Source organism: Mesorhizobium dulcispinae (genome assembly GCF_033977345.1).
GTDB classification, from domain to species: domain Bacteria; phylum Pseudomonadota; class Alphaproteobacteria; order Rhizobiales; family Rhizobiaceae; genus Mesorhizobium; species Mesorhizobium dulcispinae.
The window spans coordinates 1-55,640 of record NZ_JAVIIY010000012.1 but is presented as its reverse complement, the minus strand read 5'-3'; the positions used below and the strand labels follow the sequence as shown (position 1 = coordinate 55,640).

At 64.5% G+C, this 55,640-nt stretch carries 53 protein-coding genes, 1 tRNA gene and 1 pseudogene (1 of these 55 running past the window's edge); 32 read left to right on the top strand and 23 right to left on the bottom strand.

Going from position 1 to position 55,640, the window contains the following annotated elements; genetic code table 11:
- The 4 genes from RFN30_RS23615 to RFN30_RS23600 all read right to left on the bottom strand — a co-directional run.
- Positions 1-419, bottom strand: the beginning of a protein-coding gene (locus RFN30_RS23615) for an acyltransferase family protein (protein WP_320264489.1). The gene continues 604 nt to the left of window position 1, outside the view; only the first 419 of its 1,023 coding nucleotides appear in the window; its start codon is at positions 417-419; its stop codon lies off the left edge, out of view.
- 208 nt (positions 420-627) lie between these two features.
- Positions 628-1,425: an FAD binding domain-containing protein gene (locus RFN30_RS23610; protein ID WP_320264488.1), complete on the bottom strand. Its 798-nt coding sequence runs from the start codon at positions 1,423-1,425 to the stop codon at positions 628-630.
- A gap of 12 nt (positions 1,426-1,437) precedes the next feature.
- Positions 1,438-3,786: a xanthine dehydrogenase family protein molybdopterin-binding subunit gene (locus RFN30_RS23605; protein WP_320264487.1), complete on the bottom strand. Its 2,349-nt coding sequence runs from the start codon at positions 3,784-3,786 to the stop codon at positions 1,438-1,440.
- A gap of 106 nt (positions 3,787-3,892) precedes the next feature.
- Positions 3,893-4,393 carry a (2Fe-2S)-binding protein gene (locus RFN30_RS23600; RefSeq protein WP_320264486.1) on the bottom strand — a complete coding sequence of 167 codons (501 nt, stop codon included), beginning with the start codon at positions 4,391-4,393 and terminating at the stop codon, positions 3,893-3,895.
- A 259-nt stretch (positions 4,394-4,652) separates the two neighbouring features.
- Between RFN30_RS23600 and RFN30_RS23595 the strand changes: the two genes are divergently transcribed.
- From RFN30_RS23595 to RFN30_RS23585, 3 genes are read left to right on the top strand one after another with little or no spacing between them, the layout of a single operon-like run.
- Positions 4,653-5,840 carry an FIST N-terminal domain-containing protein gene (locus tag RFN30_RS23595; protein ID WP_320264622.1) on the top strand — a complete coding sequence of 396 codons (1,188 nt, stop codon included), beginning with the start codon at positions 4,653-4,655 and terminating at the stop codon, positions 5,838-5,840.
- 7 nt (positions 5,841-5,847) lie between these two features.
- On the top strand, positions 5,848-7,188 hold the full coding sequence (locus RFN30_RS23590) for an ATP-binding response regulator (RefSeq protein WP_320264485.1): 1,341 nt from the start codon (positions 5,848-5,850) through the stop codon (positions 7,186-7,188).
- A gap of 50 nt (positions 7,189-7,238) precedes the next feature.
- On the top strand, positions 7,239-7,643 hold the full coding sequence (locus tag RFN30_RS23585) for a DUF6392 family protein (protein ID WP_320264484.1): 405 nt from the start codon (positions 7,239-7,241) through the stop codon (positions 7,641-7,643).
- Between the two features lie 16 nt (positions 7,644-7,659).
- Here RFN30_RS23585 and RFN30_RS23580 read toward each other — a convergent pair whose 3' ends face one another.
- Positions 7,660-8,343: a response regulator gene (locus tag RFN30_RS23580; protein ID WP_127859873.1), complete on the bottom strand. Its 684-nt coding sequence runs from the start codon at positions 8,341-8,343 to the stop codon at positions 7,660-7,662.
- 204 nt (positions 8,344-8,547) lie between these two features.
- Between RFN30_RS23580 and RFN30_RS23575 the strand changes: the two genes are divergently transcribed.
- Genes RFN30_RS23575 through RFN30_RS23560 form a run of 4 tightly spaced genes read left to right on the top strand, consistent with a single transcriptional unit; the run spans position 8,548 to position 11,455 of the window.
- Positions 8,548-9,246 (top strand): fumarylacetoacetate hydrolase family protein, encoded by a 699-nt coding sequence (locus RFN30_RS23575; protein ID WP_320264483.1) that lies wholly within the window; start codon positions 8,548-8,550, stop codon positions 9,244-9,246.
- Entirely contained in the window at positions 9,243-9,893 is a 651-nt protein-coding gene (gene maiA, locus RFN30_RS23570) for a maleylacetoacetate isomerase (protein WP_320264482.1), read from the top strand. The genes RFN30_RS23575 and maiA overlap by 4 nt, the downstream gene beginning before the upstream one ends.
- Positions 9,883-10,353 carry a DUF4262 domain-containing protein gene (locus tag RFN30_RS23565; protein ID WP_320264481.1) on the top strand — a complete coding sequence of 157 codons (471 nt, stop codon included), beginning with the start codon at positions 9,883-9,885 and terminating at the stop codon, positions 10,351-10,353. The genes maiA and RFN30_RS23565 overlap by 11 nt, the downstream gene beginning before the upstream one ends.
- Before the next feature lie 58 nt (positions 10,354-10,411).
- Positions 10,412-11,455 (top strand): zinc-dependent alcohol dehydrogenase family protein, encoded by a 1,044-nt coding sequence (locus RFN30_RS23560; RefSeq protein WP_320264480.1) that lies wholly within the window; start codon positions 10,412-10,414, stop codon positions 11,453-11,455.
- Positions 11,456-11,467: 12 nt separating this feature from the next.
- On the opposite strand, the gene RFN30_RS23555 is transcribed toward RFN30_RS23560, so the two are convergent.
- A complete protein-coding gene (locus tag RFN30_RS23555) occupies positions 11,468-12,361 on the bottom strand; it encodes a DMT family transporter (protein ID WP_320264479.1) in 894 nt (297 codons plus the stop codon).
- A 102-nt stretch (positions 12,362-12,463) separates the two neighbouring features.
- Here RFN30_RS23555 and RFN30_RS23550 point away from each other — a divergent pair, with 102 nt between their 5' ends.
- Positions 12,464-13,942 (top strand): aminotransferase-like domain-containing protein, encoded by a 1,479-nt coding sequence (locus RFN30_RS23550; protein ID WP_320264478.1) that lies wholly within the window; start codon positions 12,464-12,466, stop codon positions 13,940-13,942.
- A gap of 51 nt (positions 13,943-13,993) precedes the next feature.
- Here RFN30_RS23550 and RFN30_RS23545 read toward each other — a convergent pair whose 3' ends face one another.
- From RFN30_RS23545 to RFN30_RS23535, 3 genes are all read right to left on the bottom strand, one after another.
- Positions 13,994-14,491 (bottom strand): MaoC family dehydratase, encoded by a 498-nt coding sequence (locus RFN30_RS23545; RefSeq protein WP_320264477.1) that lies wholly within the window; start codon positions 14,489-14,491, stop codon positions 13,994-13,996.
- A 135-nt stretch (positions 14,492-14,626) separates the two neighbouring features.
- A complete protein-coding gene (locus tag RFN30_RS23540; RefSeq protein ID WP_320264476.1) occupies positions 14,627-15,055 on the bottom strand; it encodes a phasin family protein in 429 nt (142 codons plus the stop codon).
- A gap of 67 nt (positions 15,056-15,122) precedes the next feature.
- On the bottom strand, positions 15,123-16,418 hold the full coding sequence (locus RFN30_RS23535; protein ID WP_320264475.1) for a DUF445 domain-containing protein: 1,296 nt from the start codon (positions 16,416-16,418) through the stop codon (positions 15,123-15,125).
- A gap of 207 nt (positions 16,419-16,625) precedes the next feature.
- On the opposite strand from RFN30_RS23535, the gene rirA reads away from it, so the two are divergent.
- A complete protein-coding gene (gene rirA / locus RFN30_RS23530; RefSeq protein WP_278072988.1) occupies positions 16,626-17,087 on the top strand; it encodes an iron-responsive transcriptional regulator RirA in 462 nt (153 codons plus the stop codon).
- Position 17,088: 1 nt separating this feature from the next.
- Here the strand turns inward: rirA and RFN30_RS23525 are convergent, their stop codons facing one another.
- The 5 genes from RFN30_RS23525 to hemP are packed head-to-tail and all read right to left on the bottom strand — an operon-like array spanning position 17,089 to position 21,213.
- Positions 17,089-17,877, bottom strand: a complete 789-nt coding sequence (locus tag RFN30_RS23525) for a heme ABC transporter ATP-binding protein (RefSeq protein WP_320264474.1) — start codon at positions 17,875-17,877, stop codon at positions 17,089-17,091.
- A gap of 7 nt (positions 17,878-17,884) precedes the next feature.
- Positions 17,885-18,979 carry a FecCD family ABC transporter permease gene (locus RFN30_RS23520; RefSeq protein WP_320264473.1) on the bottom strand — a complete coding sequence of 365 codons (1,095 nt, stop codon included), beginning with the start codon at positions 18,977-18,979 and terminating at the stop codon, positions 17,885-17,887.
- Between the two features lie 6 nt (positions 18,980-18,985).
- Positions 18,986-19,879: a heme/hemin ABC transporter substrate-binding protein gene (locus tag RFN30_RS23515; protein ID WP_320264472.1), complete on the bottom strand. Its 894-nt coding sequence runs from the start codon at positions 19,877-19,879 to the stop codon at positions 18,986-18,988.
- An 11-nt stretch (positions 19,880-19,890) separates the two neighbouring features.
- Entirely contained in the window at positions 19,891-20,952 is a 1,062-nt protein-coding gene (locus RFN30_RS23510) for a hemin-degrading factor (RefSeq protein WP_320264471.1), read from the bottom strand.
- 54 nt (positions 20,953-21,006) lie between these two features.
- Entirely contained in the window at positions 21,007-21,213 is a 207-nt protein-coding gene (gene hemP / locus RFN30_RS23505; RefSeq protein ID WP_126088735.1) for a hemin uptake protein HemP, read from the bottom strand.
- 199 nt (positions 21,214-21,412) lie between these two features.
- On the opposite strand from hemP, the pseudogene RFN30_RS32440 reads away from it, so the two are divergent.
- The 4 genes and pseudogenes from RFN30_RS32440 (at position 21,413) to hmuQ (ending at position 25,522) form a co-directional block, all read left to right on the top strand.
- Positions 21,413-23,609, top strand: a pseudogene (locus RFN30_RS32440) (TonB-dependent hemoglobin/transferrin/lactoferrin family receptor).
- A gap of 6 nt (positions 23,610-23,615) precedes the next feature.
- On the top strand, positions 23,616-24,068 hold the full coding sequence (locus RFN30_RS23490) for a hypothetical protein (RefSeq protein WP_320264468.1): 453 nt from the start codon (positions 23,616-23,618) through the stop codon (positions 24,066-24,068).
- Positions 24,014-25,162, top strand: a complete 1,149-nt coding sequence (locus RFN30_RS23485) for an energy transducer TonB family protein (RefSeq protein WP_320264467.1) — start codon at positions 24,014-24,016, stop codon at positions 25,160-25,162. The genes RFN30_RS23490 and RFN30_RS23485 overlap by 55 nt, the downstream gene beginning before the upstream one ends.
- A 45-nt stretch (positions 25,163-25,207) precedes the next feature.
- Positions 25,208-25,522, top strand: coding sequence for a heme-degrading protein HmuQ (hmuQ, locus tag RFN30_RS23480; RefSeq protein ID WP_320264466.1), 315 nt, complete (start codon positions 25,208-25,210; stop codon positions 25,520-25,522).
- Between the two features lie 39 nt (positions 25,523-25,561).
- Here the strand turns inward: hmuQ and putA are convergent, their stop codons facing one another.
- On the bottom strand, positions 25,562-29,170 hold the full coding sequence (gene putA / locus RFN30_RS23475; RefSeq protein ID WP_320264465.1) for a bifunctional proline dehydrogenase/L-glutamate gamma-semialdehyde dehydrogenase PutA: 3,609 nt from the start codon (positions 29,168-29,170) through the stop codon (positions 25,562-25,564).
- A gap of 164 nt (positions 29,171-29,334) precedes the next feature.
- Between putA and RFN30_RS23470 the strand changes: the two genes are divergently transcribed.
- On the top strand, positions 29,335-29,787 hold the full coding sequence (locus tag RFN30_RS23470; RefSeq protein ID WP_320264464.1) for an Lrp/AsnC family transcriptional regulator: 453 nt from the start codon (positions 29,335-29,337) through the stop codon (positions 29,785-29,787).
- Here RFN30_RS23470 and RFN30_RS23465 read toward each other — a convergent pair whose 3' ends face one another.
- Positions 29,788-30,996: a cytochrome-c peroxidase gene (locus RFN30_RS23465; protein ID WP_320264463.1), complete on the bottom strand. Its 1,209-nt coding sequence runs from the start codon at positions 30,994-30,996 to the stop codon at positions 29,788-29,790.
- A gap of 7 nt (positions 30,997-31,003) precedes the next feature.
- Positions 31,004-31,447, bottom strand: coding sequence for a FixH family protein (locus RFN30_RS23460; RefSeq protein WP_320264462.1), 444 nt, complete (start codon positions 31,445-31,447; stop codon positions 31,004-31,006).
- A gap of 156 nt (positions 31,448-31,603) precedes the next feature.
- On the opposite strand from RFN30_RS23460, the gene RFN30_RS23455 reads away from it, so the two are divergent.
- Positions 31,604-32,524, top strand: coding sequence for a sugar kinase (locus tag RFN30_RS23455; protein ID WP_320264461.1), 921 nt, complete (start codon positions 31,604-31,606; stop codon positions 32,522-32,524).
- A gap of 45 nt (positions 32,525-32,569) precedes the next feature.
- On the opposite strand, the gene RFN30_RS23450 is transcribed toward RFN30_RS23455, so the two are convergent.
- The 3 genes from RFN30_RS23450 to RFN30_RS23440 all read right to left on the bottom strand — a co-directional run bounded on the left by RFN30_RS23450 (position 32,570) and on the right by RFN30_RS23440 (position 36,259).
- Positions 32,570-33,589 carry an aldose epimerase family protein gene (locus RFN30_RS23450; protein WP_320264460.1) on the bottom strand — a complete coding sequence of 340 codons (1,020 nt, stop codon included), beginning with the start codon at positions 33,587-33,589 and terminating at the stop codon, positions 32,570-32,572.
- 90 nt (positions 33,590-33,679) lie between these two features.
- A complete protein-coding gene (locus RFN30_RS23445) occupies positions 33,680-35,137 on the bottom strand; it encodes an NAD-dependent succinate-semialdehyde dehydrogenase (protein WP_320264459.1) in 1,458 nt (485 codons plus the stop codon).
- A 171-nt stretch (positions 35,138-35,308) separates the two neighbouring features.
- Positions 35,309-36,259 carry an AEC family transporter gene (locus tag RFN30_RS23440; protein WP_320264458.1) on the bottom strand — a complete coding sequence of 317 codons (951 nt, stop codon included), beginning with the start codon at positions 36,257-36,259 and terminating at the stop codon, positions 35,309-35,311.
- A gap of 154 nt (positions 36,260-36,413) precedes the next feature.
- On the opposite strand from RFN30_RS23440, the gene RFN30_RS23435 reads away from it, so the two are divergent.
- The 8 genes from RFN30_RS23435 (at position 36,414) to RFN30_RS23400 (ending at position 43,940) form a co-directional block, all read left to right on the top strand.
- Positions 36,414-36,962 (top strand): histidine phosphatase family protein, encoded by a 549-nt coding sequence (locus tag RFN30_RS23435; protein WP_320264457.1) that lies wholly within the window; start codon positions 36,414-36,416, stop codon positions 36,960-36,962.
- A gap of 293 nt (positions 36,963-37,255) precedes the next feature.
- Positions 37,256-37,322, top strand: a tRNA-OTHER gene (locus RFN30_RS23430).
- 363 nt (positions 37,323-37,685) lie between these two features.
- Positions 37,686-38,831: a slipin family protein gene (locus RFN30_RS23425; protein ID WP_320264456.1), complete on the top strand. Its 1,146-nt coding sequence runs from the start codon at positions 37,686-37,688 to the stop codon at positions 38,829-38,831.
- A 177-nt stretch (positions 38,832-39,008) separates the two neighbouring features.
- Positions 39,009-39,290 carry an acyl carrier protein gene (locus RFN30_RS23420; RefSeq protein WP_125003297.1) on the top strand — a complete coding sequence of 94 codons (282 nt, stop codon included), beginning with the start codon at positions 39,009-39,011 and terminating at the stop codon, positions 39,288-39,290.
- A 46-nt stretch (positions 39,291-39,336) separates the two neighbouring features.
- A complete protein-coding gene (locus RFN30_RS23415; RefSeq protein ID WP_320264455.1) occupies positions 39,337-40,527 on the top strand; it encodes a beta-ketoacyl-ACP synthase in 1,191 nt (396 codons plus the stop codon).
- 78 nt (positions 40,528-40,605) lie between these two features.
- Positions 40,606-41,877: a beta-ketoacyl-ACP synthase gene (locus RFN30_RS23410; protein ID WP_320264454.1), complete on the top strand. Its 1,272-nt coding sequence runs from the start codon at positions 40,606-40,608 to the stop codon at positions 41,875-41,877.
- Positions 41,878-41,915: 38 nt separating this feature from the next.
- Complete coding sequence (locus RFN30_RS23405) at positions 41,916-42,944, top strand: zinc-binding dehydrogenase (protein WP_320264453.1); 1,029 nt, start codon at positions 41,916-41,918, stop codon at positions 42,942-42,944.
- A gap of 6 nt (positions 42,945-42,950) precedes the next feature.
- Positions 42,951-43,940 (top strand): lipid A biosynthesis lauroyl acyltransferase, encoded by a 990-nt coding sequence (locus RFN30_RS23400; RefSeq protein WP_320264452.1) that lies wholly within the window; start codon positions 42,951-42,953, stop codon positions 43,938-43,940.
- A gap of 146 nt (positions 43,941-44,086) precedes the next feature.
- On the opposite strand, the gene RFN30_RS23395 is transcribed toward RFN30_RS23400, so the two are convergent.
- Together RFN30_RS23395 and RFN30_RS23390 are read right to left on the bottom strand one after the other, a co-directional pair.
- Positions 44,087-44,914: a hypothetical protein gene (locus RFN30_RS23395; protein ID WP_320264451.1), complete on the bottom strand. Its 828-nt coding sequence runs from the start codon at positions 44,912-44,914 to the stop codon at positions 44,087-44,089.
- Between the two features lie 215 nt (positions 44,915-45,129).
- The gene (locus RFN30_RS23390; RefSeq protein ID WP_320264450.1) at positions 45,130-45,561 is read right to left on the bottom strand and encodes a L,D-transpeptidase; all 432 of its coding nucleotides are present in this window, start codon (positions 45,559-45,561) and stop codon (positions 45,130-45,132) included.
- 253 nt (positions 45,562-45,814) lie between these two features.
- On the opposite strand from RFN30_RS23390, the gene RFN30_RS23385 reads away from it, so the two are divergent.
- The 5 genes from RFN30_RS23385 (at position 45,815) to RFN30_RS23365 (ending at position 52,148) form a co-directional block, all read left to right on the top strand.
- Positions 45,815-47,092, top strand: a complete 1,278-nt coding sequence (locus RFN30_RS23385; protein WP_320264449.1) for an acetylornithine deacetylase/succinyl-diaminopimelate desuccinylase family protein — start codon at positions 45,815-45,817, stop codon at positions 47,090-47,092.
- A 116-nt stretch (positions 47,093-47,208) separates the two neighbouring features.
- On the top strand, positions 47,209-48,687 hold the full coding sequence (locus RFN30_RS23380) for an ABC transporter substrate-binding protein (protein ID WP_320264448.1): 1,479 nt from the start codon (positions 47,209-47,211) through the stop codon (positions 48,685-48,687).
- A 28-nt stretch (positions 48,688-48,715) separates the two neighbouring features.
- Positions 48,716-49,663, top strand: a complete 948-nt coding sequence (locus RFN30_RS23375; RefSeq protein ID WP_320264447.1) for an ABC transporter permease — start codon at positions 48,716-48,718, stop codon at positions 49,661-49,663.
- Positions 49,660-50,529: an ABC transporter permease gene (locus tag RFN30_RS23370; RefSeq protein WP_320264446.1), complete on the top strand. Its 870-nt coding sequence runs from the start codon at positions 49,660-49,662 to the stop codon at positions 50,527-50,529. The genes RFN30_RS23375 and RFN30_RS23370 overlap by 4 nt, the downstream gene beginning before the upstream one ends.
- The gene (locus RFN30_RS23365) at positions 50,526-52,148 is read left to right on the top strand and encodes an ABC transporter ATP-binding protein (protein ID WP_320264445.1); all 1,623 of its coding nucleotides are present in this window, start codon (positions 50,526-50,528) and stop codon (positions 52,146-52,148) included. Before RFN30_RS23370 ends, RFN30_RS23365 begins: the two co-directional genes overlap by 4 nt.
- A gap of 82 nt (positions 52,149-52,230) precedes the next feature.
- Here the strand turns inward: RFN30_RS23365 and RFN30_RS23360 are convergent, their stop codons facing one another.
- Positions 52,231-52,662 carry a TerB family tellurite resistance protein gene (locus RFN30_RS23360; protein WP_320264444.1) on the bottom strand — a complete coding sequence of 144 codons (432 nt, stop codon included), beginning with the start codon at positions 52,660-52,662 and terminating at the stop codon, positions 52,231-52,233.
- Positions 52,663-52,771: 109 nt separating this feature from the next.
- Between RFN30_RS23360 and RFN30_RS23355 the strand changes: the two genes are divergently transcribed.
- The 4 genes from RFN30_RS23355 to RFN30_RS23340 all read left to right on the top strand — a co-directional run bounded on the left by RFN30_RS23355 (position 52,772) and on the right by RFN30_RS23340 (position 55,326).
- Entirely contained in the window at positions 52,772-53,557 is a 786-nt protein-coding gene (locus RFN30_RS23355; RefSeq protein ID WP_320264621.1) for a TSUP family transporter, read from the top strand.
- Between the two features lie 51 nt (positions 53,558-53,608).
- On the top strand, positions 53,609-53,779 hold the full coding sequence (locus RFN30_RS23350) for a hypothetical protein (RefSeq protein ID WP_126099663.1): 171 nt from the start codon (positions 53,609-53,611) through the stop codon (positions 53,777-53,779).
- Between the two features lie 203 nt (positions 53,780-53,982).
- Positions 53,983-54,816, top strand: a complete 834-nt coding sequence (locus RFN30_RS23345) for a helix-turn-helix domain-containing protein (RefSeq protein WP_320264443.1) — start codon at positions 53,983-53,985, stop codon at positions 54,814-54,816.
- Between the two features lie 90 nt (positions 54,817-54,906).
- A complete protein-coding gene (locus tag RFN30_RS23340) occupies positions 54,907-55,326 on the top strand; it encodes a VOC family protein (RefSeq protein ID WP_320264442.1) in 420 nt (139 codons plus the stop codon).
- Positions 55,327-55,640 lie beyond the last annotated feature (314 nt).

Sequence of the window (55,640 nt, the reverse complement as noted above, 5' to 3'; positions counted from 1 at the left end):
ATATGGTCGAGCGCGCCGGCGCGATTGATGAGAATGCCTGCATAGTTGTAGGTGAACGTCAGTGCGGTAAGCGCCGCCTTCCATTTGAAGGCGATAAAGGTGCCGGACAGCCCGATCATGGACGCGATCACGAACACCAGCAGCGCCGGATAGATGCGCGAGAAGCGGCGCTTGAAGAATTTCTTCAGCGGAAAGCGCTCGATGAACAGGATCTCGCCCATCAGCCGGCCGCTGAGCACGAAGAAGAATTCGACGCCGAGCACGCCGAGATTGATACCGGGAACCGGAAAGAAGTGGCCGATCAGCACGAGCGCGATCGACAGGCCGCGCCAACCGTCGAGATAGGCCAGCCTTGTCCGTGCCGCTTTGTCGGCTGTGGCCCTTGGCAGGACACCGGCCGTCGCGGAGATGTCGGTCATGCCCGTCCCTTCGCAACTCGAGGCCCGAACGCGGCAACCGCCACGCGCTCGGACCCACCTCGTATTCCGCCCAGTTTATTTTGCAGTGCGGGATAACTTTGTGCAAGTGCGAAGCTTTGATTTTGGCGGGGCCTAACGCCCAAACCGTTGCCACGGCAAAAGAAAAAGGGGCCGCGACAGCCCCGTTTTCTCCCCGAACCATCAGAGTTCAGGCGTTGGCCGCGGCCACTGCGCGCTTCGCCATCACCGCGATCAGGTTCGCGCGGTAGTCGGCCGAGGCATGGATGTCGCTCATCAGGCCTTTGGCGGAGACTTTGAGGCCATCGAGCGCCGAGGTGTCGAAGTTCTTTGCCAGTGCCGCCTCGATCTCCTTGGAGCGGAAGACGCCGTCGTCGCCGGCGCCGGTCACCGCTGCCCGCACCCCATCCTTGCCCTTGGTCACGAACACCCCGACGATCGCATAACGCGAGGCCGGGTTGCGGAACTTCTGGTAGGCGGCCTTGGCGGGCGCGGTGAAGGTCACCGCCGTGATGATCTCGCCATCCTTCAGCGCCGTTTCGAACAGCCCCTTGAAGAACTTGTCGGCGGCGATTTCGCGCTTGTTGGTGACGATCGTCGCGCCCAATGCCAGCAGCGCCGCAGGATAGTCGGCCGCCGGGTCGTTGTTGGCGATCGAGCCGCCGATCGTGCCCTTGTAACGCACCGCCGGGTCGCCGATCAGCGATGCCATATGCGCAAGCGCCGGACAGGCCTTCCTCAGCTTCTCGTCGGCGGAGACGTCGTAATGCGTCGTCGCTGCACCTATGATGACCGTCTTGCCGGACACCTTGATGCCCTGCAATTCCTTCAGCCGCGACACGTCGACCAGATCGGAAGGGGCTGCAAGCCGCGTCTTCATGGCGGGGATCAGCGTCATGCCGCCGGAGAGCAGCTTTGCATCGCCATTCTTCAGGAGCTTGGCGGCGTCTGAGACCGAGGCGGCGCGATGATAGTTGACCGAGTACATCTTTGCTCCTCCTCAGTGCTTCTTGGCGTGGATCGCCGACCACACGGTCGACGGCGACGCCGGCATGGCGATGTCGACGACGCCCAGCGCGTCGGTGATGGCGTTGATCACCGCCGGCGGCGAGCCGATCGCGCCGGCCTCGCCGCAGCCTTTCACCCCGAGCGGATTGCCCGGGCATGGCGTGTTCGAGGTCGAGACCTTGAACGACGGCAGGTCGTCGGCACGCGGCATGGTGTAGTCCATGTAGCTTGCCGTCAAAAGCTGGCCGCTGGCGTCATAGTGCGCACCTTCGAGCAGCGCCTGGCCGACGCCTTGCGCGATGCCGCCATGCACCTGACCCTCGACGATCATCGGATTGATGATGTTGCCGAAATCGTCGGCCGCGACGAACTGGATGATTTCCGTCAGGCCGGTTTCCGGATCGATCTCGACCTCGCAGATGTAGCAGCCGGCCGGGAAGGTGAAGTTGGACGGATCGTAGAAGGCCGTCTCCTTCAGGCCCGGCTCCATGCCGGCGGGCAAGTTGTGGGCGGTATAGGAGGCGAGGGCCACCTGGAACCAGGGCAGGCTCTTGTCGGTGCCGGCGACCTTGACCTCGCCGTTCTCGATGACGATGTCGCCTTCATCCGCTTCGAGCAGGTGCGCCGCGATCTTCTTGGCCTTGGCTTCGACCTTGTCGAGCGCCTTGGCGACGGCCGACATGCCGACGGCGCCCGAGCGCGAGCCGTAGCTGCCCATGCCCATCTGCACCTTGTCGGTGTCGCCATGGACGATCGAAACCGAGTCGAGCGGCACGCCGAAGCGCTGACTGACCAGTTGCGCGAAGGTCGTCTCGTGGCCCTGGCCATGGCTGTGCGAGCCGGTCAGCACCTCGATCGTGCCGACCGCATTGACGCGCACTTCCGCCGATTCCCAGAGACCAACGCCGGCGCCGAGCGAACCGACCGCCGCCGACGGCGCGAGACCGCAAGCCTCGATGTAGCAGCTCATGCCGATGCCGCGCAGCTTCCCTTGCTTGGCGGCATCCGCCTTGCGTTTCGTGAAGCCTGCATAGTCGGCGGCCTTCATCGCAGCGTCGAGCGAGGCGTTATAGTCGCCCGCGTCATAGCTCAGGATCACCGGCGTCTGGTGCGGGTAGGAGGTGATGAAGTTCTTCCGCCTCAACTCGGCAGGCGTCACGCCAAGCTCGCGCGCGGCCGTCTCCATCGTGCGCTCGAGAAGGTAGGTGGCTTCCGGCCGCCCTGCTCCGCGGTAGGCGTCGACGGGCGCGGTGTTGGTGTAGACGGTTCGCACATTGGCGTGGATGGCCGGGATGTCGTACTGGCCCGACAGCAGCGTGGCGTAGAGATAGGTCGGCACGCAGGACGAGAACAGCGACATATAGGCACCGAGATTGGCGATTGTATCGACCTTGAGGCCGGTGATCCGGTTGTCCTTGTCGAAGGCCATCTCCACCGTCGAGACATGATCGCGGCCATGAGCGTCGGAGAGGAAGCTCTCGGTCCGGTCGGCGACCCATTTGACTGGAACGCCGGTTTTCTTCGACGCCCACAGGCAGACGATCTCTTCCGGATAGATGTAAATCTTGGAGCCGAAGCCGCCGCCGACGTCGGGCGCGATCACCCTCAGCTTGTTTTCCGGCGCGACATTGTAGAAGGCGCTCATCACCAGACGCGCGAGATGCGGGTTCTGCGATGTCGTCCAGCAGGTGTAGTGGTCCTCGGCCTTGTCGTAATGGCCAAGCGCTGCCCTCGGCTCCATGGCGTTCGGCACCAGCCGGTTGTTGACGATCTTCATGCGCGTGACATGGGCTGCCGACTTGATTGCAGCATCGGTCGCCTTGCCGTCGCCGATCTCCCAGTCGAAGATCAGGTTGTTCTCGGCCTCGGCATGGATCTGCGGCGCGCCCTTTTCGAGCGCCTTGGTCGCCCCGACCACCGCCTTCAGTTCCTTGTAGGTGATCTCGACCGCTTCAGCCGCGTCGCGCGCCTGGCCCTTGGTGTCGGCGACAACGATGACGACGGCATCGCCGACGTAACGCACCTTGTCGACGGCGAGCGGCGACCAGGCGCCCATTTTCATCGGCGTGCCGTCCTTGGAGTGGATCATCCAGCCACAGATCAGATTGCCTATACCATCGGCCTTGAGCTGCTTGCCGGTCAGCACGCCGACGACACCGGGCATCGCCTGAGCCTTCTTCACATCGATCTTCTTGATCTCTGCATGCGCATGCGGGCTTCGCACGAACACGGCGTGCTTCATGCCGGGAACCACCATGTCGTCGACATAGCGGCCGCCGCCGGTGATGAACCTCTTGTCTTCCTTGCGCGCCACGCGAGCGCCGACACCTTCGATACCCATTAGAAATTCCTCCGGAATTTAGGGGAGTAGGTCAGTAGGTGAGCAAGGGAGTAGGGACTAAGGCGCCAGGTGGCCTACTCCCTTACTCCCCTATTCCCTTACTCCCCTAAGCTGCCTGCTTCGCCTTGCCCTTCGATCCCTTCGCCATCGCTTGCGACGCGGCGAGGATCGCCTTGACGATGTTGTGGTAGCCGGTGCAGCGGCAGATGTTGCCGTCGAGCTCGGCGCGCACGGTCGCTTCGTCGAGACCCTGCGGGTGGCGGGAGATCATGTCGGTCGCCGCCATGATCATGCCCGGCGTGCAGAAGCCGCATTGCAGCCCGTGATGTTCCTTGAACGCCGCCTGCACCGGATGCAGGTCGGCGCCGTTCGCCAGTCCTTCGATGGTGACGATCGTCGACCCCGACGCCTGAACGGCGAGCATCGTGCAGGATTTCACCGCCCTGCCGTCGACATGCACGACGCAGGCGCCGCACTGCGAGGTATCGCAGCCGACATGGGTGCCGGTGAGTCCGAGCTGTTCCCTCAGGAAATGCACCAGCAGCGTTCGGTCCTCGGCGTTCCCGCTGACCCGTCTGCCATTCACAGTCAACGACACGTCCGACATGCAACCTCCCCTGGGTATAACCTTGGTCATCACGTTGCCGATGCCGCGCAGCTGCTTCGGCAGTGCGTTATCCTCATACCGCACAATGGGTAAGAAACAGCGCGGCCGGCATTCCGCCAATTGTACTTTCGGTCATGGCCAGGGCGCTGTGCGGTACGGTGCCCGGCCCATTGCCAAAACAGGGATTGAAGGCAAAGATGCCCTCGACGCACGCGTGCCGAATACGCACAAGGACACGCATAAAAACAGCGTTGGAGGAATTGCGGGAGAAGGCAAGCTGGCCAGTTCGAGCACGCGCTACGCATGCGGCTTCTCGGCGCTCACCACCGATGAGCCCGATCCAAACGCCTTTGCCCGGGCAATCGCGGCCGAAGCCGCGGCCGTCGACGCCGGTTTCGCGCTGCTCTTCTTCTCCCAAAGCCTTATCGACGCATCGGCACTGACCCATGCGCTGGAGCAGCATGCGCCGGCACTTGCCTATGCCGGATGCTCGACCGCCGGCGAGATCACGCCGCAAGGGCTTGAGGAAGGCCATGTGCTTGCCCTGCTTTTGCCGTCGGCATCATTTTCGACCGTCAGCACGATGGTTGAAAACCTCTCCTCCTCCGGCATGGACAGGATCACCGGCGAGGTCGCGGCGCTGCGGCGGCTGCTGCGCGGCCGCGCCGGCCATGAGCGGGCGAAAAGCGTGTTCGCGCTCTGCTTTATCGACGGACTGTCCTACGCCGAGGAGGCGGTGACCTCCGCCATCCACTGGGGACTGGACGACATTCCGCTGATCGGCGGCTCAGCGGGCGACGACCTGAAATTCGAGACCACCCGGCTGATCTCCAACGGCAAGGTCGCCTCCGACAGCGCCATCGTCGTGCTGATCGCGACCGAGATCCCGTTCCACGTCTTCAAGACCGACAATTTCATTCCCACCGACGAGAAGCTGGTGGTGACGGCCTCCGACCCCGACCATCGCATCGTGCGCGAGTTCAACGCCACCAACGCGGCGGAGGAATACGCCGCCTCCGTCGGCATCGTTCCGCAAACGCTGACGCCCTTGAGCTTTGCCTCGCACCCTGTCGTGGTGAAGGTGGGCGGAGAATACTATTGCCGCTCGATCCAGCGCATGCATACCGACGGCTCGCTGTCGTTCTTCTGCGCCATCGACGACGGCGTCGTCCTGTCCATCGCCCAGCCCAAGAACATGGTAGAAGCGACGCGCGCGGCGTTGCAGGACGTCGAGCACAAGCTCGGCGGCATCGACATGATCCTCGGTTTCGACTGCGTGCTGCGCAGGCTCGACGCGCGCAACCGCCAGGTCTTCCGCGACATTTCCGAGCTCTACCGGACCAACAACGTCATCGGTTTCGGCACCTATGGCGAGCAGTACCGCTCGATGCATTTGAACCAGACTTTTACCGGCATCGCCTTCGGCGAACGTCAGGCGGCCGAGTAGTGCAGCCATGCCGCTCCGCGACATAGACGACCTCGAAAAGCTGAAGAAGATCAACGCCGCGCTCGTCAGCCGCGTCGAGCGCTCGATGGATCAGCAGGGTAACGCCTTCTCGCTGTTCCAGACAGCGATTTCGCTGGAAAACCGGGTGCGCACCCGCACCGAGGAATTGCACGCGACGCTGCGCCGGCTCGAGCAGTCGAATGTCGAGCTCGTCGCCGCCAAGGAAACGGCGGAGCTGGCGAACCTCTCCAAGACCAGGTTCCTCGCCGCCGCCAGCCACGACGTGCTGCAGCCGCTCAACGCCGCGCATCTGTCGGTCTCCGCGCTTGCGGAAGTCCAGACCAGCGAGGAGGGCAAAAAGCTTGTCCGCCAGGTCGAGCGCTCGCTGGAGACGATGGAAGACCTGCTGCGCACGCTGCTCGACATCTCCAAGCTCGATGCCGGCGTGGTGCAGCCGGAGATCGGCGACGTCAGCCTGGAGACGTTGTTTTCCTCGCTGCGCTCGGATTTCCTGCCCGAGGCGGAAAAGAAGGGTCTCTCGCTAAAATTCCGGCCGGTCAGTGTCGTCGTGCGCTCGGACCGCACGCTCTTACGCCGCATCCTGCAGAACATCCTCTCCAACGCGCTGCGCTACACCCGCTCCGGCGGCGTGCTGGTCGGCACCAGGCATCGCGGCGACACCATCCGCATCGACGTCGCCGACACCGGCTGCGGCATCCCCGACGACCAGCGCGAGGCGGTATTCGAGGAATTCCATCGCGGCATCTCCACGCTCGCCGATGGCGGACTGACGGGAGGGCTGGGTCTGGGTCTGGCCATCGTCCGCCGCATGGCGGCCGCACTTGGCCATCCAGTGACTTTTTCCTCAAAAGTGGGACGCGGAACGATCTTCCATATCGACGTGCCGGTCGGCATGAACGCCGCGGCTGAGCCGGCGGCCGGCAGCGCCGATATGGAAAGGCCGCGCGGCTACGGCCTGTTCGGCACCAAGGTGCTCCTGGTCGAGAACGACGCCGACGTGCTGAGCGCCATGACCTCGCTGCTCGAGCGCTGGCAATGCCTGGTACGCGCCGCCACCTCGACCGACGACGCGCTCGATCTGCTCGGCGATACCGCCTGGATGCCCGACATCATCATCGCCGACCAGCATCTCGACGGCGGCGACCTGGGCACCGCAACCATAGCCGAAGTGCGCGACTATCTCGGCCGCCCGGTGCCGGCGCTGATCGTCACCGCCGACGGCTCAGAGCTCATCGCCAAAGCCGCCCGAGCCGCCGGCATAGAACTGATGCGCAAGCCGCTGAAACCGGCGCAACTGCGCGCGCTGCTGGCGCATTTGCTGGCTTAGCGTCGAGCTATGCGTCTTCTTGATTTTCTTGGAAAGCCAGCATCGCACCTTTGACGTCGGACCCGTTTAAGCGTTGGAATTTTGAACGATCAGTTGATGACTACCTTCCAGAGCAAACAGTAAACTATGAAGCCGGCCGCCATGGATTTTCATTCACCTGCGACAGCGATGAAACGATAAATACTATATTTGTAGAATCTGATGATTTTGACAAATCGCTTATTGAAATTCCCTTTTCAACAAAACGCTGGGAAGTGCAAAGCATCCTTGGCCTGCCTTCAAAGAGCGGCAAGCCCCATACCGACCCCATTCTAGGTGAATACGGTCCCTGGGATCGATATGATGAAGAGCGCTATTCGATTCATATCGAGTATCAGCCCTATGCGGATAGGATACGAAGGATAACACTTATGCGCACCGACATGGTGCCAGGCACGTTCAAGCGATCAAACTAAATGGATCCATGCTGCATCAAAACCCGGCCTGATCCCTGAACAACTCCGCGTTGTCGAGCTTCGACACCTCGATCACCGCCTGCGTGCGGCTGTAGACGTTGAGCTTGCGCAAAATCTCCGAGACATGCGCCTTGACCGTGGTTTCACCCACCTGCAGCTCATAGGCGATCTGCTTGTTGAGCATGCCCTGGCGCAGCATCTGCAAAACCCTGAGCTGCTGCGGCGTCAGCCTGGCCAGGCGCTGCACCATGTCGGCGCGATCGGTGCTGTCGGGGTCCGGCGGCTGTCCCTCGTAGTTTTCCGGCACGTAGACGGCGCCGTCCATCACAGAGCGGATGGCGGCGGCGAGATCGCTTTTCCTCGCCGACTTCGGGATGAAGCCGGCGGCGCCATAAGACAGCGCCTCGGAGATGATCTTCGGCTCCTCGTAGCCCGATACGATCACCACCGGCAGCCGCGGATAGCGGGTCCTGAGCTGCAATAACCCTTCGAAGCCGTGCACGTCGGGCATGCTCAAGTCGAGCAGCGCGAGGTCGAACGGCTTTGCATCGGCCAGAAGCTCGATCGCCTCGGCGATCGAGCGTGCCTCGACCGTGTCGACATCCGGATAGGCCATCTGCACGGCGCTGTGCAGCGCCTCGCGAAACAGCGGGTGGTCGTCGATGATCAGGAAGCGGGCGCGATCGTTGACGGCGGTCATTGCATCGGTTCGGGCATCGGTTCGGTTTCGTCGGGCACAGGATAGTCCCGTGACCATGGTCAGATTATTGCCAAATAGTACATCGCCTGAAAGTCGCTTGTCGGCAAAACGACAGGGCCAATGTTTTCATGGGCTAATGCCTTGCCCGCCTGCCGAAATCGGCCGAATGTGCGGATGGATTCATACTCAACGCAGAGACCGCCCATGCCAGACTTCGTCCTTCCGCCGCCCGCGATTGCTTCGGTCGCCGTCGCCGGTTCGGCGGAACGGTTTGCCGTGCGCCGCATCTTCTGCGTCGGTCGCAACTTCGCAGCGCATGCCCGCGAGCTTGGCAATGACGAGCGCGACCCGCCGTTCTTCTTCACCAAGCCGGCCGACGCTGTGGTCGACAGCGGCGCCGAGATCCCCTACCCGCCTTTGACCGCCAATCTCCACCACGAGATCGAGCTGGTCGTGGCGATCGGCAAGGCCGGCTTCCGCATTCCACGTGCCGAGGCGCTCGCCCATGTCTGGGGCTACGGCGTCGGTGTCGATTTGACCCGCCGCGACCTGCAGGACCAGGCCAAGAAAGCGGCCCGCCCCTGGGACTGGTCGAAAGCGTTCGACCAGTCCGCGCCTTGCGGCCCGCTGCTCCCGGTCGCGAGGTCAGGCCACCCCGACAACGGCCGCATCTGGCTCGCCGTCAATGGCGAAGTCAGGCAGGACGGCGATCTCGCCGAGCTGATCTGGCCGGTCGCCGACGTCGTTGCGATCTGCAGCGAGGCCGTCGAGCTCCGGCCCGGTGACCTGATCTTCACCGGCACGCCGGCGGGCGTCGGCGCGGTTAAGGCGGGCGACAGGATCACCGGCGGCGTCGACGGCATCGGAACGATCGAGGTCAACATTGGGCAGCCGAAGCCATGAGCGACCTCGTCCTCCATAACTACTACCGCTCCTCCACCTCATACCGGGTGCGGATCGCGCTGGAGATGAAGGGGCTGAGCTACACCTATGTGCCGCATCATTTGCGCCACGGCGAGCATCTCGAGCCCGCCTATCTCGCGGTCAACCCGCAAGGCTTGGTGCCGGCGCTGGTGCTCGACGACGGCACGCTGCTGACGCAGTCGCTGGCGATCATCGAATATCTCGACGAGATCGCGCCCGAGCCGCCGCTGCTGCCCAAGGATGCGCTGGGCCGCGCCCGCGTCAGGATGCTGGCGCAGATGATCGCCTGTGACATCCACCCGGTGAACAATCTGCGCGTGCTCACCTCGCTGCGCAACGTGTTCGGTGCCGGCGACGAGGATGTCGTCAACTGGTTCCGGCACTGGGTGAACGAAGGTTTTCAGCCGCTTGAAAAGATTCTGGCCTCGTCGCCTGAGACCGGCACCTTCTGCCATGGCGATGCGCCCGGGCTGGCTGACATCTGTCTCGCCGCCCAGGTCACCAACAACGCGCGCTTCGGCGTCGACATGGCGCCCTATCCGGTGATCTCGCGCATCCACGCCGCCTGCATGGCGCTGCCGGCTTTCCAGAAAGCCGCGCCCCAGAACCAGATCGATGCCGAATAGAGAAGCCAGGGACCCGGACGAGGCCAAGGCACTCGCCGATATCGAAGAGTATGGCTGCCATATCCTCTATGTGCTGGAGGAGGACGAGCATCCGCCGTTCGCTTACTCAGTGGGGATAGAGCACAACTTCAAAGTCCCTGAATTGGTTGTAGTCGGGCTGAAGCCGGACCTTTCGCTGACCATCATCAACGAGTATTGCCGACGAGTGCGCAGCGGTGAGAGGTTCAACGTCGGAGAGCGAGCGTCGGGTTTTCTTGGAGGTGGCTTCGATTGTCAGTTTGGCACAGTCCACCCGGACCACTATCCCGAATATTTCGGTTGGGATATCTGGTTCTACGACGGCCCGGATTTTCGGGTTATGCAACTCGTGTTTCCGACAACCTCCGGCATCTGGCCTTGGGATGCCGAAGCCGACGAGTGGTTTCGCAGGCGGCAACCGCTGCTCGACCAACCACCATAGCCAATTTAGCTTAAGACTCCGCATGGCCGTTTGAACTGAAACATCTGGAAGCATCCCCATGAAAGCTGTCGTCTTCGAGAAATTCGGCGAAGCGCCGACGATCCAGACCGTGCCCGACCCGAAACCGGCGGCGGATGGCGTTGTCATCAAGGTCGAGGCGACGGGACTGTGCCGCAGCGACTGGCATGGCTGGATGGGCCATGATGACGGCATCACCCTGCCGCATGTGCCCGGTCACGAACTGGCGGGCGTCGTCGTCGCCGCCGGCAAGCAGGTGAGCCGCTGGAAGGCGGGCGACCGGGTCACCGTGCCGTTCGCGGTCGGCTGTGGACGCTGCTTCGAATGCAACTCCGGCAACCACCAGGTCTGCGAGCACCAGACGCAGCCGGGCTTCACCGGCTGGGGTTCGTTCGCCGAATATGTCGGCATCGAGCATGCCGACACCAATCTCGTGCGCCTGCCCGAGGAGATGGAATTCGCCACAGCCGCCAGCCTCGGCTGCCGTTTCGTCACCTCCTTCCGCGCCATCGTCGACCAGGGCCGGGTGACGCCCGGCGAATGGGTGGCGGTGCATGGCTGCGGTGGCGTCGGCCTCTCGGCGATCATGATCGCCAGCGCCATGGGCGCCAATGTCATCGCCATCGACCTGACGGACGAGAAGCTGGAGTTCGCGAAAAAGATCGGCGCGGTGGCGACGATCAACGCCTCGACGACGTCCAATGTGGTCAAGGCGGTCAAGCAGATCACCAATGGCGGCGCGCATATGTCGATGGATGCGCTCGGCCATCCCACGACATGCTTCAACTCGATCGCCAATCTGCGCCGGCGCGGCCGCCATGTTCAGGTCGGGCTGATGCTGGCCGAGCATGCCCGCCCGCAGGTGCCGATGGACAAGGTGATCGCCTTCGAGCTCGAAATCCTAGGCAGCCACGGCATGCAGGCCTACCGCTATTCCGCGATGATGGAGATGATCCGTACAGGCAAGCTGAAACCGGAATTGCTGGTCGGCAAAAGGATCAGCCTCGAAGAGGCGCCGGCAGCACTGATGGCGATGGGCGGTTTCGAGGGCATCGGCATCGGGGTGGTGACGAAGTTCCAGTAAGGAACAACGCTGTCATTGCTCGACCGGGCGCAATGTCGGACCGGGCTTTGCAAACTTCTTCGCCCCGAACACGCAGGCCACCACGCCCAGCGTGACGACCACCATCAGCGGGCTGACCTGCTCGTGCAGCAGGCTCGCCGCCAGCGCCAGGCCAAAGAAGGGCTGCAGCAACTGCAATTGCCCGACGGCCGCGATACCGCCCTGCGCCAGGCCGCGATACCAGAACACGAAGCCGATCAGCATGCTGAACAGCGAGACATAGGCGAGGCCGATCCAGGCGCCGGAGCCGACACCGGCGAAGGACGGCGGCAGCGTGACGAAGGTCAGCACCAGCATGACCGGCAGCGACAGCGCCAGCGCCCAACAGATGACCTGCCAGCCGCCAAGCCTGCGCGAAAGTGCCGCCCCTTCGGCATAGCCCAGGCCGCAGGCGATGATGGCGGCGAGCATCAAGCCGTCGCCGACCAGGGATGCAGTGACGCCTTGCACCAGTGCAAAACCCGCAACAAGCGCGCTGCCCAGGCACGAGAACAGCCAGAAGGCCGGGCGCGGACGGTCGCCGCCGCGCAGCACGCCGAAAATCGCGGTTGCGAGCGGCAGCAGGCCGACGAAGATGATGGAGTGCGCCGCGGTGACATGCTTGAGCGCCAGCGCCGTCAGCAGGGGAAAGCCGACCACGACGCCCAGCGCAACGACAAGCAGCGATACCAGATCGCCTCGCCCCGGGCGCTTCTCGCGGAACAGGAGCAGCATCGCAATGCCGAGCAGGCCTGCGATCGCCGCACGGGCCGAGGTCAGGAAGGTCGGGTCGAAATCCACCACCGCCACGCGCGTCGCCGGCAGCGAGCCGCTGAAGATCAGCACGCCTATGAAGCCGTTGAGCCAGCCGTTGAAACTCTTGTCCATCATCTGCTCCGTTTGCGCTTTCGTACCGGCGCAGCGCATGGCGTAGCCAGAGACAATGGAGTACAATTCTGCAAAACTGTAATGGTCTTCAGGGAAGTACAGATGGACACGCTCGACCCGAATGCCGACAATGCCGGAACGCTCGTCGAAGCCGTCATGGCGGCGATCCGGCAGCGGATCGCCGCGCGCATCCTGACGCCGGGCGCCCGCCTGCCTTCGATCCGCGCCTTCGCCGGCACCATGCAGGTGTCGAAGTCGACGGTGGTCGAAGCCTACGAGCGGCTTGCGGCGGAAGGCACGATCCGCTCCCGACCCGGTTCGGGCTTCTACGCCTCCGGTCCGTTGGCGCCGCTGTCGCTGGCCGAGATCGGGCCGCGGCTCGACCGCGCCGTCGATCCGCTCTGGGTCTCGCGGCAGTCGCTGGACGCAAGCAGCGACATGCTGAAGCCGGGTTGCGGCTGGCTGCCGGCTTCATGGATGCCGCAGGCCGCCTTGCGCCGCGCCTTGCGGGGAGCGGCGCGCGCCGACGACGCGACGCTTGTCGACTACGGCACGCCGCTTGGCTTGCCGGCGCTGCGGCAGCTCCTGGCCCGCCGCCTGTCGGCGCATGGCGTCGAGGCTTCGCCGGACCAGATCATGCTCACCGAATCCGGAACGCAGGCGATTGACCTCCTGTGCCGCTTCCTGCTCGAGCCCGGCGATACCGTGCTGGTCGACGATCCCTGCTACTTCAACTTCCACGCGCTTTTGCGCGCCCATCGGGCGAAGGTCGTCGGCATCCCCATGACGCCGACCGGACCCGATATCGACCTGTTCGCGCAGGCGCTCGCCGAGCATCGGCCGCGCCTCTACATCACCAATTCGGCGCTCCACAACCCCACCGGCGCGGTGCTCTCGCCGGTCGTCGCCCACCGCTTGCTCAAGCTTGCCGATCATTCCGACCTCGCCATCGTCGAGGACGACATCTTCGCCGATTTCGAGCACACGCCGGCACCGAGGCTGGCGGCGTTCGACGGCCTCGGCCGCGTCGTCCAGATCGGCTCCTTCTCCAAGACGCTGTCGGCCTCGGTGCGCTGCGGCTTCATCGCCACGCCCCGCGACTGGATGGAAGGGCTTATCGACCTCAAGATCGCAACGAGTTTCGGCGGCGGACGGCTCTCCTCCGAACTGGTGCTGACCCTGTTGAAGGACGGCAGTTACCGCAAGCATGTCGAGCAGCTGCGCGCCCGGCTGGCGCGCGCCATGACCGAGACCGCCGGCAGGCTGAAAGCGATGGGCATCGCGCCCTGGATCGACCAGGCCGCCGGCATGTTCCTGTGGTGCCGCCTCCCCGACAACATCGACGCCGCCGATGTCGCCCGCCATGCGCTCTCGGATAATGTCGTGCTGGCGCCCGGCAATGCCTTCAGCCTGTCGCATACTGCCGGCCGCTTCATGCGCTTCAATGTCGCCCAATGCGGAGATGAACGTATCTTCAGGGTGCTCGAAAAAGCGATGGCGGCTTCCCGCCAAAAAACGCATCGCAGTGATAGGAGAACTACCGAACCGGACCCGATGTCCGCCGCTTCAGTGAACTGCTGAGATTCAGGTCAGTCCGTTTGCAGGCCGACCTCATCTGAACGTCAGCGGTGCCTAAGCGCCTGCCCGCTTGCGGCGCTCATACATCATCACCAGCGTCTCGGCGGTCAGCGCCGGCTTCTGCTCGCCTTCGATCTCGACGGTGTTCGCAGCCTTCATCAGGTACTGGCCGGGGCCGCGATCCTCCATGGAGAGCAGCGTCGTGCGCAGCCTGATGCGCGCGCCGGACTTCACCGGCGCCAGGAAGCGCACTTTGTCGAAGCCGTAGTTGAAGGCGGCCTGCGTATTTTCCGGCACGATGCCCATCTCCAGCGCCAGCGCGCCGATGATCGACAGCGTCAGATAGCCATGCGCGATCGTAGTGCGGAACGGACTTTGACGCTTCGCGCGCTCGGGATCGACATGGATCCACTGATGGTCACCCGTGCATTCGGCGAACTGGTCGATGCGCTGCTGGTCGACCGTCGTCCAATCCGACACACCGACCTCCTGGCCGGCCATTGTCCGCAACTGTTCGAAGGTCGGCGGCGTTCTCGGCCGATTTTCCGTCATTCCTGCTTTCCCGGTGGCTTCTGCCAATCTCCCGACCATGAACCGGCGGCTCCTGTCAATTCGCGGGCGCGCGATTTCGCTCTTAGAGTTGACGGTTCGCTGCAGGCTGGGAACGCGCGGCCACACGCCGCTGGTTCACTTCCCGTCGTAGCCGGCCCGGATTTCCGCCATCGCGTCCTTGATCCTGTCGCGCAGGATTTCGATCGATTCGGTGCCGGATTTCCGGACCAGGTCGGCGACCTCGCCGGCATTCTTCAGCGTCGTCTCGAAGGACTTCCTGGCGAAATCCACCTGCCTCGACATCAGTTCCTGCGGACTGCCCGGGGCCTGGTAGTTCTGTGCCATCCGCGTGATTTCGCCGAGCGCCTCCTGCACCATTTCGTGCTGCCTCGACAGAACGGACGACGCGCCGGCGGCACTGGCCCTCGCCGACTTCTCCAGAGCCTCGAGATTCTTGCGGTGGTGGTCGAGGATGGCCTGAACGTCGACCTTCGGCAGCTTCAGGTCGCGGCCGAACCTGCTGAAGATATCCAGGAAAGAGTCGGATTCCGGTCGTCTCGCCATGTCATCGCCTCCCGATCTGCCGCTTTTGCGGCGCCCGTTAGGGAGAATAGTGCGCGCCCGGTCCGCGTCAATTGAGGAGAAACAGCCGCTCCGCCGTATAGAGCGCCAAACCGGCCAGGCCGCCGATCACCATGCCGTTGAAGCGGATATATTGCAGGTCCTTGCCGATGTTGATCTCGATCAGCCGCGTCAGTTGAGCCAGGTCCCAGCGCTTGACCTGGTCGGCGATGAATTTCGACACGCCGCTCTTCTGGCTTTCGACGAAGGAGGCGAGCGCCACGACAAAACCCTGATTCATATCGGCCCTGATCTGGGCATCGTCAGCCAGATGCCGGCCGACCTCGACGAACATGTTTGCAAGATGCTCGCGGATCATCGAATTGGGCGCGATGGCGTCCTGCTCGATGAACAGGCGCATGCTCCCCCACGTGTCGCCGGCCAGCGCCCTGACTTCCGGACGGCTCAGGAAATCGCGCTTCAGCTTCTCGGCGCGCCTTGCATATTGTTTCGACGTCCTGAGCCGCTCGACGAACCCAAGCGCGAAGCGGTCGAACTCGGCGCGCATCGGATGATCGGGATCGGCCCGCACCTCCTCCAGCAGCGACCCGGCGGAAGCGACGATCTTCTTCAACAGATAGGCGTCGGCGCGAAACAGGTTGAAGAGCGACGGCAGTTCCTCGCGGATCTTCTCGCGCATCGTCGCCAGCGCCTTCTCGTCGTTCAGGAAACGCCCGACCACCCTGGTGAACTCGTCGAACAGTTTTTGATGGCGGCGATCGTCGGTAAGCGCCGACAGCAACTCCGCGGCTAAAGGCGCCAGCGGCACTTTCTCGATCTGCTCCAGCATGCGGCTGGTGACGAAGTCGCGCAGGCCGGACTGCTCCACGGCCTTAAGCGTCTGCGGCACCAGCCGGACGACGAATCGCGACAGTCCCGCCGCGCGCTCGGCATCGGCCAGCCAGTCGGCGACGAGAGCGGCAAAGTCGACCTCGGCGAGCTTTTCCCGCACCGGCTCCGGCGCCAGGAAATTGGCTTCGATGAAGCGGCCGAGATTGTCGGCGATGCGGTGCTGGTTCTCCGGAATGATGGCGGTATGCGGGATCGGCAGCCCAAGCGGCCGCCGGAACAGCGCGACGACGGCATACCAGTCGGCGAGCCCGCCGATGGTCGCCGCCTCGGCGAAGGCGGCGACGAAGCCGAGCCATGGATGGCTGGCCTGGAAGGATTTGGCGAGCGCGAAAACAAGGATGCAGAGGCCAAGCGCCGCGGCGGCGATGAACTTGGTCCGCCGCAATGCCGAGAGCTTGGTTTGCGCATCGGTGTCGAATCGGACCGACGCAAGGGCCGGAGCTGATTGTGACATGGAAAGGCGCTCCTATTGTACCGCACTTATCTAGGACCTGTGCCGACGAAACGCTCGCCCAAAGCGTGTGGGCGATATCGGGCCTCCCATACGCGCCGGCATGCACAAAAAGTTGACACGATTATTCAGCTATGTGGCGGTCCAGTCTGGAATTGTTCCAAAATATGGGCCATATTCGGCCCAAACTAATGTTTTCGCGAGGATACCATGCGGCTCACGCGCCAGACCAACTATGCGATGCGCATACTGATGTATTGCGCCGCGAATACCGACAGGCTGAGCCGCATCCCTGAGATCGCCGCCGCCTATTCGGTTTCGGAGCTGTTCCTGTTCAAGATCCTGCAGCCGCTGGTCGAGGCCGGCCTGGTCGAGACGGTGCGCGGCCGCAACGGCGGCGTAAGGCTCGGCCGTCCGGCCGAGCAGATCAGCCTGTTCGATGTCGTGCGCGTCACCGAAGAAAGCTTCGCCATGGCCGAGTGCTTCGAGAACGACGCGGCCGAATGCCCGCTGGTCGACAGCTGCGCGTTGAATTCGGCGCTGCGCGAGGCGCTCAACGCCTTCTTCGCCGTGCTTTCCCGCTACACGATCGCCGACCTCGTCGCAGCGCGCCCGAACGTGCGCCACCTGCTGGGCATCGACCTCCTGGAGCAGCGCGCGCCAGCGGCCTAAGCTAGGCTGCGGATTGCGGCAACACGAAAGGTACGCTCGCCGCAGGCAGCGCGCCGACCCTGAGGCGGCAATCGAACACCTTCTCGATCAATTCGTCGTTGAGCACGTCTTGCGGCGAGCCGGCAGCGGCAAGCTGGCCGCGATGCAGCACGAAAATGCGGTCGGCATACATGGCGGTCAGGTTGAGGTCGTGCAGGATCGCCACGACACCGCCGCCGCGCCGTGCGAAGTCGCGGGCGATGTTCATGATGATGAGCTGGTGCTTGACGTCCAGGCTTGAGACCGGCTCGTCGAGGAACAGATAACGCGGCCTGCCCTCCAGCACCGGTGCCCAGACCTGGCACAGAACGCGGGCAAGCTGCACGCGCTGCTGCTCACCGCCGGAAAGCTCCTGGTAGAAACGCCCGGCAAAACCGTCGAGATCGACGCGCGCCAGCGCCCGCTCTGGCAGGCGCGCATCCTCACCGGGTAGCACGCCGGAACGGCCGCCGATCAGGCCGAGGCGCACGATCTCTCGCACGGTGAAGGGGAAGGAGAGTGTCGTGGATTGCGACAGCACCGCGCGAAGCGTTGCTGCCTCGACCGGCTTCATGGCGGACAGGTCGCGGCCGTTGAGGGCGACCGTGCCGGTATAGGAAAGCTCGCCCGTCAGCGCCCTGAGCAGCGTCGTCTTGCCCGACCCGTTCGGCCCGACGATTGCCGTCACCTCGCCCGCCCGCGCCGCGAAGTCGACATGCGAGACGATGCGCTTGCCGCCGATCGCCACCGAGATGTCACGTGCTTCGATCATCGGCCGCTCATAAATCGACGATGCCGCGCTTGCGCAACAGGATCCACAGGAAGAACGGCGCGCCGGCGACTGCCGTGACGATACCGATCGGCAGCTCGGCTGGAGCGACGATGGTGCGGGCGACCGCGTCGGCGAGCAGAAGCAGGGCAGCACCGAGCAAGGCAGAGGCAGGCAGCAGGTAGCGGTTGTCCGGACCGATCGCGAGGCGCAGGAGATGCGGCACGACGATGCCGATGAAGCCGATGCCGCCGCTGACGGCGACGGACGCGCCGACCGCCGCCGACACCCCGACGATGGCCGTGTATTTCAGCCGCTGCACCGGGATGCCCAGATGGCCGGCGGTCGCCTCGCCAAGCGCCAGCGCGTTGAGGCCACGCGACAGGAATGGCATCGCGGCCAGCGCCAGCACGATCGCCGGTCCGACTGTGCCGATCTTTGGCCATGTCGCGCCGGCGAGCGAGCCGAGCTGCCAGAAGGTCAGGTCGCGCAATTGCCGGTCGTCGGCCATGAAGATCAGGATGCCGGTGAGCGCCATGGCAAGGGCGGCGAGCGCCAGGCCGGAGAGCAGCATCGTGGCGACCGATGTCCGCCCTTGGCGCGTGGCGATGGCGTAGAGCAGGAAGGTCACCGCCAAGCCACCGAAGAAGGCCGCGAGCGGCAAGGCGAGCGTGCCGAGAACCAGGGTGACAGGCGCAAGCCAGGTCGTGCCGAGCACGATGATCGCCACCGCGCCAAGGCTCGAACCGGCCGAGACGCCGATCAGGCCGGGATCGGCAAGCGGATTGCGGAACAGGCCCTGCATCACCGCGCCGGAAACCGAGAGTGCCGCGCCGATCAGCACGCCAAGCAGGACGCGCGGCATGCGGATGTCATAGACGATCAGCTGGTCGCGCGCGGCAAGCGTCGCATCGGCCGGCACAGCTCCGCTAAGCCAGTCGCGGATGACGCGGACGGCGGACGCGTCCGAAGCGCCGGAGGTCAGCGACAGGAACACGCAGAGCGCGAGCGCCAGGCACAAAAGCGCGATGACGGCCCTTGCCCGCGCCGAGCGGTCGCCATCGGCTGCCATGCCCGTCGAACCGGCAATCGACTGTTCGGCCATCGCCGCTCAGTCCGTGACCCGGCTGCCGTAGAGCGAGACGGCAAGATCGTGGATGGCTTCGGCCGTGCGTGGCCCGAAGCCCAGCAGATAGCCGCCGTCCATGCTGATCACCTTGCGGGCGGCGCCCGCGGGCGTCGAGGCGATCGACGGATTGGCGAACAGCTCATCTTCCGAAATCGGCGGACCGGCGTTCTTCATGGTCAGGATCACGTCCGGCCTGGCGGTGACGATCGCCTCGTCGGACATCGACTTGTAGCCGGAAAAACCCTCGACCGCGTTGACCGCGCCGGCAAGCTTGATGATGCCGTCGCCGGCGGTGTCGCTGCCGGCGGCAAGGATCTTGCCGCCTTGCGTCGACAGCACGAACAGGATGCGCTTGCGTTCTTTGATCGAAGCCGTCTGCTTCTCGGCCGACTTCAGCTTCGCATCCATCTCGGCCGCCAGTTTCTCGGCCTTGGCGTCGACGCCGAGCGCCTTGCCGACGATGCGGATCTTTTCGAGGATGCCTTCATGGCTGTAGTGCTCGGGCACTTCGATGAAGGGCACGCTCGACTTCTTCAGCACGTCGACCGCTTCCTTGGGGCCGCTGCCATGCAGGGCGAGGATGCCTGACGGGTTGACCGACAGCACGCCCTCCGGCGACAGCGCGCGCATATAGCCAACATCGGGCAGTTTCTGCGCAGCTTGCGGGAAAGAGCTGGTCGAATCGCGGGCGACGAGATGGCTTTCCTCGCCGAGCGCATAGACGATCTCTGTGATCGAGCCGCCGATGGGGGCGATCCGCGAGGTGTCGGAGAAGACGGCCGCATTTTCGCTGGCCCGAGCAGGTGGAGCAGCGACCATCAGCAGAACGCCAAGCATCGGCGCAAGCGCCGAGCGGAAACTGAAAACAAAACGCATTGGGTCTCGCCTCATGCAGCGGTCGGGCTGGGAATGCGGGGCAGGTTCTCGGCCAGGAAGCGCCAGTCTTCGCGCTCGCCCTCGCCTTCGTGGCGCTTGCCGAAGAATTGGATGATCATGCCGCCGTTCACGTCATAAGCCTCGAGCGACGTGACATGACCGCCCTTGGTCGGCTTGCGCACCGCCCAGACTTCATGGACGTGATCGGTCCTCAGATGCAGGTGGAAGGTCTCGTCCAGCACATTGATCCACGGCCCCATCGGCTTGACCGACTTGATCGGGCCAGAATGGATCTGGATGCAGCCGCGGTTTCCGACGAAGCACATGATCGGCATTTCGCCTTCCGCCGCGTGGTGGAACATGGCGCTGACGGCATCGTTGTCGAGCAGCCAGGCATAGTCCTGGCCAACCATGCGCACCGCCTCGCGGCGGCTGAGTTTCAGCGTCTTCAGCATGCCGAAGAACTGATGCACGTCGGTCAGCCGGCTCCAGCGGTCTCGCAGGTCGTCGATCGAGGCAACCGACCCTTGAGCCTCGCCCTCTCCGTCCGCGGCGCTTGGGAGGATCGCGACGGTCGGTTCCTGGTTCAACGATTCGAGGCTCGTCACCAGTTTCTGGTAGGCATAGAGGTTCGAGGCCGGCCGCAGATGCACCTTGTGCACCGCCTCGCCGGCCGCGTCGAAGAACTGCAGGCTGCGGCGGATCTCGCCACCGTCCCGCTTCTCGACGGCGAAACCATGCGCCCAGACTTTCGGGAAAATGCGCAGGTCGATGTTCTCACCGAGCACCATGGCGTTGTGGTTGCCGGTGACGACCTTGTCGTAGACGCCGATCTTCTCGTGCACGGCGCTTTCGTTGCGGGTCAGCGCCATCACCTCGCCGACCGCTTCGAGGCCGGTCAGCAGATCGTTGACGCGCGGCTCGACGCGCACGGCGCCATGGCCGCATTGCGCCGCGACCAGCTCTGCTTCCGAAATGCCGAGTTGTGCCGCGAGGTCGCGCTCGCGCATCTTCGCATTGTCTTCCCGCGCCCGCCGGATCTCGTCCGGCGACGGCTTCACGCGCTGGTCCATGTCGTCCACCTGCCCACTTTCTGTCTGCTCTATTTGGCCGCCCGCCGGCCGCGCTTACTTGTTGAGGATCAGCTTGCCCTGGCGGGTGATCTTCAGCCGATAGAGCGCGCCGTGATGCTCGATGCCGATCTCATGCTCACCCTGGAACAACGTGTTGCTGGAGAGCGTGCGTACCGCCATCGGCACCCGGTCGTAGCGCATTTGCGTGTCGTCCGAACGGCGGACGCGATAGCGGAAGTCGTTGGGATTATGCGTGTTCATCGGGTCGGTCCTTCTGCTGTGCCGGCCGTCTGGCCGGGTGCCCGTAAATTGCCGATTCAATTCTTGACTCGATTAATCATGTTTACTAGTCGTGCATTACCGGACTAAATGAGTCAACATTTAAGACGCCGGACGTGATCAAAAACGCGAGCGAGCCCCGCGCCAGCCAGCATCGAGCCTGAAAATCTGGAGTTGGGGCATGGGGTTGGTGAATTGGGGACGGCCGGATCTAACAGATCGGCCGATGGCGAAGGGAATGGCCGCGCTACTCGCTGGCGCGGCGACAATCGCGCTGTGTATGCCGGCGGCCAAAGCGCAGCAGGCCGCGCAGCCGGCGGCTGACCAGCAGACGGATCAAGCAAAGAAGACCGAGGAGAAGCCCGCGGGCGATTCGACGCTGCTCGACAAGATCCTGGTCATCAGCCGCACCGGCGAGACGGCGATCCAGTCGCTGGCCTCGGCCAGCCACGTTGACCGGAAACAGCTCGACCGCCGCATGGCGACGACGCCGAACGAGATGCTGCTCGGCGTTCCCGGAGTGACCGTGCAGGCCGACGCGCGGCGCGTCAGCTCCAGCATCAACATCCGCGGCTTGCAGGATTTCGGCCGCGTCGCTGTGATCGTCGACGGCGCCAGGCAGGATTTCCAGCGCTCCGACCACGGCACGCAGTCGACCTTCTATGTCGATCCCGAGCTCATCAAGTCCGTCGACGTGATCCGCGGCCCGGTCGCCAACACTTACGGCTCCGGCGCCATCGGGGGCGTCGTCTTCTTCGACACCAAGGACGCCGAGGATTTCCTCAAGCCGGAAGAGACCTGGGCCGGCTCACTGACCGGGCGCTATGAAAGCAACGGCAAGGGTTGGACCACCAGCGCCAGCGGCGCCTACCGCTTCAACGAGAACTGGGACGCGCTGGGCAACATCGTCTACCGCGACTACGGCGACTACAAGAACGGCGTCGGCGATACTGTCGCCGGCACCGGCTTCGACGTGCTGAGCGGGCTGCTCAAGACCACCGTCCGCCCGACCGAGAACAGCGAGCTGAAGCTCGGCTGGGTCGGCTCCAGCGACGGATGGACGGAGACGAGCGGCGGCGTGCCGGCCAACGATGTCGACCTCAAGTCGAACGCCTTCACCGCCCGCTACAACATCACCGACGACGCCAAAAGCTGGCTCGATCTCCACATCAACGCCTCCTACAACAAGACCAACCTCGACCTGACCACGCTTACCGCGCAGAACCGTTTCGATCCGAGCACGGGCCTTCCCCGTGGTTCTGCCCGCCGGCTCGCTGTCGACCTTCGATGTCGGGACGACCGGCATCGACATCTGGAACACCTCGCGCTTCGAGACCGCCGGCATCGCGCATGAGCTGACCTATGGCGGCGACTGGGTCGGCGACGACGTCGAGACCGGCGGCACAGCCGGCGGCGACAGCTTCTACACGCCGTCGGGCAAGCGCAACGTTTCGGGCGCCTATGTCCAGGACAAGCTGACCTGGGAATGGCTCGAGGTCATCACCGGCCTGCGCTACGACAACTACAGCCTGAAGGACTCCGAGCACGAAACGTCCGGCGACAGGCTGTCGCCGCGCATCACCGTCGGCGTCTCACCTTTCGAAAGCGCCGGCCTGGCGGGCCTGCAATTCTACGGCACCTATGCGGAAGGCTACCGCTCACCTTCGCTGACGGAGACGCTGATCAGTGGCAATCACCCCGCAGGCGTCACCTTCCCGTTCCTGCCCAACCCCAATCTCAAGCCCGAAACCGGCAAGACCGTCGAATTCGGCGTCAACTACAAGCAGAACGACATCATCGAAGCCGGCGACGCACTGCGGCTCAAGGCCGCCTATTTCAACAACAATGTCGAAGACTATATCGACGGCGTCACGCTCTCGGCCTTCGACCCGACCAGCGGCTGCCCGTTCGGTCTCGGCATCCCAATCTGCTTCCAGTACCAGAACTTCGCCAAGGCCAAGATCAACGGCTTCGAGCTGGAAAGCGTCTACGACGCCGGCTGGGGTTATGCCGGCCTCTCGGCTTCCATCATCAACGGCCATACCATTTCGTACGAAGGCGAGCGGGCCGATCTCGCCACCATCCCCTCCTCGCAGGTGACGGCGCAGCTCGGCCTCCGCTTCCTTGAGGACAAGCTGACCGTCGGCGGCGAAGTGCAGTACAACGGCAAGCCCAAGGGCAATCCGGTGGCCAAGGACTACACGCTGGTCAACGCCTTTGCCAGTTACCAGGCGACGGACAATTTCAAGGTCGACTTCCGCGCCGACAACCTGTTCGACGTCAAATACACCAACCCGCTCAACGGAAGCACGACAGCCGTTCTCTATGAACCCGGGATCACGCTGAAGCTGGCGGCGACCATGCGCTTCGGAGGCTGACCGGACATGCCACGTTCAAAGACATCGCTTCGTCTCTTGACCTCGGCGCTGGCGATGTCGCTTGGCCCGGCGCCGGCGTGGACTCAATCCGCGCCGGCTCCGGCCCCAGTACCAGCATTGACCCTCGAGCTCAACGCCGCGCAGCCCTCCGACAAGGGTTGCCGACTGACCTTCGTCGTCAACAACGCGCTCGGCGCCGACCTGTCGAAAGCGGCTTTCGAGATCGCGCTGTTCAACCAGGCCGGCGTCGTCGACCGCCTGACCGTGCTCGACTTCAACAACCTGCCGGCCGGCAAGACCAAAGTCACGCGCTTCGACCTTGCCGGTGCCGATTGCGGCAAGCTCAGCCGCGTGCTGATCAACAGCGCGACGGAATGCGCCGGCACCGGCGTCGAGCCGGCAATGTGCATGCGCGGCCTGAAGACCTCGACCAAGACCGGCATCGCTTTCGGCATATAGAGGTGGGATCGCATCCGGCCTTCCCGCGAGACGCCATGGCGTGGCCTGCCACCGGTCTGCCGCCATGGGCGGCAACCGATCTTGATTTGACAAGTCCCTATCGCGCGCGGCAGGTCTCCCCGCCAGACATGCAGGACATCAATCACCCCTCCGATGCAGGCAGCGAACTGGCGATCACGCCGGCCGAGTCGCTCGTGCAGCCGCCGCAATCGGCCCCGCATCGCAGATGGCCGGTGGCGATCATCGCCTCCGGCGTGCTCCATGGCGCCGCGGCAGCGGCGTTTCTGCTCGCGCCCGCCGGAACATTCGACGCCATGGATGCGATCCAGGCCGAAGGCGCCGACCAGTCCGGCGCCAATGTGATCGGCAGCGCCTTGGAAGACCAAGCGGCTGGAGCGGTGGATGTTACCTTGGTGCCTGATCCGCAGCCGGCGAAACGCCAGGCCGCGCAGCCCACTCCGCCAGCCGAGGCGCCGCAACCGGCGGCAAGCGAGCCGCTGACGCCTCAGCCTCAGCCCCAGCCCGAACCCATCAAGGAGCCGGCTCCCACGCCTGATATCCTGGCCGCCGCCACACCGCGCCAGGACGATCAGAGTGTTCCCACGGAAAGCAAGCCGACGCCCGCGGTCGAGCCGCAAAGCGCCGAAGCGCCCCCTGCCGAGCCCGAGCATGCACCGGCCGCGAGCGCGATGTCGAGCGCGCCAGCCGGATCAAGCGAAACCATTGAACCGCGCGGCACAGCGGATGGCGATGCGCGCGATGCGCCGGTCATCGCCAGCAAGGGCAAGATAAAGGCCGCCGCCGGTAATGCCCTGGAATCCCGCTACAGCGGTGAAATCCAGAAGAAGCTTGCCCGTGCCAACCGTCGCGTTTCGAAATCGGTCCAGGCCAAGGCTCGCAACAATGCCAGGGTGGTTTTCGTCGTCGCTGCCGACGGCAGCATCAGCGACCTGCAGCTCGCCGAAAGCTCAGGGTCAGCCGAGCTTGATCAATTCGCTTTGACGCTGGTGCGCAAGCAGGCCCCGTTCCCTCCCATTCCACCCGAGACCGGAAAATCAACTTGGGTGTTCAAGGCGCGGATCGGTCCTTTTTAAGCCCTCGGCATCTTCAACGTCAGAATTCCATTTTGAAAGGAACCGATGTATATCGCCATGAACCGCTTCAAGGTCCAGAACGGCTCGGAAGAAGCCTTCGAGCAAGTCTGGAAAAACCGCGATTCCAGCCTCTCGGACATGAAAGGCTTCAAGGAATTCCACCTGCTGCGCGGCCCGGTCAACGAGACCGAGGGCTATACGCTGTTCGCCTCGCACACGGTCTGGGCAAGCCAGGACGATTTCATCGCCTGGACGAAGTCGGAGAACTTCCGCGCCGCCCATCGCAATGCCGGCACCTCGAAGGTACACTATCTCGGGCATCCCCAGTTCGAGGGTTTCTCGGTCGTCGAGGGCGCCTGACCGCCGCTAACGCGCGGCGGTCATCAATGTTCTCGCTGCCTAAGCCGCCGCCAGCAGGCTGGCGTTACCGCCCGCGGCGGTGGTGTCGACGCAGACCGCGCGCTCATGCGCGTAGGCCGCCGGGTTGAGCACTTCGCTGACCAGCGGCACGATCGGCCCGGCGCGCTCGGCGATCACCTTGCGCACGACGCGCGCCGCCTCCGGCGTTCCGGAGAAAGCGACGACGTCGACCTTTAGTGAACGCGCCTCGACCGGATCCGGCCGGCCGTCGATCGCCGCGAGCGGCAGGCCCTTGCCGGTCAGCGCCGACAGCGCCGCCGGCGCTCCCGGCGCCACCGCAAGCACCGCATTGCCTGCGGCTAAAGCCTGGATCGTCTGCGCAAGCAGCGTGTCGGCGTCCGGCCCGAGGCAGAGCACGCGGCCGCGCGGTGCGAGCGACAGCGTGTTCGCCTCGCCGGTCGGTCCGGGCAAATCGACCTGGCCGAAATCGAGGCTAGCCGCCGCGGCGATTGCCGCCGCCCCCTTGCCGCGCAGATGCTTTCTGAGGATCGCTACGCGATCCGGCCGCGTCGACCACCCACCCAGCGTCGGATCGGGCAGATTGTCGGCAAGCTCGGTGGCGGTGACCTTGTGGCCTTCGCCGACCTCCGCACCTGCCTCCGGGCCCTTGCGGAAGCGGCGCAGATAATGCGGCCCGCCGGCCTTCGGTCCGGTGCCCGACAGCCCCTCGCCGCCGAAAGGCTGCGAGCCGACGACGGCGCCGATCTGGTTGCGGTTGACGTAGATGTTGCCGGCATGGATGCCGTCAACGAAATGCTGGACGCGGCCCTCGATGCGGGTGTGCAGTCCGAAGGTCAGGCCGTAGCCTTTGCGGTTGATGGCGGCAATCACCGCATCGATGTCGTCGGCGTCGAAGCTGGCGACGTGCAACACCGGGCCGAACACCTCGCGTTCCATCTCCTCGATGCCTTTGACGCGGAAGACATGCGGCGCGACGAAGCGGCCGTGCTTCGGCGTTTCCAGCTTGGCGATCAGCCGGCCTTCCAGCCCCTTCTTTGTGCAGTAGTCGCCGATCGAGCCTTGCGCCTCGTCGTCGATGACCGGGCCGACATCGGTCGAGATCGCCCACGGATCGCCGACATTGAGCGCCTCCATCGCGCCCTTCAGCATCTCCAGCATCTTCTTCTCGACGTCCTTCTGGACATAGAGGACCCGCAGCGCCGAGCAGCGCTGTCCGGCGCTCTGGAAGGCGGAAGCGAGGATATCGCGCACCGCCTGCTCGGGCAGCGCGGTGGAATCGACGATCATGGCATTGAGCCCGCCGGTCTCCGCGATCAGCATGGCGTCCGGCGCCGCGGTCTCGGCCAACTGTTTCTCGATCAGCTTGGCCACCTCGGTCGAGCCGGTGAAGCACACGCCGGCGATGCGTGGATCGGCGGTGAGCGGCGCGCCGACCGAGGGACCGTCGCCCGGCAGAAGCTGGATGACATCCTCCGGCACGCCGGCCTCGCGCAGCATCTCGACGGCGCGGAAGGCGATTAGCGGGGTTTGTTCGGCGGGCTTGGCGATCACCGAATTGCCGGTGACGAGCGCCGCCACGACCTGGCCGGTGAAGATCGCCAGCGGGAAATTCCACGGCGAGATGCAGACGATCGCGCCGCGCGCTTCAGTGCCCGCCTCGGCATTCGCCGCCTCGGCAGCGTAATAGCGCAGGAAGTCGACCGCCTCGCGCACTTCGGCGACGCCGTCGGCCAGCGACTTGCCGGCCTCGCGGGTGGCCAAAGCGAAGAACTCGGCGGCATTGGCCTCGTAGACGTCGGCGGCGCGGTTGAGTATGGCGGCGCGCTCGGCGACCGGGCGCTTCGCCCAGGCCGGCTGCGCATCGACGGCGATGCGCACGGCGGTCGCCACCTGCTTGGCCGCCGCCTCATGCACCGTGCCCACGATTTCGTCGGGCTTGGCCGGATTGACGATCTGGCGCTGCTTGCCGTAGCCGGCGGCGCGCGTGATCGGCTTGGCATGCCAGCGGTCGGCTCCGGCAAACTCCGCCCGCGCTCTGTCGATGGTCGCGAGCGTCACCGGGTCGCTGATGTCGAATCCCCTGGAGTTGCGCCGGTTGGCGCCGAAGATCGCGGCCGGGCGTGCGATCGCCGGATTGGCGGCGGGGCCTTGGTTTTCCACCGTCTCCAGCGGGTCGCGGGCGATTTCTTCGGGCTCGACCTCCTCGTCGGTCAACTGATGAACGAAGGAGGAGTTGGCGCCGTTTTCCAAGAGCCGCCGCACCAGATAGGCGAGCAGGTCGGAATGCGCGCCGACCGGCGCGTAGATGCGGCAGCGCGTGCGTTCAGACTTGCGCACCGTCTCGTGCAGGGATTCGCCCATGCCATGCAGGCGCTGGAACTCGAAGGAATCGCGATCCTTCGCCATCGACAGGATGGCTGCCACCGTGTGCGCGTTATGCGTGGCAAATTGCGGATAGATGCGGTCGGTCATCGACAGCAGTTTTCGCGCGCAGGCGAGATAGGAGACGTCGGTGTTGGTCTTGCGGGTGAAGACCGGATAGCCGGTTAACCCAAGCGTCTGCGCCCGCTTGATCTCGGTGTCCCAATAGGCGCCCTTCACCAGCCGCACCATGATGTTGCGGTCGTATTTTTTCGCCAGCGCATAGAGCCAGTCGACGACGAAGGCCGCGCGCGGGCCATAGGCCTGGACGACGACGCCAAAACCGTCCCAGCCGGCAAGCTCCGGCTCGGCCAGCACGCGTTCGATGACGTCGAGCGACAGATCGAGCCGGTCTGCCTCCTCGGCATCGATGTTGAGGCCCATGCGCGAATGCCGCGCGGCAAGCGCCAGCGACAACAGCCGCTCCGACATCACCGGCAGCATCTTCTCCTTCTGCGCTACCTCGTAGCGCGGATGAAGCGCGGAGAGTTTGACCGAGATGCCGTGATTGTAGCGGATGTCGGGACCATTCGAGCCGGCGTCGAGCGAAGAGATCGCGTCGGCATAGGCCTTGTGATAGCGCAGCGCATCGGCCTCGGTGCGGGCCGCTTCGCCCAGCATGTCGAAGGAATAGAGATAGCCCTTCTGTGTCATCGGCCGGCCGCGCTTGACCGCCTCGGCGATGGTGCGGCCGAGCACGAACTGCTCGCCCATCTCGCGCATCGCCGCTGCCACCGCCTTGCGGATGACCGGCTCGCCCAGCCTTCGCACCATGGCGCGCAGCGTGCCTTCGATGCCGCCCTCGCCTTCGTCGAGCACGCGGCCGGTCAGCATCAGCGCCCAGGTCGAGGCGTTGACGAAGATGGAGCTCGAGCTGCCCGAATGGGCCGACCAGTCGTGCGGCGCGATCTTGTCGGCGATGAGATCGTCCATCGTCTCGGCATCCGGCACGCGCAGCAGGGCCTCGGCGAGGCACATCAGCGCCACGCCTTCCTTGGTCGAGAGGCCGTAGGCCGAGAGAAAGACCTCCATCAGTCGAGGGTCGGTCGATCCGCGCACCGCGCGCACCAGATCGGCCGCCCGCGCCGAGATCGCCTTGCGCTCTGCCGTGGAAAGCCCGGCCGCCTCGGACAGTCGCTTCACCGCCTCGTCTTCGTCGGGCAGGTAGTTGGCGCGGATCTGCTGGCGGATGGCATCGAGCGGCATGTCGGATCCATGAAAGCAAGCGTTGGGGAGCGGTCTGGCGGTCACCGGACCGATTGGCGCAAGCTAGCACAACTGCGAATTTCGGTCGGTCCAAAGAAATCGACAAGATAGTCTGATCGATCTATCATATAGGCCAAAATCTCGTCATTTCGACCGCCATTTCGATGACCGAAGACCAATTGGACCGCATAGATCGTAACATCCTGTCCACGCTCGGGCGTGATGGCAGGCTTTCGATGTCTGAACTGGCCGCGAAGGTCGGCCTGTCGAAGACGCCGGTGCAGGCGCGGGTGAAGCGGCTGGAGAAGGACGGCTATATAAGGGGCTATCGCGCGATCATCGACCGCGAACGCATGGGCGAAGGCCATGTCGCCTTCGTGCAGGTGAAGCTTTCCGACACGCGCTCGGCCGCGCTCGATGCCTTCAACCGCGCGGTGCAAGGCGTGCCGGAGATCGAGCAATGCCACATGATGGCGTCGAGCTTCGACTATCTGCTGAAGGTCCGCACCACCGACATCGCCGCCTATCGCCGCGTGCTCGGCGAGCGCATCTCGGCCCTGCCGCACGTGGCGCAGACGTCTACCTTTGTGGCGATGGAAACGGTGAAGGACCGCTAGCTACTCTGACAGCGTCTTGAGGAAGGCCACCAAAGCGGCGCGCTCGCGGCCTGACAGATCGAGCGGATGCACGTCCGAAACGCCCTCGACGGCAGCCGGTGCCTTCGAATAATGCGCCACCACCTCGTCGAGCGAGGAAAACTGCCCGGCGTGCATATAAGGCGCACGCGTGGCCGCTCCTCGCAGCGAAGGCGTCTTGTAGGCGCGCACCAGTTGCTGCCCGTCCTTCACCATGAAGCGCAATTCGCGGCAGGCGCTGGCGTCCCCGTCGCGGAATTTGCCGAAGCAGTTGAACGGATCGGCCTCGACTTGCGTCACGGCGTCGACCCGGCCGCGATCCGGCGGCAGGTCCTTAACCGGCGGCACGCCGGTGTTGTGGAAAGAAATGTCGGTGAAGCGCGGCCCGTTGTGGCAGGTCACGCAACTGGCCTTGCCGATGAACAGCTTCAGCCCGAGGATCTCTTCCGGCGAGAATGCCGCGTCGCCTTGCGGCTTGCTGCCGGTCGCTAGGTCGATGGCGAAGCGGTCGAAGCGCGTCTGCGGAGGCTCGATCGACCGCTCGAAGGCGGCAATCGCCTTGCCGATATTGGCAAAGACGCGGTTGACGTCGTCTTGCTCGCTGGCCGGCATGGCGTTCCAGGCCGCCTTTTCGGCATCGGTGCCGAGCGGGCTGGCATTGGCCGGAACGGCGGACAGGTCGGGAAGCGGCCCGAAGATGCGCTCATAGCGCTCGCCGAACCGGTTCTTGATGTAATGCGCGAAGGCGGCGCGGTTGCCGGCCTGTTCGAGCGGATTTTCGAGCGGCGTCAGCGCTTGCGCCCATAGGCTGTCGCGCCGTCCGTCCCAGAAGAACCACGGGTCGCGCCCCACGCCGGCCAAAGGCATGGTGCGCCGGTTGGTGCGGCCGACGCCGACCGCCTGCGGCAGGTCGTCCTGGAACTGACGGTCGATCTTGTGGCAGGTCGAGCAGGAGACCGTGCCGTCGCGGCTCATGCCGACGTCGAAGAACAGCGTCGAGCCGAGCGCCGCTGCGGCCGGCACGTCAGCGTATTGGTTCGTGGTATCGGCTTTAAGCGCCGGCAGCGTGTTCAGCGCCAGCGAGGCGATGGTCTTCTTCTCGGCGTCGCTGAACTCGGGCTTGTCGCAGCCGCCAAGCAGAGCGAGCGCGGCCAGAGCGGCGAGGCCTGCGACGCGGGCAAGACGCTTCATCGGCCACTCACAACACGATGTTGAAGACGACGGAATCGGAACCCGCCGCCGCCGAGATGGCGAAGCGCATCTGCCACCAGCCGCTCATGGTGAATTTCACGCCGTCGATCCGGTAGCGCCCCTCGCCCAGATAGTCGGTCGCCTGCGGGCTGGTCGGCAGGCCGTGATTGTGCTGCGGCATGCCGCCGGAAACGGTGATCGCAGCGCCCTCGACCGGGGAGCCAGCAGCGGTCTTCAGCGTCAGCAGCCAGGACTGCAACTCGCCCTGCCGGATCACTCCGCGCTCCGGCTCGAAGCTCGCAACGAACAGGCCGTTGGCTGTCTTCTTCGAGCGCGAGGTATCGGGACCGGACGCCGAATGCGGCGCCGTCAGATAGACGACTGCCAGGATGCCGACCAGCAGGGCAGCCAGACCGAGACCCGCGAGAATGTAACGCCATATCGATGCCAAACCGGTTCCTCTTCGGCTGATAACGTCACGGGCTCGCTGCAGCATCCCGTCCCGCCTGTGGGAAATCGCTTCTGGCGCAAAAATCGGCCTTAGCCAAGCATGGCGCCGCCGACCGCAAAAAGCTACAGCAACAAAGTTTTAGGAGGAAAGCACCGCATGGAAGCCAATGGTGTCGCGTCGATCGGCGAGTGCATGCTGGAACTGTCGGGCCAGAGCGGTCCAAATTGGCGCATGGGCTTTGCCGGCGACACTTTCAACACGCTATGGGCGCTGCATGCGCTGAGCCCGGACCGGACGGCGACCTATGTCTCGGCCTTCGGCGACGATCCGTTCTCGCGCGATCAGATTGCATTCTTCGCCCAGAACGGCATCGGTATCGGCTACAGCCCGGTCATCGCCGGCGCTAGACCCGGCCTCTATGCCATCACGCTCACCGGAGCCGAGCGCGCCTTCACCTACTGGCGAAGCGATGCGGCGGCGCGCCGGCTCGCATCCGATCCGGCCGCGCTGGCGAAAAGCCTTGAAAACCAGGCGCTTGTCTACTTTTCCGGAATCACCCTGGCAATTCTGGACGATGCGGCGCGCAAGACCCTGCTTTCAGCCGTTGCGACGGCTCGTCGCGCGGGCTCGCTCGTCGCCTTCGACCCGAACTACCGCCCCAGACTTTGGCAGAGCCGCGAGGCCGCGCAGGCTGCGATCCTGGAAGCGCTCGCCGTCGCCGACATCGCGCTGCCCACCTTCCCTGACGAGCAGATGCTGTTTGGCGACGAGGCGCCGCAATCGACCGCGGCGCGGCTTGGGAAGCTGGCCGGCGAGGTCGTCGTCAAGAACGGCGAGGACGCTGCGCTGGTTGCGCTTGACGGCACCATTCAGCCGGTTCCGGCCGTGCACGTCGCCGCGCCGGTCGACACCACCGGCGCCGGCGACTCCTTCAATGGCGGCTATCTCGCAGCGCGCCTTGCCGGCCATGCGCCCGCCGAAGCGGCTCGCCGTGCGCATCAGGTGGCCGCCGCCGTTGTGCAGGTGCGCGGCGCGCTCGCCCCGTTCGAAACGTTGAGGACAGCCTTCGACAGTTAGGCGCCATCGAAGCTTGGACGCAACTCACTTCAATATTGCCGAACCTTAGGGCAAACGGAACCTGTATTCCGTCACCTGGCGATAGATCTGCCCCGGCCACAGCGTGGCCTGCGGAAAGTAGGGCCGGTTCGGCGCGTCGGGCCAGGTCTGCGCTTCGAGACAGAAGCCTGAAAAGGCCTTGTAGCGGCGGCCGTCGAGCCCGGGCGACGCCGGCGCCACATACTGGCCGATATAGAGCTGCAGGCCGGGCTCGGTGGTCCAGACTTCCATCTCGACGCCGGAATTGGCGCCTTGCACCCAGGCCGCCTGGTGCAGCGGTCCACGGCTCGAGGCCAGGCAGAAATTCACGTCGTAGGGAAGCTGCTCGCCTTCCGTTTCCATGCGCAGCGGCCTCGCCTGGCGGAAGTCGTACGGCGTGCCGTCGACCGGCTTCACCGCCCCGGTCGGGATCATCTCGCCATCGACGGGCGTATAGGCGCCGGCATTGAGCATCAGCCGGTGGTCGAGGATATCGCCGGCGCCGCCATCATCGAGATTGAAGTAGGAGTGTTGCGCCAGGTTGCAGAGCGTCGGCTCCTCGCAGGTCGCGGTCAATTCCATGCTGAGCGTGCCGGGGATCTTCAGCCGGTAGGTGCAGGTGACGTCCAGCGCGCCCGGAAAGCCCATCGTGCCGTCCGGATCGTGCAGCGTCAGCGTCACGAAATCGCGTCCGTGCAGCGAGACGGTCCAGGGCCGGTGGAAATAGCCCTCCGAGCCGCCGTGCAGCGTGTGCTTGTCGAGGAAGTTGCGCTCCGTCTGGTAGCGCGTGCCGGCGATGGTGAAGCGCCCGTCGCGAATGCGGTTGGCGAAGCGGCCGACGACGGCGCCGAAATAGGCGCGATCGCTCTCATAAGGTTCAAACCGGTCGTAGCCCAGCACCAGCGGCGCGTCGTGGCCGGTGAGCCTAAGATCCTGGATGATTGCGCCGAGCCCGATGATGTTGGCGGTCAGCCCGCCGCCGCGGATGGTGAAACGGCGAACCGGCTCGCCCGCCTGCGTCGTGCCGAAGACCTCGCCGTCCTTCATCGCTGTGCCCGAAAACGTCAGTTCATTGATCCGCGGACTACGCCGGCTGTTTCCCAGGGGCAGGCCAAGTGCCTGCCCCATGGATGGCTGTCAGAGGCCGAGCCCGCCGATGCAGACATATTTGGTGTCGAGATAATCCTCGATGCCCTGATGTCCGCCTTCCTTGCCGAGGCCGGATTCCTTGACGCCGCCGAACGGCGCCTCTGGCGTGGTGATCAGGCCCTCGTTGACGCCGACCATGCCGTATTTCAGCCCTTCCATGACACGGAAGGCGCGACCGAGATCGCCGGTGTAGAAATAGCAGGCGAGGCCGAACTCGGTGTCGTTGGCCAAAGCGATCGCTTCTTCCTCGGTCTCGAACTTGAACACCGGCGCGACCGGCCCAAAAATCTCTTCCTTCATGAAGCGCATCTTCGGCGTCGCATCGGCGATGACCGTCGGCTGGAAGAACGAGCCGCCAAGCGCATGGCGCTTGCCGCCGGCGACGACCTTGCCGCCCTTCGACGTGGCATCGGCGATCAGTTCCTCGACCTTCTCGACCGCCTTCTCGTCGATGAGCGGCCCCTGCTGCACGCCTTCCTCCAGGCCGGAACCGACCTTGAGGTTGTTGCTGGCGGCGGCCAGCTTCTCGACGAACCTGTCATAGACACCCGCCTGCACGAGGAAGCGGTTGGTGCAGACGCAAGTCTGGCCGGAATTGCGGTACTTCGCGGTGATGGCGCCGGTGACGGCGCGATCGATGTCGGCATCGTCGAAAACCAGGAACGGCGCGTTGCCGCCGAGTTCCATCGACACTTTCTTGACCGTCGTCGACGACTTCTGGATCAGGATCTTGCCGACCTCGGTCGAGCCGGTGAAGGTGATCTTCTTGACCAGCGGATTGGCGCAGATCTCGTCGCCGATCTCGCCGGCCGAGCCGGTCAGGATGTTGATGACACCCCTGGGGAAGCCGGCCTCCTCGGCGAGCGCGCCCCAGGCGAGGCCGGAGTAAGGCGTCTGCGAAGCCGGCTTGACGACGGCCGTGCAGCCGGCGGCCAGCGCCGGTCCGAGCTTGCGAGCGAGCATCGAGGACGGGAAATTCCACGGCGTGATGGCGGCGATGACGCCGACCGGTTCCTTGGTCACCAGGATACGGCGGTCGCCCCAGGGCGACGGCACGATGTCGCCGTAGGTGCGGCGACCCTCCTCGGCGAACCACAGGATATAGCTCGCGGCCGAGCCGATCTCGCCCTTGGATTCGAACAGCGACTTGCCCTGCTCGATGGTGAGCAGCTCGGCCAGCACGTCCTGATTGTCCATCATCGCGTCGTGCAGCTTGCGCAAGAGCTTCGAACGCTCGAGCGCGGTGGTCTTTCGCCAGCTCTTGAAGGCTTCCTCCGCGGCCTCGATGGCGCGGCGGGTTTCGGCCTTGCCGGCCTTCGGCACGGTGCCGATCTTGAGGCCCGTGGCCGGATTGTTGACGTCGACGGTCTGGCCGCTGTCGGCCTGCACCCATTCGCCGTTGATGAGATTGGCCTGGCGCATGAAATGACTGGTTTTCTGAAGCATGGTCTGGCCTCCGTTCGGCGCGCTGATCGGCCGTTTTTCTGGATATTCGATAGGCGTGCAGGGGCGCACGCTGGCGCATTGCTCTTACCTAGGGAAAGCCCCGCAAGCAATCACAAGATGGCATATAGGGGTTGGGCCAGCAAAAGCGAGCGCCAGGCAGGCCAATTGGCGCTAGCCGAACACGTTGACGACCACCGTCAGCCAGAACGACGTAGTCAGCACCGCGCTTGCCGTGGCGATCGTCATCTGGTTCGACGCCAGCGCCTGGCCGGTGTTGAACTGGACGGCGATGAGATAGGAATTGATCCCGGAAGGCAGCGCCGCCGCCACCACGGCCACCTTTGCCGTCAGCGGCGGCAGGCCGAGCAGCCAGACCAGGAGAAGCACCAGCGCCGGCATCAGGAAGAGTTTCAGCGCCGACAGCGCGAGCGCTGGCCGGACGTTGCCCGAGATACCGAAGCGGCGCAGGCTGAGCCCCATGGCAAACAGCGCCACCGGTCCGGCCGTGTTCGCCAGGGCGTCGACCAGCCGCCCGATCAGCGCCGGCAGCGGCGCGCCGGTAAAGCGCCAGGCAAGCCCCGCCACAATGCCGATAATCAGCGGATTGACGAACAACCGCCTGAGAAAATTCCTGATGACGCGCAGCGGATGCACCTGCTCGCCGCCGCCACGGCCGAACATCTCGAACAGCACGATCGAAGCCATCATCATCACCGGCAGGTGGATGGAGACGAGCAGCGACAGGACCTCGAAGCCGTTCGGACCGAAAATGCCGAGGATGAAAGGCACCCCGAGCAGCACGACATTGGAATAGGCCGAGGAAACGCCACCGACGATGCCTGCTCGGGCATCCCGGCCGAAGATACGCGTCGTGACCAGATGGCCGGCGGCCCAGGTGACGGCGACCGCCGCGAAATAGGCGCCCCACAGCGACCACGGCGCCACGCCGTGAAAATCGGACTTCACCATGGTCTGGAACAAAAGCAGCGGCATCGCCACGTTGACCGCGAATTCGGATATGCCTTCCCCGCTTGCCGGCTTCAGATAGCCGGTGAACCCGGCAAGATAGCCGAGCGCAACGAGGCTGAAGACGAAGAGGACGGTTTCGACGAGCGGCGACATCTTTCCCGTGATAGGCGAGCCCCGAGTACCGCGCAATCAGCCGGACGAACCGCTCGCCGCCTGCCCGCCGGTCCCTCTGCTTGTCTTTCGACCGGCTTTGCTGTCCCTATATGCCGTCATGGCTCCGGCCTCTCGGCTGCCATAGGGACTCTTCATGCTGCGACTTGCCCTGGCGCTTTTCCTGTTTGCCGTCCCGACCCTCGCCCACGCGACAGACGCGGGCTGGGCGCTGCTGCGCGACGGCGGCCATATCGTCTTGCTTCGCCACGCCTTCGTCACCGGGGCGACCGATCCGGCGAATTTCGACATCGCCAATTGCGCCACCCAGCTCAACCTGTCCGAGCGAGGCAAGCAGCAGTCAAGCCGCATCGGCGCTTTGTTCGCGGCGCGCGCGGCGCCAATAGGGCGGGTGCTCTCCAGCCGCTACTGCCGCTGCCTCGACACCGCCCGCATCGCTTTCGAGGCCGAGCCGGAACCGTTTGCGCCGCTCGACCTGCTCAAGACCGACCCAGAGCAGAAGACCGCCCAGATGGAGGCGATCATGAAGGAGATTCGCGGCTATTCCGGCTCCGACAACCTGGTGCTGGTCACGCATCTGGAGAACATCGAGGCGCTCACCGGCATCGCGCCGCGCGAGGGCGAAGCCGTGGTCGTCGCGCCGGAAGGCGACGGCCTCAAGGTGCTCGGCCGCGTCACCTTCTGAGGGCGCCGGCCCGCGGGATTCAGCGCTGTTGCTGAAATGCCACAGCCGAAGGAAGCCGCAAATCTGCCGCGACAATGCCGCTTGCGACAACCCGTCGCAGGGTCTATAGGCGCGCTCCCGGTCACGAAAACCGAAGCGAGCACAACGGTTGGAGCTTTCGTCTCCGCCCGCGCAGGCGGCTTTGCCGCACTGTGTACGGAGCCGTCTCGGAGTGTTGGGACTTGCGGGTGTAGCTCATGGAGAGCGCCGGATTTGGGTCCGGAGGCAGGGTTCAATTCCCACACCCACGACACGGATAGCTCAGTTTGGTTAGAGCATCAGATTTGCATCTGACTGTCGAAGGTTCGATTCCTTCTCCAACGGCCTGTTAAGCCGACACCTTGGGTGGTGTTATCCAAAACGGTCCGGGGACCGGAATGCGAGGATTTCAAGTACGGCAGGGTTTCGGCCCCACCGGCCCGCGATGTCCTGCGCCATCGGCTCGCGGCCAGGCCCGCGGTGACGATCAAGGCGCGACAGTGCCGGCAACGGAGCCTTCGGGCTCCAGCGCCCGCTTTGCCGCCCCGCGATCCGCTCCCGAAGGCCCGCTGCGTGGCGACGCCACCGGTCTCCGGATCATTCGTGCCCGGAATTGAAAAGAGACGACGTGAAACGAGCAACGAAAGGACGATCGACGCATGACGTGACGCCTCGCATGGGGCCATGCCCGACAGGAGTAAGACAATGAAGACCATTCTCGAAAAGCTTCTTGGACGCCAGCGCGTCCTCGTGAAGGAAAATGAACGTGCCGTCGCCCTCTACAAGGGCGAGATCCAGGCGATCCTGATGCCGGGCGAGCATTGGCTTGCAAACCGGCGCGGTAACCTGGAAATCTCCAGGCACGACCTGAAGAACCCGGAATTCGTTTCGGCTTACGAGAAGGCGTTGTTCGACAAGCTCCCGGATGTGGCCGCGCGTCATTTCACCGTCGTTCGCACCGGGCGCACCGACATTGCCGTCATCGAGCGCGATGGCGCCCTCCATGGCGTTCTCACTCCGGATCGCAAGCTCGTGCTGTGGACGGATGCCGGCCCGTGGAAGGTGACGTCCGTCGACACGGCGGCGGATCTCGCCGTCGATCCGGCCTTGATGCGCCGGATCGGCCAGGCCCGGAAGACGGAACACATGTTCCTGCATCCGGTCGTGGACGGCCAGGTCGGGCTGCTCTTCGTGGACGGCGTCTACACCCGCACGCTTGCCGCGGGCGTGCACGCCTTCTGGAACGTCGGCCGCATGGTCCAGGTGAAGGTCGTCGACCTCAAGCGTCAGTCGCTCGATGTCGCCGGGCAGGAAATGTTGACCAAGGATCGCGTGACGATCCGCGTCAACATCGCCGCCGAATACCGGGTCGTCGATCCGGTGACGGCGGTGAGCACGGTGAAGGACTTCGCGGAAGCCCTCTACCGCGCCCTGCAGTACGCCTTCCGCAAGACGCTTGGCGCGCTCACGCTCGACCAGATCCTCGACAAGAAGGTCACGGTCGACGAGGAGGCGGCGGCCAAGGTGCGTGCCGACATGGCCGCGATCGGCCTCGAGGTCAGCGATATCGCGCTCAAGGATGTCATCCTGCCGGGCGAGATGCGCGAGATCCTCAACCAGGTGGTTTCGGCCGAGAAGCAGGCCGAGGCCAACGTCATCCGCCGCCGCGAGGAGACGAACGCCACGCGTTCGCTGCTCAACACGGCCAAGGTAATGGCCGAGAACCCGGTGATGCTGCGGCTGAAGGAGCTCGAGGCTCTCGAAGCCATCGCCGGCAAGGTCGAGCGCCTGACCGTTCACAACGGTACGGGCGGGCTGCTCAACGACCTGGTCAAGCTCCGCGAGAGCTGAGCTGACTTAAGGTTAACGGGAAGGGCCGCTGGTCATTCAGCGGCCCTTCTTGCGTTCAGAAAGCCGGCATCCCATCTGCGCCCGGCGGGTCAGGTCTTTTCCTGCCCGGAAAAACCGATTAGACAGCGCCCAAACAAGATGCGGACAGATTCCGCCCGCAACCCGAAGGAAGAGCCCTTGTCCACCACGTTCGAGAAAGTCGCCAAGATCATTGCCGACACCAGCGAGATCGATATCGACACCATCACGCCCGAAAGCCACACCATCGACGATCTCGGTATCGACAGCCTCGATTTCCTCGACATCGTCTTTGCCATCGACAAGGAATTCGGCATCAAGGTGCCGCTGGAGAAGTGGACGCAGGAGGTCAATGACGGCAAGGCCTCGACCGACGACTACTTCGTCATGAAGAACCTGTGCGCCAAGATCGATGCGCTGGTCGCGGCCAAGGTCGCCTGACGAGCACGATCTTGACCCGCCTCCAGCCTGACCAACAAAGCCGCTCATGAGCACCCCGCGCGACGTCGTCATCACCGGCATCGGCCTTGTCTCTTCGCTGGGAGAAGGACCGGACGCGCATTGGCAGAAGCTGACCCGGCCGGGCCTCGAGCCGGTGCTCGATGCGACGCGCTTCGCGCCCTACACCATCCATCCCCTGCCCGAGATCGATTGGAACCTGCAGATCGCCAAGCGTGGCGACCAGCGCCAGATGGAAACCTGGCAGCGGCTCGGCACTTATGTCGCCGGCCTGGCGCTGGACGACGCCGGCATCAAGGGCAATGACGAGCTCTGCGCGACCATGGACATGGTGGTGGCGGCCGGCGGCGGCGAGCGTGACGAGGCGGTCGACAGCGCGATCTTGGCGGCTTCCGAGAGCCGCAACGACCGCGACGTGCTGCTCAACGAGAAGCTGACCACGGAATTGCGGCCGACGCTGTTCCTCGCCCAGCTTTCCAACCTGCTCGCCGGCAATATCTCGATCGTGCACAAGGTCACCGGCTCGTCCCGCACCTTCATGGGCGAGGAAGGCGCCGGCGTCTCGGCCGTCGAGACGGCGGCCGCGCGCATCCGCTCCGGCCAGTCGACCCATGTGCTGGTTGGCGGCGCGTTCCAGACCGAACATTCCGACATGCTGCTGAGCTACGAGCTTGCCGGCTATCTGCATCGCGGCCCCTGGCGGCCTGTCTGGCAGCGGCAGGGCGCCGAAGGAGGTGGCGTCGTGACGGGTTCGGGCGGCGCCTTCCTGGTGCTCGAACAGCGCGAGCACGCAGTGAGCCGCGGTCGCAGGATCTATGCGGAGCTCGGTTCTGTGGTTTCCGGCCGTGCCCGGCGCAGGCGCGGCGAGTTGAATTCGGAAATCGCCGCGCTGTTGAAGCAGACGGCGCTGCCAGCCGGCGAATTGCTGACGATTTCCGGCGCTTCGGGCGCCCATGCCGCCACGGCAGCGGAAAAGGCAGCACTCGACGCAAGTCCCGCCTTGGCGGTGCGCGCCTTCTCGACGCTCACCGGCCACATGAAGGAAGCGCAGTTTCCCTTTGCCGTGGCGCTCGCGGCGCTCGCCGTCGATCGTAAGGCTTCTTACCCTGTCTTCGATGCAACAGTGGAGCGGCCATTCGAGGGTGCCCCCGCGACCGTCCTTGCAACCGCGATCGGCTATCACCAATTCGAGGGGCTGGGGCTGATCAAGGCCGCTTAGATTTGTTTTTATGCAATTCCGGATGGAAAACCGCGACATGCTTTTCCTGGAATTGCTCTGGACCGAGGCAGACAGAACATGGCCAATTTCCGCGATCACATGGGCAGGCCGATCGTCGCCGTGACCGGCATCGGCGTCGTGACCTCGCTCGGCGTCGGCAAGGCCGACAACTGGGCAGCGCTGACCTCGGGCAAATCCGGTATCCATCCGATCACCCGCTTTCCCGTCGATCACCTCAACACCCGCATCTCCGGAATGGTCGATTTCCTGCCGTCGAGCTCCAAGGGGGCGAGCCCCCTCACCTATGAGCTGGCCGAGACAGCCGCCCAGGAAGCGGTATCGGAGGCAGGCCTCGATTCCGGCGATTTCAGCGGACCGCTGTTTCTCGCCTCGCCGCCGGTCGAGCTCGACTGGGCCGACCGCTTCTCGCTCTACAATTCCGACAAGAAGGAAAGCGGTTCCGAAAGGCTGCTGCGGGTAGCGCGCGGGCTGAAGGAGCTCGATATCTTCGAGACCACGCAGTTCGGCTCGATCGCCGACCGGCTGGCCGACCGCTTCGGCACGCGCGGCTTGCCGATCACTTTGTCCACCGCCTGCGCCTCCGGCGCCACCGCCATCCAGCTCGGTGTCGAGGCGATCCGCCGCGGCGAGTGCGACAAGGCGTTGTCGATCGGCGCCGACGGCTCTGCGACAGCGGAGGCGCTGATCCGCTTCTCGCTGCTTTCGGCGCTCTCCACCCATAACGACATTCCCGAGAAGGCCTCAAAGCCCTTCTCCAAGGACCGCGACGGTTTTGTCCTGGCCGAAGGTTCCGGTGCGCTGGTGCTGGAATCGCTGGAGGCCGCCCTTGCCCGCGGCGCGACCATCCTCGGCATCATGCGCGGCTGCGGCGAGCGCGCCGACGACTTCCACCGCACCCGCTCCAAGCCCGATGCTTCGCCGGCGATCGCCACGGTGCGCGCCGCCCTTGCCGATGCCGGCTTGAGCGAGGACGAAATCGACTACGTCAACGCGCACGGCACCTCGACGCCGGAAAACGATAAGATGGAGCACCTGTCGCTGTCGACGGTGTTCGGCGAGCGGGTCGGCTCGATGCCGATCTCTTCGAACAAGTCGATGATCGGCCACACGCTGTCGGCCGCCGGCGCGGTCGAGGCCGCGTTCTCGCTGATGACGATGCGCGAAAGCGTCATCCCGCCGACGATCAATTACGACAATCCCGATCCGGCGATCGTGCTCGACGTGGTGCCGAACAAGAAGCGCAGCGCCGAAGTCGGCACGGTTTTGTCGAATTCCTTTGGCTTCGGCGGCCAGAACACCTGCCTTGTCATGGCGCGGGAACCGGTCTAAGCGGACGTTTTCCCGCTTCCACAGTACCGACAGGCCAAATGCGCGCATTGCAACTTATCGAGGACCGCCGTCTTGAAACGGTGGACCTGCCGCCTCCCCCGCCGCCTTCGCAGGGCGAAGTGACGCTCCGCATCAGGGCGGTGGCGCTCAACCATATCGACGTCTGGGGCTGGCGCGGCATGGCCTTCGCCAAGCGCAAGCTGCCGCTGGTCGTCGGCGCCGAAGCCTCCGGCGAGGTCGAGGCGGTCGGGCCTGGCGTCTCCAATCTCCTGCCGGGCCAGCTGGTGTCGATCTACGGCGCGCGCACCTGCGGGCTTTGCCGCGCCTGCCGCGAAGGCCGCGATAATCTCTGCGAACATGTGTCCGGCGTCCACGGCTTCCATCTCGACGGCTTCGCCCAGGAAAAGATCAACCTGCCGGCCCGCCTGCTGGTGCCCGCGCCGCCCGGCGTCTCCGAAATCGGCGCCGCTGTCGCGCCCGTCACCTTCGGCACGGTCGAGCACATGCTGTTCGACAACGCGAAGCTGGAACCCGGCGAGACCATCCTCGTCCATGCCGGCGGCTCCGGCATCGGCACCGCCGCGATCCAGTTGGCCAAGAAGATGGGCTGCACCGTCATCACCACGGTCGGCTCGAACGACAAGATCGACAAGGCGAAGGCGCTTGGCGCCGACCATGTCATCAACTACCGCGAGGACCGTTTCGAAGGCGTCGTGCGCAAGCTGACCAAGAAGAAGGGCGTCGATGTCGTGTTCGAGCATGTCGGCGCCGACACCTTTGCAGGCTCGATGCTGTCCTTGAAACGCGGCGGCCGTCTCGTCACCTGCGGCTCGACCTCCGGCGTCTCGACGCAGGTCAACCTGATGCAGCTTTTCCAGCAGCAATTGAAGCTGCTCGGCTCCTTCGGCTGCCGCATGGAGAACATGGCCGACGCCATGCAGAAGATGGCGGCCGGTCTCGTCGCGCCCGTGATCGATACCGAGGTCGGCTTCGACGACATCGACGCGGCGCTGAAGCGCATGGAAGGCCGCGACGTCTTCGGCAAGATCATCCTGCGCGTTTCCTAAGGCAAGATGGTCGCCAAGGTGCTCAAGAAAGCCCGCCGGGACTTCATGTTCCGATACGGCCGGCGGCTGCGCCAGATGGAACACTGGCTGGTCGCGCGGCTCGCCATGGCGGTGATCGGCCTGCTGCGCCTTTTGCCGCCGGACAGCGCGCTGAACTTCGCCGACCGCGTCGCCCGCCGCATCGGGCCTATGGTCGGGCGGCACAGGGTGGCGGTCAACAATCTGCGCCTCGCCTATCCGGAAAAGAGCGATGCCGAGATCGAGGCCATCGCGTCCGACATGTGGGGCAACATGGCCCGGCTTGCCGCTGAATACATTTTCCTTGATGCCCTCTTCGACTTCGACCCGAATGCCGCCAAGCCAGGCCGGGTCGAGGTCCGCGGCGTCGAGCATTTCGTCGAGATCGCCGGCGAGAAGAAGCCGCATATCCTGTTCACCGGCCATCTCGGCAATTTCGAGCTGCTGCCGGTCGCCGCCGCCACCTTCGGCATGAACATCACGGCGCTGTTCCGCCCGCCCAACAACCCCTATCTCGCCGATTACATCCACTCGACACGCCGTTCGTCGATGGGCGGCTTGCTGCCGTCTTCCACCGGCGCGTCATTCGCGCTCGCCGCCATCCTCGAAAATGGCGGCAACATCGGCGTGCTGGTCGATCAGAAATTCACGAACGGCGTCGAGACGACCTTCTTCGGCCGCCCCTGCCAGAGCAACCCGGTGCTGGGCATGCTTGCCCGCCACTATGACTGCGATGTCTATCCGGCCCGCTGCGTCAGGCTGCCGGGAAACCGGTTCCGCCTCGATATCGAAGACAAGCTGACCCTGCCGCGCGCCGAAAGCGGCAGCGTCGATGTTCACGCCACCACCCAGTTGCTCGCCGACGTCGTCGAGCGCTGGGTGCGCGAGGATCCTGGACAGTGGATGTGGTTCCACAAGCGCTGGGAGATGAGCGGCCGCCGGCGCAAGCGGCGTGAGCAGGCCAAAGAGGCCGGCTGAGCCTTCGGGGCCGTATCTCAAAATCGCCCAGCGCCGTTCTCCGGCTCGATCAACTCAGCCCGAGCGCAAGTGCCTGCGCAAGGAAAAGCCGCGAAGATCGCTCTTCGCGGCTCTGATTTCAGGCGACCAGAACTGGTCGAGCAATCCTAGAGGAACGGCACCGTAAAGTTGGGTCGATACGTATCCATCGTAGCGCCGTTGCGGTCTTCGGAGAGCAGCGTATCCGAACCGAAGCTTGCCCGCAGGCCAATTACATACTTGTGAACGTTCACGCTGCCCGAAGCTTCGGAAAAAGTCAGGTGATCCAGCTGGTAGCGCCCGAACACGGACCAAGGCGTGCCGGAAAACCGGTAGGTTGCCTGCAATGCCGCCGAGACCGTATCGAAGTGCGCACCAAAACCCGACAGCCGCGAGAAGCCGAGTTCACCGTCGAAGCGCAAATCGTCCTGCGCGAAATACCGCACGACGCCACGGCCGCCCCAATTGTCGAAATGTTCGGACTCGCCGCTGGCCCGCAGCTGGCCATAATAGACCTGCCCGTAAACCGTCACGTTGCCGAAATAGGCCTGTGCCTCGGGACCGACGGTGAAAGTGTAAAGGTCTGCGTCACCGAGGCCCTCATCGCCGCCATATCCGGTGATCGTGGCAAAACCGCCGAGCGCATAGGAACTCGGATCGCGCCAGTAGCCGTGGATGGCGCCGCCATAGCTGTAGAGGTTCGTGCCTTCGATCCAGAGCGAATCGATCACCGCGTCGGTCTGGATGTTCCAGCGAGCGTCGATCGGGAAATTGATACGAGCGGCGCCACCGGCGGTCGTGCCGTCTGCGTCGTCCCCCGGAGTCGCGAAATAGAGACCGCCAAGATACACTTCGCCATAACCTGATATATGCGGCTGGGCGAGTTCCTGGTCCAGAACAACCGGTGCGTCCGCAGCGAAAGCCGAAGTTGCCGTTGCCGCGATCGCAGCGCTCAAAAGAAATCGATACATCATAGTCCCCAAGCAGTCAGAATTAACGCCTCGCATTTACCACCGCCCCATGACACGGACCAGCTTTCGCAACTATTGAGGGCAGCGTAAGTCGTTGCTTTTCGGAGCATGTGAGGCATTGTTGCAACGTTTTCGACGGGGGCACGGTGTGCCGGCAATAATCCGCCACCGGTGACTTCCGCACCCCTCCCGGCCCGTTTTCAGTCGGTGACGACGATCCGCGTGTTGCCGTAGCCGGCTTCCTTCACCATCGAATAGAAGGTCGCGGCATTGGCCGTATGCAGGCGCACGCAGCCATGCGAGGCCGGGCGCCCGAGATACTTCACGGCGCCGGTACCATGGATGGCGTAGCCGCCGCGGAAGAACACCGAATACGGCATCGGCGAATTGTCGTACTTGCGCGAGTACCACATCCGCGCGGTCCATTGCGGCCGGTAGCTGCCGCGTGGCGTGAAGTAGCCCCTACGCGCCGTCGACACGCTCCAGCGGTAAAGCACCTGGCCGTACTTGCTGACGGTCATCGTCTGCGACGACACGTTAATATTGGCGACCAGCGTGGCCGCCCGACTTGCGATCGACGTGCCGAGCAACGCGGTTGCCAGCACGGCTGCCATGAGAACGGACTTTTTCATGCGATCAAACCCCTTCGATTGCCCCTGCCATCACGTGGTTTTTTCCATCATTTTGCCGGCAGGTGCGTTAAATACCACACACTCGTTGACGAAACCGCCAATCCGACGCGGCGAATTTGAACGATTTCCCGCCATAGTTGCCGGCGCGCCACGCACTCTCGACGGTTTAACCTGAGAGCCTGCCCCGATCATTGTCCGGCAACCGGCGAAAGGCGGCTTGCAAAACCACCGCGTTGCTTTTTCAATCCACGGGATGAATGAACGACTGCTTCGGGCCGTCGACGACCGGGTCGACGACCTGGTCGCGCTGACCGCCGACCTGATCCGCTTTCCGACCGTCAACCCGCCCGGCGAGGCCTACCGGCCATGCGCCGAATATCTCGGCGCGCGCCTCGAAAAGCTCGGCTTCGAGACCGAGTTCATTCGCGCCGAAGGCACGCCCGGCGACACCGACCGCTATCCGCGCGTCAATGTCGTCGCCCGCTTCGCCGGCCGCTCGCCCGGCGCCTCGGTGCATTTCAACTCGCATATCGACGTGGTCGAGGCCGGCGACGGCTGGACCGTCGATCCCTTCGCCGGCCTGGTGAAGGACGGCCGGGTTTACGGTCGCGGCGCCTGCGACATGAAGGGCGGGCTCGCCGCCTCGGTCATCGCCGCGGAAGCCTTCATGGAGGTCTATCCCGACTTTCCCGGCGCCATCGAGATATCGGGCACGGTCGACGAGGAGTCCGGCGGGTTCGGCGGCGTCGCCCATCTGGCGAAGCTCGGCTATTTCTCGAAACCGAAGGTCGACCACGTCATCATCCCGGAACCGCTCAACAAGGACCGCATCTGCCTCGGCCATCGCGGCGTCTGGTGGGCGGAGATCGAGACCAAGGGCGAGATCGCGCATGGCTCGATGCCGTTCCTCGGCGACAATGCGGTGCGCCATATGGGCGCCGTCTTGCAGGCCTTCGAGGACGAGCTGTTCCCGGCGCTCGACCGCAAGGTGACGCGCATGCCGGTGGTGCCCGAGGGCGCCCGGCGTTCTACCATGAACATCAATTCCATCCATGGCGGCCAGACCGAGGATTTCCGTCCCGGACTGCCCTCGCCCAACGTGCCCGACTCTTGCCGGCTGACCATCGACCGCCGCTTCCTGCTCGAGGAGGACCTCGCCACCGTCAAGGGCGAAGTCACCGGCATTCTCGACCGGCTGAAGCGCGAGCGAAAGAAGTTCGACTACGAGATCCGCGACCTCATGGAGGTGCTGCCGCTGATGACCGAGCGCGACGCGCCCGTCGTGAAAGCGGTCGCGAAGGGCATCATGGAGGTCTTCGACCGCGAACCGGACTATGTGATCTCGCCCGGCACCTACGATCAGAAGCACGTTGCCCGCATCGGCCATATCTACGACTGCATCGCCTACGGCCCCGGCATCCTCGACCTCGCCCATCGGCCGGACGAATGGGTGGGCATCGCCGACATGGTGGAATCGGCCAAGGTGATGGCGATCGGCCTCAATGTGCTGCTGCGCGGCACGGCCGGCTGATCCGGAAAAACATTTCCCCTGGCGCTGCCCGGCAGCACGAAACGCAATTTACTCACAGGCCAAATCACGCTTCTATCCGCTGGCTTGAGCATGCTTTGAGCAATGGGAGTTCAGCGATGAAATTGTGGAAGACCATTTTTGCCGCGGCCGTGCTGACATTCGCCGCCGCCACGTCGGCGTTTGCGGCGCGCACCGACCTCGTTATCGGCATTCCGCTCGAACCCCCTCATCTCGATCCGACCGCGGGCGCCGCCGCCGCCATCGACGAGGTGCTCTATGCCAACGTCTTCGAAGGTCTCACCCGCATCGGCCCGAACGGCGAGGTGCAGCCCGACCTTGCCGAAAGCTGGGCCATCTCCGATGACGGCAAGACCTACACCTTCAAGCTGCATGCCGGCGTGAAATTCCACGACGGCAGCGACTTCAGCGCCGACGACGTGAAATTCTCGCTCGACCGCGCCCGCGCCGACAATTCGGTCAACGCGCAAAAGGGTCTGTTCGCGCAGATCGACGAGGTCGACGTCGTCGATCCGGCGACCGTGAAGGTCACGCTGAAGAACCCGCAAGGCTCCTTCCTCTACAATATGGGCTGGGGCGACGCGGTGATCGTGTCGCCGAAATCGGCCGATACCAACAAGGAAAAGCCGATCGGCACCGGTCCCTTCAAATTCCAGAGCTGGGCCAAGGGTTCGTCGATCAGCTTGGTAAAAGCGGACAATTACTGGGGCGCGCCTGTGTCCCTCGACAAGGTCGAGTTCCGCATCGTGCCTGATGCCGCGGCCGCCGTGCCGGCGCTGCTTTCCGGCGACATTCAGGCCTTCCCCTTCTTCGATCCCGACAGCGTCTCCCAGGTCAAGGACGATCCGCGCTTTCATGTGGTGATCGGCTCGACCGAGGGCGAGACCATCCTGGCGATCAACAACAAGAAGCCGCCCTTCGACAAGCTGCAGGTCAGGCAGGCGATTTCCTTCGCGCTCGACCGCAAGGCGATCATAGACGGCGCCTCGGCGGGCCTCGGCGTGCCGATCGGCTCGCATATGTCGCCCGCCAACAAGGACTACGTCGACCTAACGGGTCTCTATCCGCACAATGTCGACAAGGCCAAGGAACTGCTGAAGGAGGCTGGTCTCGAAAAAGACTTCAAGGCGACGCTGAAGCTGCCGCCGCCGTCCTACGCGCGCCTTGGCGGCGAGATCATCGCGTCCGAACTGCGCGAAGTCGGCATCGACCTGGAGATCGTGCCCGTGGAATGGGCGCAATGGCTGGATCAGGTCTTCACCAAGAAAGACTACGATCTCACCATCGTCTCCCACACCGAGCCCAACGACATCGATATCTATTCGCGCAAGGATTATTACTTCAATTACGACAACCCGACCTTCGACAAGATCATCGCCGAACTCAACCTCACCTCGGACGAGGCCAAGCGCAAGCAACTGCTCGGCGAAGCGCAGAAGATCCTTGCAGACGACGCCGTCGTTGGTTTCCTCTACGAACTGCCAAAGGTCGGGGTCTGGGACGCGAAGCTGCAGGGCCTGTGGGAGAACGCGCCCATCCAGGCCAATGATCTCACCAAAGTGAAGTGGACGGACTGACGGCGGCGCGATCGCCCGATCGCCTCCCATGACCGCCTACCTCCTCAAGCGCCTGATCATCGCGGCCGTCACGCTGGTGCTGGCCTCGATGGTGGTTTTCGCTGTGATGGAGATCCTGCCCGGCGACCCGGCGCGCCTGATGCTCGGCTTCAACGCCAGCGTCGACCAGGTCGAACTGCTGCGCAACCAGATGGGGTTGAACGCGCCGCTTCCCCTGCGCTATCTGCATTGGGCTGGTGGGCTGCTCAGTCTCGATTTCGGTCGCTCCTACACCTATTCGGTTCCCGTCATCGACCTCGTGCGTGAACGTGTCGTCGTTTCCCTGCCGCTGGCGCTGATCGCGCTGGCGCTCTCGACCGTCATCGCCATCCCGGTCGGCCTTTTCTCCGCCAGCCGCCAAGGCCGTGCCGGCGACGCGCTGGCCATGGGCGCCGCCCAGCTCGGCGTCGCCGTGCCGAACTTCTGGTTCGCGCTGATGCTGATCTACCTCTTCGCCGTCTGGCTGCGGCTGGTGCCGGCCGGCGGCTTTCCCGGCTGGGGCGCCGGAGCCTGGCCGGCGGTGAAGTCGCTGCTGCTGCCTGCCGTCGCGCTGGCGCTGCCGCAGGCCGCGATCCTGGCGCGCGTCGCCCGCTCGGCGCTGATCGAGGTGCTCCACGAGGACTATATCCGCACCGCCCGCGCCAAGGGCCTGCCCCACCGCGCCGTGCTCTGGCGTCATGCATTGCGCAACGCCATGATTCCGGTGCTCACCATCCTCGGCCTGCAGTTCGCCTTCCTGCTTGCCGGCACCATCATCATCGAGAATGTCTTCTATCTGCCCGGCCTCGGCCGGCTGGTGTTCCAGGCCATCACCCAGCGCGACCTGATCGTTGTCGAAAGCGTCGTGATGCTCCTTGTCGCCGCCGTGATCGCCGTCAACTTGCTGGTCGACTTCTCCTATGCGGTCGTCGATCCGCGGCTCAGGGGCCGGCAATGACGATGCGCGTCGACCTGCCCGAGGAAACGCTTGCCGGGGTCCTGGCCAAGGCTTTTGGCAACCGCTCGTTCCTGATCGGCTTCGCCATCACGCTGCTCGTGGCCACGATTGCGCTGCTTTCCTTCATCTGGACGCCCTACGACGTCACCAAGCTGGTGATCGCCGACAAGACGCAGGCGCCCTCGTGGACGCATTGGTTCGGCACCGACCATTTCGGCCGCGACATCCTGTCGATGATCATGGTCGGCGCGCGCAACTCCATCGCCGTGGCGCTGGTCGCGGTCGGCATCGGCATGGGCGTCGGCGTGCCGCTCGGCGCCTTCGCCGCGGCGCGCGGCGGCATGGCCGACGAGGCGCTGATGCGCGTCAACGATCTCGTCTTCGCCTTCCCGGCGCTTCTTTCGGCGATCATGATCACCGCCATCTTCGGCCCGGGCGCCGTCAACGCCATCATCGCCATCGGCATCTTCAACATCCCGGTCTTCGCCCGTGTCGCCCGCGCCGGCGCGCTGGCGATCTGGCCACGCGAGTTCATCCTTGCCGCCCGCGCCGCCGGCAAGGGCATGAGTGAGATCACCGTCGAGCACATCCTGCCTAACATCGCCACGCTGCTGCTGGTCCAGGGCACGATCCAGTTCGCGCTTGGCATCCTCGCCGAAGCCGGGCTGTCCTATGTCGGCCTCGGCGCGCAGCCGCCTATGCCGAGCTGGGGCCGCATGCTGTTCGACGCCCAGACCCGCATGGTGACGGCGCCCTGGATGGCGATCTTTCCCGGCATGGCGATCGTCATCACCGTGCTTGGGCTCAACCTGCTCGGCGACGGCATCGCCGACATCCTCGATCCTAAATCGCGGCGGCAGCGATGAGCCTGCTCGAGATCGAGAACCTGTCGCTTGTGATCGGCGAGACGCCGATCCTCAAAGACGTCGACCTCGCGATTGCGCCCGGCGAAGTGGTCGGCCTGGTCGGCGAATCCGGCTCCGGCAAGTCGATGACGGCGCTGACCGTCATGCGGCTTCTGCCGCATCTGGCTCAAGCCAACGGGCGCGTCGCCTTTGACGGCATCGACATCCTCGCAGCGAACGAGGATCAGATGTGTGCGCTGCGCGGCGACGACATCGGCATGGTTTTTCAGGAACCGATGACGGCGCTCAATCCGGTCAAGACGATCGGCGAGCAAGTGGCCGAGGGCATTCGCTGGCACACAAAGGCAGGCCGCGCCGAAGCCGACGAGCGCGCGCGAAAAATGCTCGACCGCGTCGGGCTGCCGGAAGCAAGATTCCCGCTGTCGCGCTACCCGCATGAGCTGTCCGGCGGCCAGCGCCAGCGCGTCGTCATTGCGATTGCCTGCGCGCTGAAGCCGAAGCTCCTTATCGCCGACGAGCCGACGACGGCGCTCGACGTGGTGCTGCAGGCGCAGATCCTCGACCTGCTGCGCGACCTCGTCAGCGAAAATCGCATGGGTCTGCTGCTCATCTCGCACGATCTCGCGGTGGTGACCGAGATGGCCGACCGCCTGACCATCCTGCGCCGCGGCGAAGTGATGGAGGCCGGCGACACCGCACGCACGCTGTCAGGGCAGTCGCATCCCTACACGCGTGAGCTGGCGCTGGCTTCCATGCATGTGCCGGCGCGCCCCAAAACCCACCTTGGCGGTTCGGCAGAGCCCTTGCTCGAGGTCGAAGGCGTCAGCCGGGATTATCCGGGTCGGCGCAAATCCCTGTTCCGGCCGGCAGAGCCGATCCGCGCCGTCGACGACGTCTCGCTGACCATCGAGCCGGCCCAATCGGTGGCCCTCGTCGGCCGTTCCGGCTGCGGCAAGTCCACCCTTGCCCGCATGATCCTGGCGCTGGACAAGCCGACGGCCGGCGCGATCCGCTTTCGCGGCGAGACCATCACTGGCAAGGCGGAGGCAGAGCTAAAGCCGGCCCGGCGCGACATGCAGGTGGTGTTTCAGGATCCCTACGGCTCCTTCGACCCGCGCCAGAAGGTCGAGAGACTGGTGGCCGAGCCGCTGCATCTTCTGGAGAAGCAGCCGGCCCGATCCGAACGCCGCGAGATGGTCGCGCATGCGCTCAACGAAGTCGGGCTCGGTCCGCGCGACTTGGACAAATACCCGCATGAATTCTCGGGCGGCCAGCGCCAGCGCCTGTCGATCGCCCGCGCCATCATCACGCGCCCGAAGCTGGTGGTGGCCGACGAGCCGGTCTCGGCGCTGGATGTCTCGATCCGTGCCCAGATCCTGGACCTTTTCGCCGAGCTCAACCAGAAGCTCGGCATCGCCTATCTCTTCATCACTCACGACCTGACGGTAGCCCGCGCCATGTCGGACGAGGTGCTGGTCATGCATGAAGGCAAGATCGTCGAGCGCGGCAGGACGGCCGAGGTGCTCGACCATCCGCGCTCGGAAGCCGCGCAGGCGCTGGTCGCGGCTGCGCCCGACCTTCACCGCGCGATCGCGCGGCGCATGCGGGAACAGGGGTGAGCGGCCGGTTCGCGAAGCGCCGACAGCGAACGCCCGGGACGTTGCGAAGCAGCGGGGGGCCCAGCCGGCGGCCGCAGCCGAGCTACCCTTCCGGCTTGACGACATCGACGGGGCTGATATCGAGCAGGTCGAGCGTGCGACGCAGCAGCTTCACTTCGCTTTCGGCCAACTTTGAATCCGCCTTGGCGATCTCCGCCATATGGCGCGCAAGCAACTTGCGCCGCTCGACATCGAGATCGCGGAACAGCGCGATCGCTTGCGAGCCGTTGGTCTCGTAGCCGTAGTCGTTGAGATATTCGATGACGCTGTCGATCGAGGCTTCGGGAATACCGAAGGCTTCCTTGCAGATGCGCCGGAAGGCGACCATCTCGCTCTCCGAGACCGAGCCGTCGGCCAAGATCATGCGGAACAGCATCAAAAGTTCCGCCGACAGCACCGGATCGTCCGCCACTTTGCGAACGCCCGGGTCGCCGTCGAAGATCGAGCGTATCTGGTCGAGCAGCGCCATCGCCATCAGCCTCCCATTTGCGATTCCAGCCTGATTGTTAGCGTGGAATCGGTCTTGCGCAAACTGGGCGGGCGTGATGGAAGCTGCGGCTCCCCTCGCCTTGATCCACAGCCCGATGATCGACCTTACCCTGCAGACTGTCGTGATACTCACTGCCGCCGCTTTCGCGGCCGGCTTCGTAGATTCGATCGCTGGCGGCGGCGGCCTGATCACCATCCCGGCGCTGCTTCTGGCGGGCTTCTCGCCGGTCGCAGCACTCGGCACCAACAAGCTGCAGGGCATGTTCGGCTCCGGCTCGGCAACGATCCACTATGCCGCGAATGGCCAGGTCGACCTGCGTCGGCAACTGCCTTCCGCGCTGCTGGCGCTTGTCGGCGGCGCCATCGGCGCCCTGCTGGCGACGGTCGTGCCCGGCGATCTCCTGCGCGCGCTCTTGCCGGTACTGCTGATCGCGATCGCACTCTACTTCGCCTTCAAACCCAACATGAATGACGTCGACCGCGCCGAACGCCTGTCGCCGCTCCTGTTTGGCGTCACGGTTGTGCCTGCCATCGGCTTGTACGACGGTCTGTTCGGCCCGGGCACGGGCTCGTTTCTCATGCTCGCCTTCGTCACCCTTGCCGGCTACGGATTGCTCAAGGCGACCGCGCACACCAAGCTGCTCAACTTCGCCTCCAACATCGGCGGCTTCATCGTCTTCGCCGCCGTCGGCGTCGTCGACTGGAAGATCGGTTTGATGATGGGCGTGGCGCAGTTCCTCGGCGCCCGTCTGGGCGCCAGCCTCGCCATCAAGATCGGCGCGAAACTGATCAAGCCGCTGCTGGTGATCGTGTGCGTGGCGCTGGCGGTGAAGTTGCTTGCCGACCCGGCCAATCCCCTTCGCCAGCTAATTGGTGTGTGACGCCCCTGCTGGTAGAATTGAGGTGTTGCGAATCATGTTGGAGGGACAGACATGAATCTCAGTGCACCCACCCAGATCGTGTTCATTATTTCGTTGGTCATCGCCATCATCGGCCTTCTCGCCGCTCTTGGCCTTCTTGCGTTCATTCCTCTCGCGTCCGTTTGGATCATGCTCATCGCGTATATCGTGCTCGCCGCCGGCTGCCTGATGCGCGGCGCATAGACGCAATTCCAGGAAAAGTGCGCAGCGGTTTTCCGTCCGGAATTGCGTAGACGGCAATAGCAGATCTCTGGCAACTCGAAGCGCCCGGCCCCGCCGGGCGCTTTTGATTTGGCGGCCCAATGCATGCATCAAAACAAAGACGTAAAAGCGCGTCGCCTGAATTCAGTTCAGCGCGACACGCTTTGGTCTGCTAGGCTTGAGCCATGTCCGACGAGACAGAGCGCGATAGACAAGAAAATCGGTCCCCGGCCCTCCATTTCGAGATGGTCCGGCGCAAGCCCGCCGCCTCGCTCGCCGGCATCGTCACCGATATCTGCGGCTACCGCGAGACATGGCCCGGCCATTTCCGCGTCATCGAATATGCCTCGCTGACCGTGCCGCTGGTGATCAGCTTCGCCGAAGCCTTCGCCATCGGGCTCGGCCGCAACCCCGGCGACAACGATCGTTTCGCCAGCTTCGCCGCTGGCCTCTATGCCGGTCCTGTCGTGATCGAATCCTTCGGCGCCTCCTGCTGCGTCCAGGTCAATTTCACGCCGCTCGGCGCCAGGCAGTTCTTCGGCCTGCCGATGAGCGAACTGCGAGACCGCATGGTCGGCCTGGACGATGCGCTGGGCTTCGAAGGCATCGCCTTGCGCGAACGGCTGGGCGAAGCGCGGGGTTGGGACGCGCGCTTTGCCATTGCCGAGGGCTTCATCACCAACCGGCTTGCCGAGGCGAATGCGCTGTCGCCCGAAGTCGCTTGGGCCTACAAGACGCTCATCGCATCGGGCGGCCGCACCCGGATATCGGCGCTGGCCGGAGAGATCGGCTGGAGCCGCAAGCATCTCGCGGCAAAATTTTCCGATGCGATCGGCATCGGGCCGAAGACATTGTCGCGCATCGTGCGCTTCAACCGCGCGCTCTCGCTATCGAAGCGGCAAAAGGACGACTGGGCCGGCATCGCCGCCGATTGCGGCTATGCCGACCAGGCGCATCTGGTGCGCGAGTTTCGTCAGCTCGCCGGCGAAACGCCTACGGCGCTCGCAGCGCTGGCTTAGGCTGCTGGCTGCGGCCAGGTTACAATTCTTCAAGACGCCGGAACGCTTTTGCCCGAGGCTGGCTTCCATCAAATCACCAGGGAGTTTGTCATGCCCACGACAACGGAAGCACCTCGCATCTATCCAGCCCTACGCTGCAGGAACGCGGCCAAGATGATCGACTGGCTATGCCACGCCTTCGGCTTCGAGGTGCGCGCCCACTATGGCGAAGGCGACATCGTCCATCACGCCGAGCTGACCTTCGGTTCCTCGATGATCATGCTGGGCACCGCCCGCGACGACGATTACGGCAAGATGGTCGGCGAGCCGGGCGGTAGCGGCGGCAAGTCGATCTACATTGCGGTCAGTGACGCCGACGCCGCCTATGCCAAGGCGAAAAAGGCCGGCGCCAGGATCATCCAGGAACTGGTCGACCGCGACTATGGCAGCCGCGAATTCATCTGTCTCGACCCGGAGGGCAATGTCTGGTCGTTCGGCACGTACTGGCCGAAAGCCGGCGAGAAAGCGTAGCTCTATCATCGCCAGCATTCGAGGTTGGCGAGGGCATCTGAACTTCGTCATCCACGGGCGGAGCGGGAGCGAAGCGGACGCGTAGACCCGAGGATCCATTCCGTTACCTCGCGCGAGGAGTCCAGCAGGGCAGAATTCTGCACCGTAGCAACGCTTCGAAGTCACGGCATGGATCCTCGGGTCTGCGCGCGTCGCTTCGCTCCTTGCTCCGCCCGTGGATGACGACGGGACCGGCGTTTCGGCTAGAGCGGTTCAAGATTTGACGGAATCGGAGGGGATTCCTGATTTGTCGGATTTGTGATTCAAGATGCTGG

What these genes read in the sequence shown, in the direction of transcription:
- RFN30_RS23405 (WP_320264453.1), top strand. Translation starts at nt 41,916, where the DNA reads ATGCGCGCATTGCAACTTATCGAGGACCGCCGTCTTGAAACGGTGGAC.
- RFN30_RS23575 (WP_320264483.1), top strand. Translation starts at nt 8,548, where the DNA reads ATGCCAGACTTCGTCCTTCCGCCGCCCGCGATTGCTTCGGTCGCCGTC.
- RFN30_RS23445 (WP_320264459.1), bottom strand. Translation starts at nt 35,137, where the DNA reads ATGCTTCAGAAAACCAGTCATTTCATGCGCCAGGCCAATCTCATCAAC.
- RFN30_RS23605 (WP_320264487.1), bottom strand. Translation starts at nt 3,786, where the DNA reads ATGGGTATCGAAGGTGTCGGCGCTCGCGTGGCGCGCAAGGAAGACAAG.
- RFN30_RS23370 (WP_320264446.1), top strand. Translation starts at nt 49,660, where the DNA reads ATGACGATGCGCGTCGACCTGCCCGAGGAAACGCTTGCCGGGGTCCTG.
- RFN30_RS23410 (WP_320264454.1), top strand. Translation starts at nt 40,606, where the DNA reads ATGGCCAATTTCCGCGATCACATGGGCAGGCCGATCGTCGCCGTGACC.
- RFN30_RS23340 (WP_320264442.1), top strand. Translation starts at nt 54,907, where the DNA reads ATGCCCACGACAACGGAAGCACCTCGCATCTATCCAGCCCTACGCTGC.
- RFN30_RS23515 (WP_320264472.1), bottom strand. Translation starts at nt 19,879, where the DNA reads ATGCGTTTTGTTTTCAGTTTCCGCTCGGCGCTTGCGCCGATGCTTGGC.
- RFN30_RS23400 (WP_320264452.1), top strand. Translation starts at nt 42,951, where the DNA reads ATGGTCGCCAAGGTGCTCAAGAAAGCCCGCCGGGACTTCATGTTCCGA.
- RFN30_RS23355 (WP_320264621.1), top strand. Translation starts at nt 52,772, where the DNA reads ATGATCGACCTTACCCTGCAGACTGTCGTGATACTCACTGCCGCCGCT.
- RFN30_RS23560 (WP_320264480.1), top strand. Translation starts at nt 10,412, where the DNA reads ATGAAAGCTGTCGTCTTCGAGAAATTCGGCGAAGCGCCGACGATCCAG.
- RFN30_RS23510 (WP_320264471.1), bottom strand. Translation starts at nt 20,952, where the DNA reads ATGGACCAGCGCGTGAAGCCGTCGCCGGACGAGATCCGGCGGGCGCGG.
- maiA (WP_320264482.1), top strand. Translation starts at nt 9,243, where the DNA reads ATGAGCGACCTCGTCCTCCATAACTACTACCGCTCCTCCACCTCATAC.
- RFN30_RS23450 (WP_320264460.1), bottom strand. Translation starts at nt 33,589, where the DNA reads ATGAAGGACGGCGAGGTCTTCGGCACGACGCAGGCGGGCGAGCCGGTT.
- RFN30_RS23425 (WP_320264456.1), top strand. Translation starts at nt 37,686, where the DNA reads ATGAAGACCATTCTCGAAAAGCTTCTTGGACGCCAGCGCGTCCTCGTG.
- RFN30_RS23580 (WP_127859873.1), bottom strand. Translation starts at nt 8,343, where the DNA reads ATGACCGCCGTCAACGATCGCGCCCGCTTCCTGATCATCGACGACCAC.
- RFN30_RS23375 (WP_320264447.1), top strand. Translation starts at nt 48,716, where the DNA reads ATGACCGCCTACCTCCTCAAGCGCCTGATCATCGCGGCCGTCACGCTG.
- RFN30_RS23535 (WP_320264475.1), bottom strand. Translation starts at nt 16,418, where the DNA reads ATGTCACAATCAGCTCCGGCCCTTGCGTCGGTCCGATTCGACACCGAT.
- RFN30_RS23540 (WP_320264476.1), bottom strand. Translation starts at nt 15,055, where the DNA reads ATGGCGAGACGACCGGAATCCGACTCTTTCCTGGATATCTTCAGCAGG.
- RFN30_RS23610 (WP_320264488.1), bottom strand. Translation starts at nt 1,425, where the DNA reads ATGTACTCGGTCAACTATCATCGCGCCGCCTCGGTCTCAGACGCCGCC.
- RFN30_RS23380 (WP_320264448.1), top strand. Translation starts at nt 47,209, where the DNA reads ATGAAATTGTGGAAGACCATTTTTGCCGCGGCCGTGCTGACATTCGCC.
- RFN30_RS23525 (WP_320264474.1), bottom strand. Translation starts at nt 17,877, where the DNA reads ATGATCGAAGCACGTGACATCTCGGTGGCGATCGGCGGCAAGCGCATC.
- RFN30_RS23365 (WP_320264445.1), top strand. Translation starts at nt 50,526, where the DNA reads ATGAGCCTGCTCGAGATCGAGAACCTGTCGCTTGTGATCGGCGAGACG.
- RFN30_RS23415 (WP_320264455.1), top strand. Translation starts at nt 39,337, where the DNA reads ATGAGCACCCCGCGCGACGTCGTCATCACCGGCATCGGCCTTGTCTCT.
- putA (WP_320264465.1), bottom strand. Translation starts at nt 29,170, where the DNA reads ATGCCGCTCGATGCCATCCGCCAGCAGATCCGCGCCAACTACCTGCCC.
- RFN30_RS23490 (WP_320264468.1), top strand. Translation starts at nt 23,616, where the DNA reads ATGCCACGTTCAAAGACATCGCTTCGTCTCTTGACCTCGGCGCTGGCG.
- RFN30_RS23465 (WP_320264463.1), bottom strand. Translation starts at nt 30,996, where the DNA reads ATGAAGCGTCTTGCCCGCGTCGCAGGCCTCGCCGCTCTGGCCGCGCTC.
- RFN30_RS23520 (WP_320264473.1), bottom strand. Translation starts at nt 18,979, where the DNA reads ATGGCCGAACAGTCGATTGCCGGTTCGACGGGCATGGCAGCCGATGGC.
- RFN30_RS23470 (WP_320264464.1), top strand. Translation starts at nt 29,335, where the DNA reads ATGACCGAAGACCAATTGGACCGCATAGATCGTAACATCCTGTCCACG.
- RFN30_RS23555 (WP_320264479.1), bottom strand. Translation starts at nt 12,361, where the DNA reads ATGGACAAGAGTTTCAACGGCTGGCTCAACGGCTTCATAGGCGTGCTG.
- RFN30_RS23390 (WP_320264450.1), bottom strand. Translation starts at nt 45,561, where the DNA reads ATGAAAAAGTCCGTTCTCATGGCAGCCGTGCTGGCAACCGCGTTGCTC.
- RFN30_RS23455 (WP_320264461.1), top strand. Translation starts at nt 31,604, where the DNA reads ATGGAAGCCAATGGTGTCGCGTCGATCGGCGAGTGCATGCTGGAACTG.
- hemP (WP_126088735.1), bottom strand. Translation starts at nt 21,213, where the DNA reads ATGAACACGCATAATCCCAACGACTTCCGCTATCGCGTCCGCCGTTCG.
- RFN30_RS23385 (WP_320264449.1), top strand. Translation starts at nt 45,815, where the DNA reads ATGAATGAACGACTGCTTCGGGCCGTCGACGACCGGGTCGACGACCTG.
- RFN30_RS23600 (WP_320264486.1), bottom strand. Translation starts at nt 4,393, where the DNA reads ATGTCGGACGTGTCGTTGACTGTGAATGGCAGACGGGTCAGCGGGAAC.
- rirA (WP_278072988.1), top strand. Translation starts at nt 16,626, where the DNA reads ATGCGGCTCACGCGCCAGACCAACTATGCGATGCGCATACTGATGTAT.
- RFN30_RS23345 (WP_320264443.1), top strand. Translation starts at nt 53,983, where the DNA reads ATGTCCGACGAGACAGAGCGCGATAGACAAGAAAATCGGTCCCCGGCC.
- RFN30_RS23440 (WP_320264458.1), bottom strand. Translation starts at nt 36,259, where the DNA reads ATGTCGCCGCTCGTCGAAACCGTCCTCTTCGTCTTCAGCCTCGTTGCG.
- RFN30_RS23545 (WP_320264477.1), bottom strand. Translation starts at nt 14,491, where the DNA reads ATGACGGAAAATCGGCCGAGAACGCCGCCGACCTTCGAACAGTTGCGG.
- RFN30_RS23565 (WP_320264481.1), top strand. Translation starts at nt 9,883, where the DNA reads ATGCCGAATAGAGAAGCCAGGGACCCGGACGAGGCCAAGGCACTCGCC.
- RFN30_RS23590 (WP_320264485.1), top strand. Translation starts at nt 5,848, where the DNA reads ATGCCGCTCCGCGACATAGACGACCTCGAAAAGCTGAAGAAGATCAAC.
- RFN30_RS23550 (WP_320264478.1), top strand. Translation starts at nt 12,464, where the DNA reads ATGGACACGCTCGACCCGAATGCCGACAATGCCGGAACGCTCGTCGAA.
- RFN30_RS23435 (WP_320264457.1), top strand. Translation starts at nt 36,414, where the DNA reads ATGCTGCGACTTGCCCTGGCGCTTTTCCTGTTTGCCGTCCCGACCCTC.
- RFN30_RS23350 (WP_126099663.1), top strand. Translation starts at nt 53,609, where the DNA reads ATGAATCTCAGTGCACCCACCCAGATCGTGTTCATTATTTCGTTGGTC.
- RFN30_RS23360 (WP_320264444.1), bottom strand. Translation starts at nt 52,662, where the DNA reads ATGGCGATGGCGCTGCTCGACCAGATACGCTCGATCTTCGACGGCGAC.
- hmuQ (WP_320264466.1), top strand. Translation starts at nt 25,208, where the DNA reads ATGTATATCGCCATGAACCGCTTCAAGGTCCAGAACGGCTCGGAAGAA.